Origin of the sequence: Pseudomonas sp. TCU-HL1 (assembly GCF_001708505.1) — a bacterium.
GTDB lineage: Bacteria > Pseudomonadota > Gammaproteobacteria > Pseudomonadales > Pseudomonadaceae > Metapseudomonas.
On sequence record NZ_CP015992.1, the window covers coordinates 2704484 to 2760216 of the forward strand.

The window sequence follows — 55733 nt, forward strand, 5'->3', positions numbered from 1 at the left end:
AAGATGAACTGGTGCTCCTTGCCGGGTTCGGCCATCCAGACGATCTTCGAGCCCTTGCCGGCCCGCTCATGGATCACGCGCATGCCGCAGAAGTCCATATAGAAGCGGATGCAGGGCTCCACATCCGGCACATGCAAGGCCACATGGGTGAGGGTGGGGCGCATGGGGGAATCTCCTTCTCAATGCCTCAAGAATAGGCCCGGCAACTGGCCAGAGACAGATCTTCCGGTATGCTGGCGGCTTGTTTCTGGAGAGTTGCCATGGCTTACGACTTCGACCTTTTCGTCATCGGTGCCGGTTCCGGCGGTGTCCGTGCGGCGCGCTTCGCGGCCGGCTTCGGGGCCCGCGTGGCCATCGCCGAGAGCCGCTACCTCGGCGGCACCTGCGTCAACGTAGGCTGCGTGCCGAAGAAGCTTCTGGTCTACGGCGCCCACTTCGCCGAGGACTTCGAGCAGGCCAGGGGATTTGGCTGGAGCCTCGACGAAGCCGGATTCGACTGGCCGACCCTGATCGCCAACAAGAACCGCGAAATCCACCGCCTCAATGGCATCTACCGCAACCTGCTGGTCAACAGCGGCGTCACCCTGCTGGAAGGCCACGCGAAACTGCTGGACCCGCACACCGTCGAAGTCGGCGGCCAGCGTTGCACCGCCAGGAACATCCTCATCGCCACCGGTAGCTGGCCGCAGATTCCCGATATTCCCGGCCGCGAGCTGGCCATCAGCTCCAACGAGGCCTTCTTCCTCGAACAATTGCCCAAGCGCGTGCTGGTAGTGGGCGGCGGTTATATCGCCGTCGAGTTCGCCTCCATTTTCCACGGCTTGGGTGCACAGACGTCCTTGCTGTATCGCGGTGAATTGTTCCTGCGCGGCTTCGACGATGCGGTGCGCAATCACCTGCGCGATGAGCTGGGCAAGAAAGGCCTGAACCTGCAGTTCAATTCCAACATCGCTCGCATCGAGAAGCAGGCTGACGGCAGTCTCCTGGCCACCCTCAAGGATGGTCGTCACCTGGAAGCCGACTGCGTCTTCTACGCCACTGGTCGCCGCCCGATGCTCGACAACCTCGGCCTGGAGAACACCCGAGTTGAGCTGAATGAACGCGGTTTCATCAAGGTGGACGAGCAGTTCCAGACTACCGAGCCCTCCATCCTTGCCCTGGGCGATGTGATCGGCCGCGTGCAGCTCACCCCGGTGGCCCTTGCCGAAGGCATGGCCGTGGCCCGCCGACTGTTCAAGCCGGAGGAATACCGTCCGGTGGACTACGATCACATTCCTACCGCCGTGTTCAGCCTGCCCAACATCGGAACCGTCGGCCTGACCGAGCAGCAGGCACGCGCCAAGGGGCACAAGGTGACGCTCTTCGAGAGCCGCTTCCGGCCCATGAAGCTCACCCTGACCGAGAACCAGGAGCGCACCCTGATGAAGCTGGTCGTGGACGCCGAGACCGATCGCGTCCTGGGCTGCCACATGGTCGGCCCGGAAGCCGGCGAGATCGTCCAGGGCCTGGCGGTTGCGCTCAAGGCCGGGGCTACCAAGCGCATCTTCGACGAGACCATCGGCGTGCACCCCACCGCCGCTGAAGAGTTCGTCACCCTGCGTACCCCTGTAGGCGCCTGAACCTGAATGGAGCAGCTCTTCTACGTTTCCGATCTGTTTGGCGTGGCGGTCTTCGCCATCACCGGCGCCCTGATGGCGGGACGCAAATCCATGGACCTGTTCGGCGTGCTGGTGATCGCCATCATCACCGCCCTGGGGGGCGGCACCCTGCGTGACGTCATCCTTGGCAACCACCCGGTAAGCTGGATTCGCGACGACACCTACATCCTGGTAGCTTCCCTGGCCGCCGTGGGCACTGTGATCTGGGTGCGCCTGACCCGGCCGATCAACGAAACTGGCCTGTTGCTGGCGGACGCCTTCGGTCTCGCCGTGTTCACCGTCTATGGCACCGAGCTCGCCCTGCAGCACGACCTGCAGCCGGGTACTGCGGTGATCATGGGGGTGATCACTGGTGTGGGCGGTGGCGTGATGCGCGACATCATCTGCAACGAGGTGCCACTGATCTTCCAGAAGGAGATTTACGCCATCGCCTGCATCGCCGGCTCGCTGGTGTTCATCGGCCTGCGCGAAGTCGCGCTGCCGGGCTGGCTGGTCACTGCGGCGGCCATGCTGGTGGTACTGCTGATCCGCCTGGCGGCCATTCACTGGAAGCTCTCGTTGCCACGCTTCCATCTGCTCGACCGCGACTGAGCCAACTCCCGAGGGTAGGGTGCGCCGTGCGCACCGGTGGTTGGGCATCGCACATGGCGGACTCCGCAATCGGTGCGCGCAGCGCACCCTACGGTCAGCTGACTGCAGTCCCGCAGAGCAGGGCGTCGACCAGGAACTGGCGAAATCCGGCAAACCCGCGACACTGGTTGCATCCGTACTTCGCCACATCCTGTTGGAGGGAAGCCCCGTGTCCAGAGTCGCCTTGCTGTTCGCGCTGTTGCTCAGCGCCGGCCTTGCCCAGGCCGAAATCAAGACCGCCGAGATGCCCTACAAAGGCCCCGACGGGACGTCCCTGATTGGCTACTTCGCCTATGACGACGCCATTACCGGCAAGCGCCCGGGCGTGGTCGTGGTTCACGAATGGTGGGGGCTCAATGACTACGCCAAGCGCCGCGCTCGCGATCTCGCCGCCCTCGGCTACAGCACATTGGCCATCGACATGTACGGCGAAGGCAAGAACACCGAGCACCCGGCCGATGCCGTTGGCTTCATGAAAGCCGCCCTGGCCAGCGCTCCGGCAGCCAAGGCACGCTTTCTCGCCGGCCTCGACCTGCTCAAGGCGCAACCCCAGACCGATTCCAGCAAGCTCGCAGCCGTCGGCTACTGCTTCGGCGGCAAGGTGGTGCTCGACATGGCTCGCCAGGGCGTACCCCTGGCTGCGGTGGTCAGCTTCCACGGCCCGTTGGCGACCACGACTCCGGCCACTCCCGGTAGCGTGAAGGCCAAGGTGCTGGTGGAGCACGGGCAGAAGGACAGCCTGGTACCCATGGCGGCGGTCAATGCCCTGAAGGATGAGTTCGACAAGGCCGATGCCGATTACCGCGTAGTGATCCAGCCCAACGCGAAACACAGCTTCACCAACCCCGACGCCGATCGCTTGAGCCACGCCGGTCACGGCAGCGAGAAGGGGCCGGAGCTGGGCTACAACCAGGTGGCGGACGAGAACTCCTGGGCCGACATGCAGGCGCTGTTCAAGGAAACCCTCGGCAAGTAGAGGCGTTGGCTAGGCTTAAGGAGGCAGGCAACCAAGGGAGCTGTGCCATGAGCAAGCTGTTGCAGACGATCTCACCCATCGATGGCTCGGTCTACGTCGAGCGGCCCTGGGCGACGACGGCGGAGGTCGCCACGGCACTGGAGCGGGCCGAGGCGGCGCGCATGGCCTGGAAAGGCGCGCCGGTGGCTGAGCGTGTCGCCATCGCCCGTCGCGCCATTACCGCCTTCGCGTCCCGTGAGGCGCAGTTGGCCGAAGAGCTCTGCTGGATGATGGGGCGCCCGATCCGCTATGCGCCGGGCGAGATTCGTGGCTTCGTCGAGCGCGCCAGCTACATGGCCGATATCGCCGAAGCCGCACTGGCCGATATCCAGCTGCCGGACAAGCCCGGCTTCACCCGGTTGATTCGCCGCGAGCCCCTGGGGCTCGCGCTGGTCATCGCCCCCTGGAACTACCCCTACCTGACTGCCGTGAATGCCGTGGTGCCGGCCTTGCTGGCGGGCAATTGCGTGTTGCTCAAGCACTCCGCGCAGACTCCGCTCTGTGCCGAACGCATGGTCGAGGCCTTCGTCGAGGCCGGCCTGCCACCGGGCGTGCTGCAATACCTGCACCTGACCCATGGCGATACCGAGCGCCTGATCCAGGCCGAGCCGGTCCGCCATGTAGCGTTTACCGGCTCGGTGGAGGGTGGTGCGATGGTCGAGCGCGCTGCTGCCGGGCGCTTCATCAGCGCGGGGTTGGAGCTGGGCGGCAAAGACCCGGCCTATGTACGGGGCGATGCAAACATCGCCCATGCGGTGGAAACCGCCATCGACGGCGCCTTCTTCAACTCGGGTCAGTCCTGCTGTGGCATCGAGCGCATCTACGTGCAGGCCGATGTCTACGACGCCTTCGTCGAGCAGGCCGTTGACCTGGTGGCGCACTACCACCTGGGACGCTCCGACGATCCGCAAACCACCCTCGGGCCGCTGGTGCGGGCCGAAGCGGCGGAGTTCGTTCGTGCGCAGATACGCGAAGCAGTGGGGCAGGGCGCCACGGCCCATCTGGACCCGGCCGCCTTCCCGTTGAACAAGTCCGGCAGTGCCTACCTGGCGCCGCAGGTACTGACCCAGGTGCATCACGGCATGCGGGTGATGAGTGAGGAATCCTTTGGCCCGGTGGTGGGTATCCAGAAGGTGCGGGACGACGAGGAAGCGCTGGCACTGATGAACGACAGCCTCTATGGCCTGACCGCCGCGATCTTCAGCCAGGACGAGGCTGGCGCCCTCGAACTGGCCGATCGGGTAGAGGCTGGCACGGTCTTTCTCAATCGTTGCGACTACCTGGACCCCGCCCTGGCCTGGACCGGCGTCAAGCAGTCCGGGCGCGGTTGCACCCTGTCGCGAGTGGGCTACGAACATCTGACCCGGCCCAAGTCCTTCCACTTCAAGACCAGCCTGTGAGGTGCGCCATGGAACCGAGTCATTTCCGCATGAACTGGAACTACCCAACCTCGGTGCGCGTCGGCATGGGCCGTATCGCCGAGTTGGCCGCGTCCTGCCGCGAGTTGGGCATGCAGGCGCCGCTGCTGGTGACCGATCCTGGCCTGGCAGCGCTGCCGATGATCGATTCAGCTATTCGCCAATGCCGCGACGCCGGACTCAAGGCCGGGCTTTTTCACCAGATCAAGGGCAACCCCACCGGGCCGAATGTGGTGGATGGCGTGGCCGCGTTCAAGGCCGGTGGCCACGACGGCGTGATCGCCTTCGGCGGCGGCTCGGCGCTGGACGCCGGCAAGGCCATTGCCCTGATGGTGGGGCAGGACCGGCCTCTCTGGGATTTCGAAGACATCGGCGATAACGCCTCGCGGGTAAAGGTGGCCGGCATGGCGCCGGTGGTCGCGGTGCCCACCACTGCCGGTACTGGCTCGGAAGTCGGGCGTGCAGCGGTCATCACCGACGACCAGGCGCATATCAAACGCATCATCTTTCACGCGCGAATGCTGCCGGCCATCGTCATCCTCGACCCAGAACTGACCCTTGGCCTGCCGCCGAAGATCACTGCGGCCACTGGTATGGATGCCCTGTCACACAGCCTGGAAGCCTACTGTTCGCCGCTCTATCACCCGATGGCCGAGGGCATCGCCCTGGAGGGCATGCGCCTGGTCAAGGACTACCTCCCGCGCGCCACTGCCAAGGGCGCCGATGTCGAGGCCCGGCTGCAGATGCTGGTGGCCTCGAGCATGGGCGCCACGGCGTTCCAGCGCGGCCTGGGTGCCATGCATGCGCTGGCCCACCCCCTTGGCGCCCTCTACGACGCCCACCATGGCTTGCTCAATGCGGTGCTGATGCCCTACGTGTTGCAGGCAAACCGCGCCCACATCGAAGGGCCCATGGCGCGCCTGGCGCGCTACCTCGGATTGCCCAAGGCGGGCTTTGCCGGCGTGCTCGACTGGGTGGTGAACCTGCGCAGCGAACTGGACATTCCTCACAGCCTGGGAGAAATCGGCATCGATGATGCACGTATCGAACAGGTCGGACGCATGGCCGAGGTCGATCCTTCCGCCGGCACGAATCCGGTCCAATACGACGCCCAGGCCTACAGCCGCATTTTCGAGAAGGCGCTGCACGGCCGGCTCTGAACTAATCTGATCAATGCAGCGGTGAGCCACCTGATCCGTGCCCACGCGGGCCCAGGCCCGCTCCGGGGCGCTCTCCCGGCGTTCTTCCCATACCCACGAACAGGCCCTCGCCGGTGCATGCCGGCGCAGTGTGCGCTGGCTGCAGGTTCAACCTCGATGGGAGAACAGACATGACCGAGTCATTCAGGGCCGTCGGTGGCTGCCGCTGCGACGACAACCCGGTGCGCTACGAGTACACCGCCCGGCCGACGGAAGTGCATTACTGCCTGTGCACCGACTGCACCGATATCTGTGGCGGCGCCATGGCAATCATCGCCGTAGTGGATCGCAACACCTTCAAGGTCACCGCCAATGCCGACAAGCTGAAGTGCTACCACTCCAAGTCCACCTGCCACCGCTACTTCTGCTCTGAATGCGGTTGCCACCTTTACCTGCACGTGGACAGCTTCCCCGATTTCGAACTGGTGCACATTCCGACCCTGGACCGTGACTCTGACGCCGGCGGCAAGCCGGACCGTTACGTCTTCGTGCGCTCCAAGCACCCGCTCCTGACCCTGCCGGACGATGGCCTGCCACGCCACCAGGGCTGGGCCAACAGCGGCGAACCGGTGCCGGCGTGATCCAGGGGTGAGCTGAGTGACGCGAATCCCGACGCAAGGCGGGAAAGCGCTTGTGGGTTGGACAGCGCATTGCATGTCCAACCCCGGCGCCAGACCAGCAGCAACTCTTCCTCGAATACCGGTTGCGCTTCCAGTCCCTGGGCGGTGACGGCTCCATTTGAGATAGATTGGCCAGGTTTTCACCTGTCTGGAGCCGCTGCGTCATGTCCATCATTCAATTGCTCGGCCTTGAGCACCCCATCATCCAGGCCCCGATGGTTGGCGTCTCGACGCCGGCGCTGGCCGCTGCCGTTTCCAATGCCGGCGCCCTGGGTTCTATCGGCATTGGCGCCAGTACCCCGGCCCAGGCTCGCGCCATGCTGGCGGAAACCCGCGCCCTGACCCGCCGCCCCATCAACGTCAACCTGTTCTGCCACCAGCCGACCGTTGCGGACCCACGGCGCGAAGCGGCCTGGCTGGAACACCTGCGCCCGCTGTTCGCTGAATTCGGCGCTGAGCCGCCGGCAACCATCCGCGAGATCTACAAGAGCTTCCTCGACGATCCGCAGATGGTGCAGATGCTCCTGGATGAGCGCCCGGCCGTGGTCAGCTTTCACTTCGGCCTTCCTCCCCAGGACTGGATCAATGCGCTGAAGGCTGCGGGCATCCGTCTGCTGGCCAGCGCAACCACACTGGAAGAGGCTCGGCGTGTCGAAGCGGCGGGTGTGGACGCTATCGTTGCGCAAGGTATAGAGGCGGGCGGTCATCGTGGGGTGTTCGAACCCGAGAAAGGTGACGCCGGCATCGGCACCCTGGCCCTGGTGCGCCTGATCGCCCGCCAGAGCCGTCTGCCGGTCATTGCCGCCGGCGGCATCATGGACGGGCAGGGCATCCGTGCTGCCCTGGCCCTCGGTGCCCAAGGCGCGCAACTGGGCACCGCATTCGTTGCGTGTCCGGAGTCCGCGGCCAACGCGGCTTACCGTGCTGCACTGAAAAGTGATCGCGCCCACGACACGCGCATCACCGCCGCCATTTCTGGCCGGCCGGCACGCGGCATGGTCAATCGCCTCTGGACCGATCTCGACACACCGAGTGCCCCGGCGCTACCGGGCTATCCCAACACCTACGATGCCGCCAAGGCCCTGCACGCGGCCGCCAGTGCCAGGGGCTGCAACGACTTCGCCGTGCAATGGGCCGGGCAGGGTGCGCCGCTTGCACGGGAGATGCCGGCGGCGGAATTGGTGAGGGTATTGCTGGAGGAGATGGAGGGTTGATCCTGATGCCGGCGTACAACGCTCCCCACAAGATAGGAGCTTCCAGGACGGGCTCATAAGTAAAGAAGCCCGAAGGACCTCTCGGTCATTCGGGCAAGGGGCCTGGGGCCCCAGCGGACTCTCGCGTTCAGCCGGGCTGCTGTTTGCGGTACTCGGTAGTGGTCATCCCGGCATAACCCCAGTTATCGGTGTCGACTTCCTCGATCACGATGTGCGTCAGGTCCGGGCGCTTGCCCAGGACCCGTTGCAGGGTTTCGGTGATTTCGGCGATGACCTGGGCTTTCTGCTCGCGGGTCACGCCGTCGCGGGTGATGCGTACGTTGACGAAAGGCATGGTGTTCTCCTCCTTACCAGGTGCCGGTGCTCATGCCGCCGTCCACCGGCAGCACGACGCCAGTAGTGAAGCTGGCATCGGTGAGGTACAGCACCGCGTCGGCGATGTCCTGTACCTGGCCGATATGGCCCACTGGCTGCAGGCCATTGAGAAAGTCGCGGATGGACGGATCGTGCATCGGCGTTTCGATGATCCCGGGCGCCACGGCGTTGACCTTGATGTCATGGGGCGACAGTTCCAGCGCGAGCGCGCGGGTGAACTGGTTCAGGCCGCCCTTGATCAGGGTCGGTAACGAGGCCGGGACATCACGGTTGGGCTGGATGCCCACCGAGGCCGTTATGGTGACGATATGCCCTTGACGACGCGGGATCATATGCCGGGCCGCTTCCTGGGAGGCATAGACCACGCCCTTCAGGTTGGTGGCGAGCATCGATTCCAGATCGTCCTCGCTGTACTCGGTGAAGGGACTGGGCACGAAGATCCCCGCGTTGTTCACCAGCACATCCACCTGACCGAATCGCTCAATGGCGCGTTCGAACAGGCGCTTGGCGGTTTCCGGCCTGGCGATGTCGCCAGCCACGCCGACGAAGTTCTTCGGATTGCCCAGGTGTTCGGCCGCGGCCACCAGGCGCTCTTCGCTGCGGGCCGAGCCGACCACGTTGAAGCCGTGTTGCAGATAAGCCTTGGCCAGGCCGAGACCAATGCCGCTGGAGGCGCCCGTGATCACTACGGTTCTGTTGGTGTCTTGCATGACGATAGTCCTCGATGAAAGTGGGGTTGCTCAGTTTTCTCAGAGGGCGCCTCTCTGTTGGGGGGAACTATATTTGTGCGACCAAGGTAGATAAATTGGCTATTTGGTACTTCAGTTGATACTTGGTGTAATGAGTCATGAAGCGTCAGTTCGACGACATCCTGCTCGGCAGCATCGAGCTTTTTTGCCTGGCGGCGGAGGAGGGCAGCTTCACCGCTGCTGCCCTGGTGGCCGGGGTCACGCCAGCCGCCGTGAGCCGCTCCATTGCGCGTCTGGAGGATCGCCTCGGCGTGCGCTTGTTCGTTCGTACCACCCGAAGCATCCGCCTCACGGAGGGCGGTCGCGGCTACTACGAGCAGTGCCGCCAGGCCTTGGCGCAACTGGTGGAGGCCGAGCGCGCGGTGATGGGCCAGCAGCAGGAGCCAACCGGTGTCCTGCGCATCAGCATTCCCACTACCTACGGCCATTACCGGGTGCTGCCGCTGTTGCCGGAGTTCCGTCGGCGCTTTCCGCAGGTGAAGGTGGAAGTGCATTTGAGCAACCGCAACATCGACTTTGCCGCCGAGGGCTACGACCTGGCCATCCGTGTGCGCGCCCAGCCGGATTCCACCCTGATCGCCCGCCACCTGGAAGACGCCGCCCTGGTGGTAATAGCCGCCCCCGACTACCTGAAACGCCATGGCACGCCACAGACCCTGGACGACCTGGAGCGCCACGAGTGCATCCAGTTCGAGTTGCCCAGTAGCGGTCGGCGTATCTCCTGGCTGTTTCTCGACCAGGGGCGTGAGCGGGAAATCTTCGCCGAGAGCAGTTATGTGCTCACTGACGACGTGGTGATGGGCGGTGTGACCTTGGCCAGGCACGGCGCCGGGCTGTTCCAGACCTACCGTTTCATTGTCGAGCGGGATCTGGCTGAAGGCTCCCTGATGGAGGTGCTCCAGGAGTACGGCGGCCGCTCGCGGCCCTTCACGCTGCTATACCCGCAGAACCGCCATGTGCCGTTGCGCCTGCGTGCCTTTGTGGATTTCCTCATGGGCTACCGGGAACAGTGGCGCGCTGTCGATCCGTCGGCCCGCCAAACGACCAGGAGATGATTGGCTATCGTCATCCAACCCCCAGGAGGTGCGTCATGAGCAAACGAATTCACACCATCGTTCCTTGCCTATGGTTCGACGACCAGGCGGAGGCTGCGGCTAACTTCTACGTCGGCATCTTTCCAGATTCGAAAATCACGGCTATCAGCCACTATGGTGATGCGGGCAGGGACGTTCACGGCAGGGAGCCAGGATCGGTACTCACCGTGGACTTCGAACTGGACGGCCAGCGCTTCACCGCACTCAATGGCGGGCCGGCTTTCACCTTCAACGAGGCAGTGTCCTTCCAGATCCACTGCGACGATCAGGAGGAGCTGGACCACTACTGGGACAAGCTCTCCGCCGGAGGCGATCCGAACGCCCAGCAGTGCGGCTGGCTCAAGGATCGCTTCGGGCTGTCCTGGCAGGTGGTGCCCATCGCCATGCTGGAGATGCTCGAGGACTCGCAGTCGGCGGGCTCCCAGCGCGCCTTCGCGGCCATGATGCAGATGCGCAAGCTGGACATCGCGACCCTGAAGAAGGCCTATGACGGTTGAGACGGCAATAGGGTGTGTGAAAGCAATTCAGTAGCACGGCACACATCCGTTCGATAAACGCACGGATAGTCGATTATCGGATTGTTCGGGGCGGGGCCGGGGAGTAATTTTTCCTCACCCGGCGCGCTATTCGCCCTGGATAACAATACGAGATCGACCATGGCTGAAATCCTTTCCCTCCGCGAAGCGGTCGAACGCTTCATCAACGATGGCGACACCGTAGCCCTCGAAGGCTTCACCCATCTGATTCCCACTGCCGCGTCCCACGAAATCATTCGCCAGGGCAAGAAGAACCTGCACCTGGCGCGCATGACTCCCGACTTGGTGTATGACCTGCTGATCGGCGCCGGCTGCGCCCGCAAGCTGACCTTCTCCTGGGGTGGTAACCCCGGCGTGGGCTCGTTGCACCGCCTGCGTGACGCCGTGGAGAAGCAGTGGCCGAACGCCCTGGAAATCGACGAGCACAGCCACGCCGACCTGGCCAACTCCTATGTGGCCGGTGCCTCGGGCCTGCCGTTCGCCGTGCTGCGTGCCTACGTCGGCTCCGACCTGCCCAAGGTCAACCCGAACATCAAGTTCATCCAGTGCCCGTTCACTGGCGAGCAACTGGCGGCGGTACCTTCGGTTCGTCCGGACGTCACCGTGATCCACGCCCAGAAGGCCGACCGCAAGGGCAACGTGCTGCTCTGGGGCATCCTTGGCGTGCAGAAGGAAGCGGCCCTGGCGGCCAAGCGCTGCATCGTCACCGTGGAAGAGATCGTCGACGACCTGAACGCGCCGATGAACGCCTGCGTCCTGCCCACCTGGGCCCTGACCGCCGTTTGCCACGTACCTGGTGGCGCCCATCCGTCCTACGCCCATGGCTACTACGAGCGCGACAACCGCTTCTACCAGGCCTGGGACCCGATTGCCCGCAACCGCGAAACCTTCACTGCCTGGATCGATGAATACATCCGTGGCACCAAGGATTTCAGCGAGTTCCAAGCCAAGATTGCGGAGGCCAAGTGATGAGCGCTCAATACAGCACCAATGAAATGATGACCGTGGCGGCTGCCCGCCGCCTGAAGAATGGCGCCGTCTGCTTCGTCGGTATCGGCCTGCCGTCCAAGGCCGCCAACCTGGCGCGCCTGACCTCGTCCCCGGACGTGGTGCTGATCTATGAATCCGGCCCCATCGGCGCCAAGCCGAGCGTGCTGCCGCTGTCCATCGGTGACGGCGAACTGGCCGAAACCGCTGACACCGTGGTACCCACCGGCGAAATCTTCCGCTACTGGCTGCAAGGTGGCCGTATCGACGTCGGCTTCCTCGGTGCCGCCCAGGTGGACCGTTTCGGCAACATCAACACCACCGTGATCGGCGACTACAACAGCCCGAAAGTGCGCCTGCCGGGCGCCGGCGGTGCTCCGGAAATCGCCGGTTCCGCCAAGGAAGTGCTGATCATCCTCAAGCAGTCCCACCGCACCTTCGTCGACAAGCTGGCCTTCATCACCTCCGTGGGCCACGGTGAAGGCGGCGACCATCGCAAGCAGCTGGGGCTGCCCGGCAAAGGTCCGGTGGCGCTGATCACCGACCTCTGCATCATGGAGCCGGAAGCCGGCACCAACGAGTTCATCGTCACCTCGCTGCACCCGGGTGTGACTCGTGAGCAGGTGATCGAGAACACCGGCTGGGCCATCCGCTTCGCCGCCAACGTGACCGAAACCGCTGCCCCGAACGAAACCGAACTGACCGCGCTGCGTGCCCTCGAAGAGCGCACCGCTGCCGCCCACGGCCAGCAAGGGGGTGAGGAATGAGTCGCGAGGTCTACATCTGCGACGCCATTCGTACGCCCATCGGCCGCTTCGGCGGCTCCCTGGCACCGGTTCGCGCCGATGACCTGGCCGCCATCCCGATCAAGGCCCTGGTTGAGCGCAATCCCCAGGTCAAATGGGAGCAGTTGGACGAAGTGTTCCTCGGCTGCGCCAACCAGGCCGGTGAGGACAACCGCAATGTGGCGCGCATGGCGCTGCTGCTGGCCGGCCTGCCGGACAGCGTGCCGGGCGTGACCCTGAACCGTCTCTGCGCCTCGGGCATGGACGCGGTGGGCACGGCCTTCCGCGCTATCGCCTCGGGCGAGATGGAACTGGCCATTGCCGGTGGCGTGGAGTCCATGTCCCGCGCCCCCTATGTGATGGGTAAGGCCGACAGCGCGTTCGGCCGCACCCAGAAGATCGAAGACACCACCATCGGCTGGCGCTTCATCAACCCTCTGATGAAGGCCCAGTACGGCGTCGATGCCATGCCGCAGACTGCGGACAACGTGGCCGACGACTACCAGGTCTCCCGCGAAGACCAGGATCTGTTCGCCGTGCGCAGCCAGCAGCGTGCCGGTCGCGCCCAGGCTGAAGGTTTCTTCGCCGAGGAAATCGTCCCGGTGGTGATCAAGGGCAAAAAAAGCGAGACGGTCGTCGACCAGGACGAGCACCTGCGTCCCGACACTACCCTCGAAGCCCTGACCAAGCTGAAGCCGGTCAACGGTGAAGGCAAGACCGTCACCGCCGGCAATGCCTCGGGTGTCAACGATGGCGCCGTGGCGCTGATCCTGGCATCCGCGGAGGCGGTGAAGAAGCATGGCCTGACGCCGCGCGCCAAGGTGCTCGGCATGGCCAGCGCTGGCGTCGCTCCGCGCGTCATGGGCATCGGCCCGGTGCCGGCGGTACGCAAGTTGATGGAACGCCTGAACCTGGCCATCGGCGACTTCGACGTGATCGAGCTGAACGAAGCCTTTGCCGCCCAGGGCCTGGCCGTGATGCGTGAACTCGGCATCGCCGACGACAGCGACAAGGTCAACCCCAACGGCGGCGCCATCGCCCTCGGCCACCCGCTGGGTGCCAGCGGCGCGCGCCTGGTCCAGACCGCATTGCACCAACTGGAGAAATCCGGCGGCAAGCTCGGTCTGGCAACCATGTGCGTGGGTGTGGGCCAAGGCTTGGCCCTGGCTATCGAGCGCGTCTGACGTGTCTTGGTGCGCACGGCACACCCTAATGTAGGGTGCGCCGTGCGCACCGGCCGCTCCGCGCAAAAGCTGGCTCCACGCGGCCGGCTGCTATAAAACGAAACACCATCCCGATTTTCGGAGCACCGGCTTGAACAGCCCGAGCAACCAACTCTTCGACGCCTATTTCACCCAGCCCGCCATGCGTGCGGTGTTCTCCGACCAGGGCCGTGTGCAGGGCATGCTGGACTTCGAGTCCGCACTGGCTCGCGCCGAAGCGAGCGTAGGCCTGATCCCGCGGGGCGTAGTGGCCCCCATCGAGGCCGCCTGCAACGCCAAACTCTACGATTACACCGCCCTTGCCCAGGCCATCACCACGGCCGGCAACTCCGCCATTCCGCTGGTGAAAGCCTTGGGCAAGCGCGTAGCCGCGCAGAGCGCTGAAGCCGAACGCTATGTGCACCTGGGCGCTACCAGCCAGGACGCCATGGACAGCGGCCTGGTGCTGCAACTGCGTACCGCCGCCGAGCTGCTGGAGCGGGACCTCGCCGGCCTGGCCCAGGCCCTGGCGGTGCAGGCCGAGCGTTTTGCCGATACACCGCTGGCCGGCCGCACCTGGCTGCAACAGGCCACCCCTGTCACCCTCGGCATGAAGCTGGCCGGGGTTCTGGGCGCGGTCACCCGTCACCGGCAGCGTCTGGCGGAACTCAAGCCACGCCTGTTCTGCCTGCAGTTTGGCGGCGCGTCCGGCAGCCTGGCTGCACTGGGCGATCAGGCCTGGCCAGTGGCCGCGGCTCTGGCCCGCGAGTTGGGGCTCGATCTGCCTGACCAGCCCTGGCACACCCAGCGGGATCGCCTGGTGGAATTCGCCAGCCTGCTGGGCCTGATCGCCGGCAGCCTGGGGAAGCTTGGCCGTGACCTCAGCCTGCTGATGCAGACCGAAGCCGGTGAAGTCTTCGAGCCTTCCGCTCCGGGCAAGGGCGGGTCGTCCACCATGCCGCACAAACGCAATCCGGTGAGCGCCGCCGTGCTGATCGGCGCCGCTACCCGCGCGCCGGGCCTGGTGTCCACCATGTTCTCCGCCATGCCCCAGGAACACGAGCGCAGCCTCGGCCTGTGGCATGCCGAATGGGAAACCCTCCCCGAACTCTGCTGCCTGGTGTCGGGGGCCCTGCAGCAAGCGCTGCTGGTGGTGCCCGGTCTGGAAGTTGACGCCGCGCGCATGCGCGAGAACCTCGACCTGACCCAGGGCCTGGTGCTGGCCGAAGCGGTGAGCATCGCGCTCGCCCAGCGCATCGGCCGCGACGCCGCCCATCACCTGGTGGAGCAGTGCTGCCGCCAGGCGGTGAAGGAGGGCGCCCACCTGCGTGCAGTACTCGGCGCCAATGCCGAGGTCAGTGCACAGCTTTCCGCCGCCGAGCTGGACCGCCTGCTTGATCCGGCCCATTACCTCGGACAGGCGCGTCGCTGGGTCGATCGCGCCGTTACCGATCACAAGAATTTTTCGCGCTAGGAGATTTGCATGCCTGCCGTACGTCTCGCCGATGGCGACCTGAATTACCTCCTCGAAGGCCCGGCCGGTGCGCCGGTGCTGGTGCTGTCCAACTCCCTGGGCACCGACCTGCACATGTGGGACGTGCAGATCCCGGCGTTCACCCAGCACTTCCAGGTGCTGCGCTACGACACCCGTGGCCATGGCCAGTCCCTGGTCAGCGAAGGCCCCTACAGCATCGAGCAGCTCGGCCGTGATGTGCTGGCCCTGCTGGATGCGTTGGATATCCAGAAGGCCCGCTTCTGCGGGTTGTCCATGGGTGGCCTGATCGGCCAGTGGCTGGCCATCAACGCCCCCGAGCGCATCGAGCGCCTGGTGCTGTGCAACACCGCCGCCAAGATCGGCAGCCCCGAGGTCTGGAACCCGCGCATCGACACCGTGCTGTCTGGTGGCGCGCAGGCCATGCGCGACCTGCGCGATGCCTCCATTTCCCGCTGGTTCACTGCGGATTTCGCCGAGGCCGAGCCGGCCAAGGTCGAACCCATCGTCGGCATGCTGGCGCAGACCTCGCCCGAGGGTTACGCCGCCAACTGCGCCGCCGTGCGTGATGCCGACTACCGTGAGCAGCTTGGCAGCATCAGTTCGCCGACCCTGATCGTCTGCGGCAGCGGCGACCCGGTGACCACCACCGAACACGGCCGCTTCATGCAGGAGCGCATTGCCGGTGCCGAGCTGGTGGAGTTCCACGCGGCGCACCTGTCCAACGTGCAGGCGGGCGACGCGTTCAGCCAGCGTGTGCTGGATTTCCTCACGGCCTGACGCATATCTCACATGTAGGAGCGAGCTCTGCTCGCGAACGCGCTTTTCGCGAGCAGAGCTCGCTCCTACGGTCCACATTCGAGGACGTATCGATGGACGAAAAAGAGCGCTACGAAGCCGGCATGAAGGTACGCCGCGCGGTGCTGGGCGACGCCCACGTGGACCGCAGCCTGCAGAACCTCACGCCATTCAACGAAGAATTCCAGGAAATGATCACCCGCCACGCCTGGGGTGACATCTGGACCCGCCCGGGCCTGCCGCGCCATACCCGCAGCCTGATCACCATCGCCATGCTCATCGGCATGAACCGCGAGGGCGAGCTCAAGCTGCACCTGCGCGCCGCGAAGAACAATGGCGTGAGCCGCGACGAGATCAAGGAAGTGATCATGCAGAGCGCCATCTATTGTGGAATCCCGGCGGCCAACGCCACCTTCCACCTGGCCGAAGCCGTGTGGGATGAGCTGGGTGTGGAATCGCTGCAAGGCTGATCTCCGCAGAAGCAGAACGCCGCCCGGACCACGCATCCGGGCGGCGTTTTTTATTGGATGGCTGCCTTTGTGGGCGAAGTCATCCCCCAAGGGCAACGGCAGTTGCCCCGGAAAACGCCATGGCAGACCTTCGGCCTGCTCAGCGCTTGATATCGCTCCCTCAGGATTGGGAAGCGATACCGGCCGCATGGCGGCCAGCGATGTAGCCAAAGGTCATGGCCGGGCCCAGGTTGATCCCGCCGGAAGGGTAGTGGCCGCCCAGCACGCTGGCCATGTCGGTGCCTGCCGCATAGAGCCCGGGAATCGGCTGGCCGTTTGCATCCAGCACGCGCGCCTGGCCATCGGTGCGCAGGCCGGCGAAGGTGCCGAAGCAGCCAGGCTGAACCTTCACGGCATAGAAGGGGCCGTGTTCGATGGGCGCCACGCAGGGGTTGGGGCCCGGGTGCGTCGCGTCCCCGTTGCGGCGGTTGAAGGCGGTGCTGCCGCGGCCGAACTCCGGGTCCTCGCCACGTCGAGCATGGTGGTTGAACGCTTCGACTGTGGTGGTCAGGCCGGCCGGGTCGATGCCGCAGGCCTCCGCCAATTCGGCCAGGGTGTTGCCGCGCTTCAAGTAGCCGTTGCGCAGGTGCGGCCAGAGCGGCAGGGGAGCGGGGCGGGCAAAGCCCAGGCCATAGCGACGCTGGAATCGATGGTCGCAGATCAGCCAGGAGCAGCTTTCTTCGCCCTCCGGAATGGCCTTGTTCATGGCATCCACATAGTCGTAGTAGCCGCCGGCTTCGTTGACGAAGCGCCTGCCGTTCTTCAGCACGCCGATAAGGCCGGGTTTGCCGCGATCGATGATGTGCGGGAAGTGGCCGAAAGTGCCGTTGGGGTAGGGCACCTTCGATACGGGGGCCCAGGCCACCGCAGAGCGCAGGTCGTCGGCTACCGTGCCGCCAGCGGATTCGCCCAGGCGCAGTCCGTCGCCGGAGCAGGACAGCGGTGGCAGGGCGAGGTTGTCGTGGCCGCTGGCATCGCGTGGGAACATCGCCTTGCGTCGTGCCGGGTCATTGGGGAAGCCGCCGGCGGCCAGCACAACGGCCCTGGCGCGGATGCCTAGCTCGGCGCCGTCGCGTACCACCACCGCGCCACGGACTTCGCCGTCTTCGATCAGCAGCCGCTTTGCGGGGGCAGACGCCACCAGCGTCACGCCGAGGTCGTTGGCGGACTTGGCCAGACGCCCCACCAGGGCCACGCCGTTAACCAGGTGCATGGCACGGCCATAGCGGGCCAGGTGATAGAGGTGGGTGGTAAAGCGCCTGGTGACGTAGGCGAAGGCGCGCAGGGAGCGGGTCATGCCGAGGAACGCCGCGAGGTCGGCGCCCGCCATGATCGGCATTCCCATGAACGAGGTTTCGCGCATGGTCTTGCGCAGACGCGGCAGCAGGTCGCCGACTTCGCGGGCGTCATAGGGGGCGGCGATCACCTGGTGGCCACCGGTGGCGGCGCCGGGGGTGTCGCCGTGCATATCGGGGATGCCATTGCCGTCGACGAACTGCAGTGATGTGTGCTGTTCGAAAAAGCCCACCATGTCCGGGCAGGCTTCGAGGAAGGCGTCCACCAGTTCCGGGCGGAAGTGTTCGCCCAGTTCATTGCGCAGGTAGGTACGGGGTTGTTCGATGTCTTCTTCGATGCCGGCACGCCGCGCCAGCGGGTTGCGTGGCACCCACATCCAGCCACCGGACCAGGCGGTGGCGCCACCGAACACGGCTTCCTTTTCCACGAGGATCACCTTCTGCCCGTGGTGCGCGGCGGTAACAGCGGCGGCGAGGCCGGCGGCGCCCGAGCCGATGACCAGCAGATCGCATTCGAGGCGGTGTGGAGTGGGGATTGCGGCAGGCATGGGGTGGAATCCTAAAATACTGGAACTGTGTTCCGTATTCTATGTTCGGTGATGGGCATGACCAAGGAGGGCCATGAGGAAGTGGCCGGTCAGCGAACGGAATAGGGCTTTGATGGGCCGACGTGGGCATTCAGGCAAGCATAAAAAAGCCCGCCATGACAGGCCGTGTGAAAACGTCACGAGCGAAGATCAGGCAAGGCGAAAACAGCCGAAGAAGCACAGTTTACGAGCTGTAAATGAGCATTCTGAGGCTGTTTTCAACGCAGCATCATCGAGCGCAGTAGTTTTCACACAGCCTGATGAGGCGGGCTGAGGTAGTCAAAACACGTTGACCAAAGGATCAGAGGAGCGAGAGCGGATAGCTGATAATCAGTCGGTTCTCGTCGAAGCTGGTGTTGCTGCCCCAGTCGCGGCGCAGGCTGGAGTTGCGCCACTTGACGCTCAAGGCCTTGAACGAGCCGGACTGCACCACATAGGCCAGTTCGGTTTCACGGCCCCATTCCTCGCCATCGGTCACAGCGCCCACATGGACGTTGTCGCCGCTGATGTAGCGGTTCATCAGGGTCAGGCCGGGAATACCGACGGCGGCGAAGTTGTAGTCGTGGCGAAGTTGCCAGGATTTCTCCTTGGCGTTGTCGTAGCTGGAGTTGTAGCTGTCGTTGGCCAGGGTGCCGCCGCTGGTGCCGTTGACGCGCATCCAGGCATCGTCGCCGCTGACCTTCTGCAGTCCCACATAGAAGGTATTGCTGCCGTACTTGGCCGAGAACAGGCCGGACCAGGTGCGGTTGTCCAGGTCGCCGGCCAGGGCCGAGCCGTCTTCCTTGCCGGTGAAGTAACCGAGCGTGGCCCCCAGGGTCCAGTCGCCGATGGGCTGGCTGTGCACCAGCTGGACGAACTGCTGCTGATAGATGTCTTTCAGCTCGGCATTCCACAGGCCCACCAGGGTGCGGTTGTCGTTGAAGCTGTATTCGCCACCGACGAAGTTGAAGCGGTCGGAGGTGAAGGCCGCTTTGCCGTTCATGGACATGTCTTCCATGCTCGCGTCGTTACGCGGGCTGTTGCCACGGAACTGTCCGCCGTAGAGGGTCAGGCCGTCGATCTCCTTGGAGGTCACCTGGGCGCCCTGGAACGTCTGCGGCAGCGAGCGACCGTCGTCGGAGCGCAGGATCGGCAGTACCGGCATCCACTCGCCGGCTTTCAGCTCGGTCTTCGACACGCGCATCTTGCCGGCCACGGCCAGGCGGCCGAAATCGTCAGCGGGGCGGCCGTCGTCATGCACCGGCAGCAACTGGGTGCCCCTGGTGCCCTTGCCGCCATCGAGCTTGACCGAAAGCAGGCCGAGCATGTCAGCACCGAAGCCCACCGTCCCTTCGGTGAAGCCGGATTTGGCGTCGAGGATGAAGCTCTGGGTCCATTCCTCGGCCTTGCCCTGGGTGGCGGAGTCACCGACGAAGTTGCGGTTCATGTAGAAGTTGCGCAGGTTCAGGGTCGCCGTGGCGTCTTCGACGAAACCGGCCTCATCGGCAGCCTGGACGGGCAGGGTAGCCAGGGAGACGGCGGCAGCGAGGATGCAGGGTGCAAAGGATTGGGCCTGGCGGCGGCTGGTGAAGTTCATGCTCGTTCTTGCCTCTGTGATTGTTGTTCGAGGGTGCGCAAATGCCCCTTCGCGGCGGTTGCGCGAATACAGGTCAGGGTTGGATTTGCGGGTGCGTCAGCGGGCTTTGCAGCGCTCGATCAGGCGCGCAAGACAGCGCTGCAGCCGGTCGCCCAGGGACTCGCCGCCGGCCAACTGGACCAGGGCGATGGAGGCGAAGGGCGACGCGCAATCGAAGATCGGCCCGGAGGTGGGCGATGAGGCAAGGGGAGTGCGGGGCTGGAGCATCGTTGTGGACCTTTATTGTATTTATGTCGGTAAAAGGCGAAGCGTTGCTGGGGTCGCAGGCTGGTGCGGCAATGCTTCGCGCCTGGAACCGATAGTGGGTTTCAGCGGCCCGGCGTTCAATTCGTCAAAAGCACTTCCGTTCGATAATCGAACGAAAACTAACCATTTCGTACATTTATGCGTCGGTTTGGTAGAACCTCTTGTTGCAGTTCCAGGTTTCGTGACTGGTATCTTGTCTTCTAGAATCGGTCCACCTTTCCAAGGACCCATTGCCCAAATGGCCGGTAGCCAGATCGAACGCGCCTTCAACCTGCTCGAACGCCTCACTCATGATCCGCGCGGCCTGCCGCTGCAGTCCCTGGCCGATGAGCTGATGATTCCCAAGAGCGCTACCCATCGCATGCTGGCGGAGCTGATCCGCCTGGGTTACGTGCGCCAGAACCAGGAGAACAGCCGTTACCAGCTGTCCACGCGCCTGGTGGCCATGGCATTCCGTTATCTGGCCAGCAGCGGCGCGGATATCGTCCAGCCGATCCTCGATCGCCTGGCGCTGGAAACCGGCGAACTGGTGCGCCTGGGGGTGATCGAGGACGACAGCCTGACCTGGATCGTCAAATCCCAGGGCGCTCGCTCCGGCCTGCGCTACGACCCGGACATGGGGCGTGTCGCACCGCTGTTCTACACCGCCTCCGGCCATGCCTGGCTGGCCAGCCTGAGCGATGCCGAAGCGCTGGCCCTGGTGGAACGCCAGGGCGTGGCGGACCGCGCGGACTTCGGCCCCAACGCGCCGCGCTCGAACATCGAGCTGCTGGAGCGTCTGCGCCTGGCCCGCGAACACGGCTACGCCTGGGTGGTCGAGAGTTCGTCGGTGGGCATGTCGGCCCTGGCGGCCGTGGTGCGCGACCCACGCACCGGCAAGGCCATTGGCGTGCTCAGCGTAGCCGGCCCTACCGCGCGCCTGCCGGAAGCGCGCATGCACGAAGTGGCGCCGCAGTTGCTGGCGGCCGTGGAAGAGCTGTCGGCGGCGAGCCAGGCGTCGGAGTTCTTCGTCTGAACAGGGCTCCCGCCTGTGGGAGCTTCCATGTCAACGCGTTAGCCACGTAACGGCTGAAGCCCATCCTTCGGCGCCGGGGTCCTGTAGGGGCGAATTCATTCGCCAAGGGCGGCGCAGCTGCCCCATTTGGGTGTGCAGGGCAGCCCTTCGGGCTGCTTGGCGATTGAAATCGCCCCTACAGATTTTTCGCGAACCTTGATTTAGTCAGTCGGTTGAATTCTCTTCTTGCGATAAATTGGAACTACGTTCTAAATATCGCCAGTCCAATTGTGGAACTGGATTCCGAGAAGATCATGACCGACCGCGTTTTCTCCCTCGCTGCCCTGACCGTCCTCGAACTCTCGCCACCGGACATGGTGGAAGTGGCCGCACGTGCCGGCTACAGCCATGTCGGCCTGCGCCTGGTGCCCGCCACGCCCGAGGAATGCCACTTTCCGCTGGTGGCTGACGCCGCGCTGCGCCGGCAGACCCTCGACCGCCTGCGCGATACCGGTGTGAAGGTGCTGGACATCGAGATCCTGCGGCTCAAGTCGGAGACCCGAGTGAACGATTTCGAGTCCATTCTCGCCGCCGGGGCCGAGTTCGGTGCCACGGAAGTCCTGGTGGCTGGAAACGATGGCGACGAAGCGCGCCTGACCGACAATTTCGCGGCGTTCTGCGACCTGGCCGGCCGCTATGGCATTCACCCGAGCCTGGAGTTCATGCCCTGGACCGACGCGTGTGACCTGACGCAGGCCGCACGGATCGTGGAAGCGGCTGGGCGGGCCAACGGCGCTGTGCTGGTGGATGCCTTCCACTTCAACCGTTCGGCCTCGCGCCTGGAGGACCTGGCCAGGGTCGCGCCTGATCGCCTGCGCTACACGCAGCTCTGCGACGTGGCGGGGCCGCGTCCCGATGACATGGACGAAATCCTCCGTCAGGCGCGCAACGAGCGGCGCTTCCCTGGTGATGGCGACAGCGACCTGCCGGGCCTGCTGCGGACGTTGCCGGCGAACATTCCCTTGAGCCTGGAAATCCCCACGCGCCAGTTGATGGAACAGGGCGTCAGTGCCCTTGAGCGGGCCCGGATGGCGCTGGACAAGGCGCAGGCATTGCTCGAACGGATTTGAGTTTTCACTTTTCGCGGCCGGCTGGGCCGCGTTCTTTTTTCGAGTGCCCCATGAGCATCAGTGCCCCGCTGTCCGGCGCCAACCAACCGCTGCGGGGCATCCTGCTGGTGGTGGTCGCCACCTTCCTGTTCGCCGGGCATGACGCCCTGTCCAAATTCCTGGGTGGACTTTACCCGGTGGTGATGGTCGTCTGGGCCCGCTACCTGGTGCATACCCTGCTGATGGCCGGCATCTTCCTGCCCCAGTCCGGCTTGCTCGTGCTGCGTACCAAACGGCCAGTGCTGCAAGTGCTGCGCGCCTTGAGCCTGCTCAGCACCAGCCTGCTGTTCACTGCGGGCCTGCAATACATTCCCCTGGCGGAGGCCACCGCGGTCAACTTCCTCGCGCCCGTGCTGGTCACGGCGTTGTCCGTGCCGCTGCTCAAGGAAAAGGTCAGCCCCGGCCAGTGGGCGGCGGTCGTGATGGGCTTCGTCGGCGTACTGGTGGTGGTGCATCCCGGCGGCGAACTGTTCACCCCGGCCATCCTGCTGCCTTTCTGTTCGGCGCTGGGGTTCTGCTTCTATCAGCTGCTCACGCGCAAGGTGGCCGCCTATGACAGTCCGACCACCAGCAACTTCTTCGCCGGCCTGTGCAATACCCTGGCTATGAGCGCGCTGGTGCCATTCTTCTGGCAGGTGCCAAGCCTTGTGCATGGCCTGCTGATGCTCGCGCTGGGCGGCGCGGGGATGACGGCGCATCTGTTGCTGACCCAGGCTTTCCGCGCCGCTGCACCGGCTCTGCTGGCGCCCTTTGGCTATTGCCAGATCGTGTTCGCCGGACTGCTGGGCTTCCTGATCTTCTCCCATACACCTGACACGACCAGCCTGGTTGGGATCGCCATCATCTGCCTGAGCGGACTGGGCGCGGCGTGGATGCAGCGCAGGGGATAAGCGCCGAGCGGTGTTGCGGTAGGGTGCGCTGCGCGCACCGGACAACCGCGAAGGAGGTTCCGGTGCGCACGGCGCACCCTACGCGCTTTACAACCGGAACTTCACTACCCGTTCCTGGAGTTCAAGGGCCAGGCGCGACAGCTCGCGGCCGGCGTCTTTCACCTGTGCCGAGGCTTCGGCGCTGCGCTGGGACAGGTCGCTGATATTGATCAGATTGCGATCGACTTCACGGGCGACCTGAGCCTGTTCTTCGGACGCGCTTGCGATCACCAGGTTGCGCTCGTGGATCTGCTCCATGGCTTCGGTGATGGCTGCCAGGGCCGCTCCGGCACGCTCGGCGTGGGCGACGCGTTGGCTGTTGCCTTCCATGGACTGCACCACGCCCAGGGTGCCGCTTTGCACGTTGCCGATCATCTGCTCGATTTCCCGCGTCGACTGCTGGGTGCGGTGGGCGAGGGCGCGGACCTCATCGGCCACCACGGCGAAGCCACGGCCGGCCTCGCCAGCGCGGGCGGCTTCAATGGCGGCATTGAGGGCCAGCAGGTTGGTCTGCTCGGCGATGGCGCGGATCACATCCAGCACCTTGCCGATCTCCCGTGACTGTTCGGCCAACGCCTGCACCTGCGCGGATGCGGCATGCACTTCGCTGCGCACCCGCTGGATCGAGACAATGGTTTCCTCCACGCGCGCCTGACCCTGGCTGGCGGCGGTGGCGGACTCGCGGGTGGCGTCCGAAGTGGAGACGGCGTTGCGTGCCACTTCCTCCACGGCGGTGGTCATTTCCGTGACGGCGGTGGCGGCCTGCTGGATCTCGTCATGCTGCTGCAGCTGGCGCCCGGAACTTTCCTCTGTGCCTCGGCCCATCTGCTCCGCCGCGCTGGCCAACTGGCGGGAGGAACCGGCGATGAGTTCCAGGGTGTCCCGCAGGCCTTGCTGCATGCGTGACAGTGCGGCGAGCAGGCGACCGGTTTCGTCCTGGCCGCGCGACCCCACCGGGCGGCTGAGGTCGCCTTCGGCAATGCGCTCGGCCACTGCGGCTGCCTCGCGGATCGGACCGACTATGCTGCGGGTCAGCAGCCAGGCGAGGAGGGCGGTGAGCAGGGCGACGGCCAGCAGGGTACCGATCACGGTGCGCTTGACGCCGGCGTACAGGTCGTCGGCGTGCTCCGCCGAGCGGGCGACTTCTTCGCTGGCCAACTTCATCAGGTCGGCGAACTGTTCACCGGTACGGGTGGAGAGCGCTTGTATCCGGCCGTTCAGCAGCAGGCTCATCTCGTCCGTGCGGTCGGCGGCGGAAAGCTGCTCGTACTGGTCCAGCACCTGCTGGTACTCGGCCACGGTGGCGGCGAAGGCCTGGTACTGCTTGCGGTTGTGCTCGCGAACCAGCGGCTGGAACTTCGCCAGGGCATCGTCCAGCCAGCCTTCCACCAGATGCAGGCGGTCGACCGTCGGCTTGAGTACTTCCGGTTCGCGGTTCAGGGCCATGCGCAGGCTGAGCACGCGGATGCTGAGGATGTAATCGCGGATTTCACCCAGATAGCGGGCGCTGGGCAGTGACACGTTTTCGGTATGCTGCCCGGTGGCGCGAACTTCCGCCACCTGGCGCAGGGCGAACAGGCCCTGCAGGAGGACCAGCAGGGCAATCAGCCCGAAGCTGACCAGTGCGCGGCGGGCGATGCTGAGACGAAGGAAGGTCATGCTCATCTCCATTGTCATGAGCGTTCTAAATCGGGTGTGTAGAAAGAGAAAAGGTTCATCGCGCTTTCCCGGGGAAGGCGGCCTTGATTTTCAGGAAGAAGTAGGCCGAGTCCCGGAAGCCATAGGCCATGCGTTTGATCACCTTGATGCGGTTGTTCACCCCCTCCAGAACACTGGTGTGCATGGGGAAGCGAGCACTGGCGAGGATGCCCCGAGCGTATTTGCGCAGGTTGCGCGCAAAGCGCTGTAGCGGTGCGAGGCCGCTTTCCTGGGCATGTCGCAGCCAGGCCCGCCAGCGCCGCCAGCCTTCCCGCACGCAGGGGGCGTACCAGACTTCCTTCAGAGCATCCTTGAGCACATAGACAGTAGCCAATGGCTGGTTGGCGTCGAGGAGCTCCTGCAACTGCACGGCCTGTCCGTCCTTGAGGTTTTCGCGATTGCGCAGCAACAGCCAGCGGCTTTGCTTGACCACCTTGCGCGCCGGTTTGTCTTCGCGCAGGAGGTTGGCTTGGTCGACCCGGATACGGTCGATCACGTCACGACCGTAGCGCGCCACCACATGAAACAGGTCGTATACCACTTCGGCCTGCGGGCAGTGCTGCCGCACTTCCAGGTCGAAAGCGGTGTTCATGTCCATGGCCACCGCCTCAATCTGCTGGCAGTGCTCGCCGAGTAATTCGAAGAACGGGCGGATCGCCTCACGGCTGTTGCCGTGCCCCACCCACAGCACCCGCGTGCGCTCGGCATCCATGATCACCGTGGCGTAGCGATGGCCTTTGTGCAGGGCGAACTCGTCCATCACCAGCCGACGCACCTCGCCTGGCTCAAACGCGCCAACCGAGGCTTCCAGGCGGCGCTTGTCGAGTGTCTTGAGGGTGTGCCAGTGCAGGCCGGTGAGGCGGCTGACGTGGCTGATCGGCAACAGTTGCAGCAAGCCCTCGAGCCAGACTCGCAAGCGCTGGGTCAGGCGGGAGGCTGGCTCCAACCAGTCAATCCGTTCGGTCACCCGCCCACAATCCAGGCAGTCGACGCGGCGCACCGGCAGTTGGAGCAGCACACGCTGATCCAGCAGGTCACGGTCACGCACCTGACGAATTCGCCGCTCGTGGATCAACGGACTGGGCTTGGCACACCGGCTGCAAATCGGTAAGTGCTCGGCCAGGGGCTCAAGACTGATTAGCAGGGTGTCGTGAGTGGCTTGGCGACAGGCGACGACCGCGTAGCCTGGCCAGAAAGCAGCAAGATCAATAGGATGCACGGCGGCAGCAGGGAGTGGGGGTTGGTTCGTTTGGCGACTGCCAATCTACCCACTTTCCTGACTGTCAACTCGCTCTTTCCCCAGAATCCGCGAAGAACCAGAGAAAAGGCCCCGTGTGGGGCCTTCTCTGCTCAGGTGGCTTGCGCGATCAGTGGCTGACGGCGCGCATGCTGTTCTGGCGGCTGGACTCGTACTGAGCCTTTTCCATGGGTTTGGCATTGGGGTTGCCGAGGTCTTCCATGGCCAGACGGTGGGTTTCCGGTGCCAGGTAGGCGGCCAGGGCGCACACGCAGGTGATGAGGAAGGCCAGGCTGCCGACCACTACCGGGATGTTGTCCGAGCCGGGCGGGGCAACGGCGGCGAACAGGGCCGGGAGCATGGCGGTGAGCATGGTGCCGATGTTCTGGGCGATGGCCATGGCCGATACGCGGAAGCGGGTCTGGAACAGCTCCGGGTAGAAGCTCGGGAACACCGCGTTGTAGCCCTGGTAGACCATGCCCCACATCAGGATCGAGGTGCAGAAGGCCAGCGGAACGCTCTGGATGCTGATGGCGTAGAGGTAGACGAAGGCCAGCAGACCGGAGCCCAGGCAGCCAGCGATCATGGTTGGGCGACGGCCGATCTTGTCGGAGAGATTGCCGACGAAGGGGATGACCAGCACGGCGACGATGTTGCCCACCACTGGAATCCACAAGTAGACGCTCTTGTCGAAACCGATGCCGTAGGCCGGCTGCACGGCGTAGGCCGCACCGAAGATGGTGGCGACGACCGGGATCACGTTCATCAGGGCCATGAACATCACCAGCACCATGGACTTCCAGCTGTGGCGGAAGGCTTCGGATACCGGGGACTTGGCGACTTTATGCTGGTTTTCTTCGTTGACGAAGGCCGGGGTTTCGTGGACTTCGCGACGGATGATGAAACCGGCTACCAGGACGAAGGCGCTCAGCAGGAACGGAATCCGCCAGCCCCACTCATTGAAGGCTTCGCTCGGCATGAAGTAGGCCAGCGGCAGGAACACGGCAGCCGCCATCACCTGACCAGCCTGGACACCCTGCAGGGTGAAGCTGGCGTAGTAGCCGCGCCGTCCGAATGGCGCGTGCTCGAGGATCATCGAGCTGGCACCGGAAATCTCACCGGCCACGGCAAAGCCCTGGACCAGGCGCAGGAGTACCAGCAGCACCGGGGCAAGCACGCCGATGTCGTGGTAGGTCGGCAGCAGGCCAACAGCCATGGTGGAGATGCCCATGAGGAACATGCACAGCAGCAGTACGTTCTTGCGGCCGCGGGTGTCGCCCCAGTGGCCGAGGACGAAGGCGCCCACCGGGCGTGCCAGGTAGCCGACGCCGTAGGTCGCCAGCGAGGCGATGATGGCCATTTTCGGGTCGGTGTTCGGGAAGAAGATCTGCGGGAAGATCAGCGCCGCCGCCTGGGCGTAGATAAAGAAGTCGTAGTACTCCAGGGCGGAACCGATCCACCCGCTGGCGGTTGCTTTCTTGGCTTGGGAGCTGGAAGGAGTTGCCATCGTTGTCTCCGTTGTTTTTGTTAGGTAGCCGGACGCGCATTCTCCTGGCGCAAGGCCTGGTGGGAACGCGTGCACGCTGGCGTAACGGTGCTCGTTGGGAGCGGTCCGGTTATCGCCGTCCGAGTGGTGTCAGGGAGTCGGTTCAGCGTCGCGGCGTGGCGGTCGCACGCGGTCTGGATGCCGTGGCAGGCCGGCTGGAGGAGGGGGCTTCGATCAGGGAGCTGGAGGTATGCATGAGCTGTTACCCGTTTCTTGAAATTGTTATGTCGTGACGCTTGGTTGTCATCGCAGGGCCTGCCGGGTGACTGGGCTGGCAGTGATGCCACCCGGTGGGTTGCCTGCAACATGGGGTTCATGTTGCGCAGTGATCGAAAAAGCGTCAATTCGATAACCGGCCTTTTGTTCGCTGATCGAACACAAAACTAACTGGTTCGTACATATTGAATTGAAGGGCTGACTTTACGCGCGAATAATCAATCCAGCTACGAAAACAAGGGTTCTTCATTTCTTTGTAGGGGCGAATTCATTCGCCAAGGGACGCGAAGCGTCCCCCAGCGGAGGCCCGATGGCAGACCTGCGGTCTGCTTGGCGAATGAATTCGCCCCTACAGCTAACTGCGGCGCCCACCCACAAGGAGCTGAAGCATGCAGCGTTCCATTGCCACCGTCTCCCTGAGCGGTACCCTGCCGGAAAAACTCGAGGCCATTGCCGCCGCCGGTTTCGACGGTGTCGAGATCTTCGAGAACGACCTCCTGTACTACGCCGGCAGCCCGCGTGAAATTCGCCAGATGTGCGCCGACCTCGGCATCGCCATCACGCTGTTCCAGCCATTCCGCGATTTCGAGGGTTGCCGCCGCGACCGCCTGCAGAAGAACCTGGACCGCGCCGAGCGCAAGTTCGACCTGATGCAGGAACTGGGCACCGACCTGGTGCTGGTGTGCAGCAACGTCCAGCCCGACTCGCTGCCGGACGAGGAAATCCTGGTTGATGACCTACGCCTGCTGGCTGAGCGTGCCGGCGCGCGCAATTTGCGCATCGGCTATGAAGCCCTGGCCTGGGGGCGCCACGTGAACAGCTGGCAGCAGGTCTGGAACCTGGTGCGCCAGGCCGATCACCCGGCCCTGGGCGTGCTGCTGGACAGCTTCCACACCCTGTCGATCAAGGGCGATCCGAGCGGCATCGCCGAGATTCCCGGCGACAAGATCTTCTTCGTGCAGATGGCCGACGCGCCGCTGCTGGCCATGGACGTGCTGGAGTGGAGCCGGCATTTCCGCTGCTTCCCCGGCCAGGGCGAGTTCGACCTGCCGGGCTTCCTAGCCCCCATCCTGCGCAGCGGTTATACCGGCCCGCTGTCGCTGGAAATATTCAACGACGGCTTTCGCGCCGCACCGCCGCGCGCCAATGCCGCCGACGGCCTGCGCTCCTTGCTCTACCTCGAAGAGAAGACCCGCAAGCTGCTGGCCAGGGACCCGACGCCGCCAGCCAACCTGGACATCCTCTTCTCGCCGCCGCCGGCCAGCCGCTACGACGGCGTGGAATTCCTCGAATTCGCCGTGGACGAGGCTCAGGGCGCCAAGCTCGCCGGCTGGCTGGAACGCTTGGGCTTCGCCCGCGCCGGCAAGCACCGCTCCAAGGACGTGAGCCTGCTGCGCCAGGGCGACATCAACATCGTGCTGAACGCCGAACCCTACTCGTTCGCCCACGGTTTCTTCGAATCCCACGGCCCGTCCCTGTGCGCCACCGCGCTGCGGGTCAAGGACAGCAGCAGCGCCCTGGAGCGTGCCCGTGAGTTCAAGGGGCAGCCCTATCGCGGCCTGGTGGGGCCCAACGAGCGGGAGATTCCGGCCGTGCGTGCTCCGGACGGCAGCCTGATCTACCTGGTGGAGCAGGCCCAGGCCGGGCAGACCATCTATGACAGCGACTTTGTCCTCGACGCCAATGCCAGCCAGACCGGCCAACTCGACCGCATCGACCACATGGCCCTGGCCCTGCCGGCCGACGGCCTGGACAGCTGGGTGCTGTTCTACAAGAGCGTGCTGGACTTCGAAGCCGACGACGAAGTGGTGCTGCCGGACCCGTACGGCCTGGTGAAGAGCCGTGCCATCCGCAGTCGCTGCAGCAGCGTCCGCCTGCCGTTGAACATCTCCGAGAACCGCAACACGGCCATCTCCCATGCGTTGTCCAGCTATCGCGGCTCGGGTGCGCACCACATTGCCTTCTCCTGCGAGGACATCTTCGCCGAGGTCAGCCGCGCCAAGGACGCCGGTGTACCGCTGCTGGATATCCCGCTGAACTACTACGACGACCTGGCCGCGCGCTTCGATTTCGACGACGAGTTCCTCAGCGAACTGGCCTACTACAACGTGCTCTATGACCGCGATGCCCAGGGCGGCGAGTTGTTCCACGTCTATACCGAGCCGTTCGAGGGGCGTTTCTTCTTCGAAATCCTGCAGCGCAAGAACGGCTACGCCGGCTACGGTGCGGCCAACGTCGCGGTGCGCTTGGCGGCCATGGCCAAGGCGCGGAGCGGCGCCATTGCCAAGGCCAAGCTGTAAGTGCTCGAAAGCCCGGCACATGGCGTGTGCCGGGCTTCTCTTCGGGTGGTGCTCCAGCCCATAATCGACGCCAGTTTCCGCTGGCCGTGAGCCCAAGATGACAACAACTGCCGAACTCCAAGACCTGCCCGCAGAGGCCCCTCGCAAAGGGCGCAAGAACAACCCGGAGAAAACCCGCGAAAACATCCTCCAGGCGGCTATCGCCGAGTTCGTCCAGCAGGGTCTGTCCGGCGCCCGCGTGGATGCCATTGCCGAGCGCATGCACACCTCCAAGCGGATGATCTACTACTACTTCGGCAGCAAGGAGCAGCTCTACGTCGAAGTGCTGGAGAAGCTCTACGGCGACATCCGCAGCACCGAAGGCAAGCTCCACCTGGCCGAACTGGAACCCCGCGAGGCGATCCGTCGCCTGGTGGAGTTCACCTTCGACCACCACGACCGCAACGTGGACTTCGTGCGCATCGTCAGCATCGAGAACATTCACCACGGCGAGTACGTGAAGCAGTCCAAGGCCATTCGCTCGATGAGCACCACCGTGCTCGATGCCCTGGGCGAAATCCTCCATCGCGGTGAGGCCGAGGGCCTGTTCCGGCCGGGCCTGAACCCCCTCGACCTGCACCTGCTGATCAGCTCCTTCTGCTTCTACCGCGTCTCCAACCGCAACACCTTCGGCGAGATCTTCCAGATCGACCTGGTCGACGAGCAGGTCAAGGCGCGGCACAAGGCGATGATCTGCGAGTCGGTGCTGCGTTACCTGCAGGCATGAGTTCCTGCCCGGCCAGGGCCAATCCAGCCAGGTAACCGAAGGTCATCCCCGGCCCCAGGGTGATTCCGCCGCTGGGGTAATGCCCGTCCATCACGCTCGCCATGTCGTTACCCACCACGTGAAGACCGGGGATGACTTCACCCTGGTCGTCCAGTGCCCGGGCCCAGGCATCGGTGTGCAGCCCGGCGAGTGTGCCGAGGCTGCCGGGCACCAGCTTCACTGCGTAGAACGGTCCCTGGCGCAGCGCGCCCAATGAAGGGTTGGGCCCATGTAGCGGCTCCCCCTGGGCGCGGTTGTAGGCTGAAGCGCCGCGCTGGAAGTCCGGGTCGACACCGCGCGCGGCGTGGGCATTGAACGCTGCCACCGTCGCTTCCAGTTGCTGCCCATCCACGCCGCATTGCCGTGCCAGTTCGACGAGGCTGGCGGCCCGGTGCAGGTAGCCGTTGCGCACATAACGGCCGGTGGGGAATGGGAAGGGCCGCGCCCAGCCGATGCCGTAGCGGCGCTGTGCGCGGTGGTCGCAGAGCAGCCAGGCAGCGGGCTCTTCTCCGGCCGGCGTGGCGCGGAACAGCGCGTTCATGAAGTCGTGGTAGGAGTCGGCCTCGTTGGTGAAGCGCCGCCCATCGCGCAAGACCGCGATGAAGCCCGGTTTGGCCCGTTCCATCAAATGCGGAAAACCACTGAAGCCGCCATCGGCACGGGGCACCCGTGACACCGGTGCCCAGGCGGCGGGGCTGGAGATCTGCTCAGCAACCCGTGCACCCACGCTTTCGCCCAGGCGCAACCCGTCGCCGGTATTGGTTTTCGGGGCTGCGGAGAGGTGTTCGTGGCCAAACAGTGCCTTGATGCGTTGCGGGTCGTGGGGAAAACCACCACAGGCCAGCACCACGCCTCGGCGCGCCAGCACCTTCACTACCTGGCCATCCTGTTGCAAATCCGCCCCGGTCACGCGCACTCCGTCCTTCAGCAACCGTTGGGCAGTGGCACCGGTTTCCAGGCTCACCCCCAGATCCAGCGCGCTGTGCAGCAGACGCGCCACCAGGGCATTGCCGTTGACCAGGTGCAGCCCGCGACCCTGTAGCAGACGGTCACACCAATGCCGCAGCAGACGACCGGCGACGTAGCAGGCGGAGCGTGGCGAGCGGCAGGCGTTGAGAAAGTGCCCAAGGTCCGCGCCACCGGCAATGCCCATGCCGCCCAGGCTGATCAGGTCCAGCGGCGGTCGCAGGGCATCGAGCCAGGGGCCGAGGTGGCGGCCGTCGTAGGGTTGGGCGCAGAGGGAGCGGCCTCCGCGCACTGCACCGGGGGAGTCGTGCATGTCCGGCATGCGGCTGCCGGAATAGAACTGCACCCGCGTGTGGCGCTGGAAGAAGTCCACCATCTCCGGGCCGTGCTGGAGAAAGGCCTGCTGGCGTTCGTCCAGTTCATCGACGCCCAGTTCTGCACGCAGGTAGGTGGCGACGGCGTCCTCGCTGTCTGGCGCGCCTTCCGCCTGGGCCAGCGGGTTGCGCGGAATCCACAACCAGCCGCCCGACCAGGCACTGGTGCCGCCGAGCTGATCGGCCTTCTCCGCCACCAGCACCTCGAGGCCCTGGTGGGCGGCGGTAACCGCAGCCGCCAGGCCCGAAGCGCCGGAGCCGATCACCAGCACATCGCAGTGGTGCTCGGTCATTGTGTTCATTGCAGCGGGGAGAAGCCGGTGGGGCGCATCAGGCGCGATTCCAGATGCACCACCGCATCCAGTTCCTTGTTCAGTCGGCCGAACTCGGCCCAGCGCGGGTCGGCGGCCATCTTCGTGCGGCGAGCAATGCGGTCGTCCAGGCTTTCGTAGGCCCAGATATGCACCACCTGGTTGGCTTCGCCGAACTCGGTGGTGAAGAAACCGACCAGCTGGCCCAGGTGCTCGGTTTGCAGCTCCAGGCAGTGGCTGCGGTAGAGCGCCAGCCAGTCGGCCAGTTTGGTGGGTTTGAGGGTGTAGGTGCGCAGTTCGTAATACATGGGGGAGTCCTTAGCGTCTGGTGTGGAGGTGTTCGGCAACATGGCAGGCGGCCAGGTAGCCGAAGGTCAGGCCCGGGCCGAGGGTGATGCCAGGACCGGGGTAGGTGCCGTCCATGATCGAGTTCATGTCGTTGCCGGCGGCGTAGAGACCGGCGATGGGCTTGCCCTGGCGGTCCAGCACATTGGCGTGGGCGTCGGTGACCAGGCCGCGTGCCGAGCCCAGGTCGCCGGTGTGCAGGCGAATGGCATACCAGGGCGCGCGGGTCAGGGGCGCCAGACAGGGGTTGGGCCTGTGGTGCGGGTCGCCGAGGGACTGGTTGTAGCGGGTGCTGCCCTTGCCGAACTGGCGATCTTCGCCGGTGCGGGCGTCTTCGTTGTGGTGGGCGAGCGTGGCGGCGAGGCCTTGCGGGTCGATGCCCAGGGTGCGGGCCAGTTCCTCGGGCGTATCGGCGCGGTGCAGGTAACCGGCTTTCACCAAGGCGCTGTTGTCCACTGGGGTCGGTCGGGCCAGGCCCATGCCGTAGCGGCTCATGGCCTGTGCATCGCAGATCAGCCAGCAGGGCGTATTGCCGTCCCGCTGCATGTCCTGGACGAAGCTGTGGTAGGAGTCGGCCTCGTTGGTGAAGCGCTGACCGGCGCGGTTCACCGCGATGATGCCGGGTTTGGCGCGATCGGTGACCAGGTGCGGGAAACGCTCCAGCTCACCGTTCGCTCGGCGTAGCTGCGAAACCGGCGCCCAGAAGAAGTTGGCAACCATGCCTTCGCCCGTCGCAGCATCGACGGTGGTGGCCAGATTGAGGGCGGCGCCGTCGTTGGTGCTGGGGGACATGGTCCAGTGTTCGCTGCCGGTATCCGGACGGAACTGGCTGGCCAGTTTGCCAGCGGCGAAGCCCCCCATGGCGCAGACCACGCCGCCACGGGCGCGGACCTCGACGAGTTGGCCATTCCGGCGCGCACGCACACCGACCACCCGGCCAGCTTCGACCACCAGCGACTCGGCGCTGCTTTCCAGCCACAGCTCCACGCCCTTGTCGAAGGCACTGGTGGCCAGGCGTGCGATCATCGCGTTGCCCACGGTCAGGCGGGTGCCACGGTCATGGCCGAGGCGGTCCAGGCCATAGCGGGCCATCAGTTTCAGGCAATGCCAGAGGGCGCGGGGCGAGCGGCGGAAACTGAGGAAGTGCTGGATGTCGACGCGGTTCACCATCATGCCGCCGAACAGCAGCATGCCTTCCGGCGGGCGGCGCAGCTCCCGGAAGCGCGCGCCCAGGCGGCGACCGTCGTACTCCAGCATCTCCAGCGCACGGCCGCGCTCGGTGGCGCCGTCTTCCAGCGGGTAGTAGTCCGGCGAGAAGGGCCGCAGGGTATAGGCCAGCTCAGTGTGCTGTTCAAGGAAGCGAAGGGCCTCGCGGCCATTGTTGATGAAGGCGTCGACCAGCTCGGGCTTATAGCCGGGGCCAATGGTCTTTCTCAGGTAGGTGCGGATCGCCTCGGGGCTGTCCTGCACCCCGGCAGCGCGGGCCTGGTCGCTGTCGAAGATCCACACGGCCCCCCCGGAAATGGCCGAGGTGCCGCCGAACTGCGCAGCCTTCTCCAGCATCAGCACGCTGAGGCCCTTGCAGGCAGCGGTCGTCGCGGCGGCAAAGGCCGCGGCGCCGCTACCCAGCACCACCAGATCCCAGGTGCCTGCCACGCTCTCGGCGGGGCGTGTTTGCACGGCAGAGTTCATGGGCGTGCTCCTCAGGCGTCCACGGGCATGACGCCCATATGGGCGCCCAGGTTGCCCATCTGCGCGCGGGCCATTTCCGGGCCGGTCTGGATGCGGCAGCCCATGCCCTGGGCGACTTCCAGGAAGGGCGTCAGCACCGGGCTGGTCACCACATCGGCCACCAGGGCCGTTGGGGAGAGGGTTTCCAGCAGCACGCCGGGTAACGGCATCTCGCCTGTGCCACCCATGCCGACCGGCGTGGCGTTGGCCACCAGATCGAAGTGTTCCAGGCTGTCGTACCTGTTACCGATTTCCAGCAGTGGGAAATGGCTGCGCAGGCGTTCGGCCAGGGCTTCGGCACGCGGTTGGTCGAGGTCGGCAATCACCAGTTGGCGCACGCCGCTTTCGCACAGGGAATAGGCGATGGCGGCACCCACGCCACCGGAACCCACCACCAGCGCGCGGCTCCCTGCTGGCTGGAAGCCATGGGCGCGGGCGGCCTTGAGGAAACCTTCGCCGTCCACGTTGTCGCCCTGCAGGCGGCCATCGGCGTCGCGGCGAATCACGTTCACCGAGCCGAGGGCTGCGGCGCGCGGGCTGAGCTGGTCGAGCTGGCTGGCCAGCACCTGCTTGTAGGGCACGGTCACCACGCAACCGCGCAGGTTGTTCCAGCCGCGCAGGGCCTGGATGAAGCTGGCGAGATGCGGCTCGGCGATATCCACGGCGATCATCGCCAGGTCCTGGCCGTGCTCGGTGAACCAGGCATTGAAGTTTCCCGGCGATTTCACCTGGGCGATGGGGCTGCCGATGATGGCCACCAGTTCGGTCGAACCACGGATCATGCTGATCTCCTGGGTGTGTTGTTGTGCCGGCAGTATTGCCAGCGCCCAGGGAGTGGCCAATGAAACAGACGGGCATTTCGGTTGTTTATCGCAACAGCGCTGCGATAATCGCGGTATTTGGCGAAATCAGCTGGATGGGTTCTTTGTAGGGTGCGCTGCGCGCACCGCATCTTCTATGCAGGCTTCCGGTGCGCAAGGCGCACCCTGCGGAAAGGCAAATCAACCGGACAGGGGAGTGGGAATGAAGACGCCGGTCATCCATCAACGGGACCTGATCGCGGGGCTGCAGAAGGGCCTGGCGCTGATGCAGTTGTTCAGTGTCGAAAATCCACGGCTCAGCGTGCCGGAGGCAGCGGCCATGTCCGGGCTGACGTCCAGCGCAGCACGGCGTTTCCTGCTGACGCTGGTGCATGAAGGTTTCGCCGAGACCGATGGCCGCCACTACTGGCTGACCGCCAAGGCGCTGCGGATCGGCCAGGCCTATGTAGATTCGGCGCAGTTGCCGCGCATGTTGCGGCCGATCGTCGAGCAGGTGGCGCGGACCACGCAGGAGCACGTTTCGGTGGGGCTGCGCGATGGCGACGACATCGTGCATATCGTCCGTAGCCGCTACAGCCACATCGCCTCGCTGTCGATCCGCCCCGGCTCACGGATGCCCATGTACTGCACCGCGAGCGGACGCATCTGGTTGGCGTCGTTCGCGGAAGACGAGCGGGAGGCTTATTTCGCGCGGGTTGCGCTGCGCCAACTGACGCCTTTCACGCGCATCGGCATCGACGAGCTGAAGGACGAGCTGCGCAAGGTCACCGCCCAGGGCTACGCGGTAATCGACCAGGAGTATGAGGTGGGCATGTGCGTGCTAGGCGTGCCCCTGACCAATCGTAAGGGCGAGCTCAAGGCCACGCTGACCATCACCACCCACGCCTCACGCATGAGCGGCGACGAGATGCGCCAGCGTTACCTGACGTCCCTCTACGAGGCGCAGGCATTGCTGAAGCCGGTGCTGGATTGAAGGCGATACAGGTGTTGTGGGAGCGAATTTATTCGCGAATGAATTCGCTCCCACACTGTTATCCGGTGGACATTGCTTAACACAGAACAATCTGTAGGGTGCGCCGTGTGAACCGATTTCCCCGCGCAGGGTTTTTCGGTGCGCGCAGCGCACCCTACAGGGGATCAGCCGTTCATGCTGGCGAAGTGCGCCATCATCCGGTCGGCGTTGGCGCTGCGGCCGCTGATCAGCTCGAAGGCTTTCACGGCCTGGAACACCGCCATGGTGCCGCCATCCAGGGTGCGGCAGCCAACGGCGCGGGCATTGCGCAGCAGCTCGGTTTCCAGTGGGAAGTAGATGATTTCCGCGACCCACAGCTCAGGACGCAGCAGTTCGGCCGGCACTGGCGTGCCCGGCAATTTGGCCATGCCGATGGGCGTGGTGTTGACCAGGCCGTCGGCCTCGGCCATGGCGCTGGGCAGGTCCGTACCCAATGCGGCGCGGCCGGCACCGAAGTGCTGGTTTAGGCTGTCCACCAGGGCCTGGCCACGGGCGGCGTCCACTTCGAACAGGGTCAGGCGCTCGACGCCCTCGGCCAGCAGCGCGTGAGCCACCGCGGAGCCGGCGCCACCGGCGCCCATTTGCACGACCTGACGGCGCTCGACATCCAGCAGGCCACGGCGGAAGCCTTCACCGAAGCCCAGGCAGTCGGTGTTGTGGCCGACGCGCTTGCCATCTTTCAGGACCACGGTGTTCACCGCGCCAATGCCGGCGGCCTCGGGAGAGAGTTCGTCCAGCAGCGGGATGATCGCCTGCTTGCAGGGGAAGGTGATGTTCAGGCCGGTGTAGCCCATGCGTTCGGCGGCGGCGAGCAGGTCGGGGAGGGCACTGCTGTCGAGCTTCAACTGGTCGAGGTCGATCAGGCGATAGAGGTAGCGCAGCCCTTGGGCGTCGCCTTCGTGCTCATGCATGGCCGGGGTACGCGAAGCCTGGATGCCCGCGCCGATCAGGCCGGCGAGAACGGAATCAGAGTGCTGGGACATGGCGTTCAACCCTTGGAGAACAGTTGGCCGAAGTGCTGCAGCCCCAGGCTGTAGCCCTGGCTGCCAAGGCCGCAGATCACGCCTACGGCGATGGCGGACACAAAGGAGTGGTGGCGGAATTCCTCGCGCTTGTGCACGTTGGACAGGTGCACCTCGATCACCGGCAGCTCGCTGGCCACCAGGGCATCGCGGATGGCGACGGAGGTGTGGGTCCAGGCGGCGGGGTTGATCAGGATGCCGGCGCAACGGCCGCGGGCCTGGTGTATCCAGTCGATCAGTTCGCCTTCATGGTTGGTCTGGCGGAAATCCACCTCGAAGCCCAGTTCGGCGGCAGTGCAGCTGCACAGCGCGGCGATGTCGGCAAGGGTTTCATGGCCATAGGTGGCGGGTTCACGGGTGCCGAGCATGTTGAGGTTCGGGCCGTTGAGCACCAGGACAGTGCGACTCATTACAGCAGATCTCCATTGTTGTTCTGACCCGGCCAGGAGGCCGGAGCGGGATGACAATGAAAATGTACTAACCAGTTAATTACGTCAATTTGTCGCGGGGTGTTCTGTGCGGTTATCGGACGCCTTGAGTGTGGAAGGCTGGGTGTGGTGGGGCCGCAGCCGAAGCACTGGCCGTGCAGGCGTCGTAGGGTGCGCCATGCGCACCGATCAATTTCAGCACCGTGCAAGGCTCCCGGTGCGCGCGGCGCACCCTACGAAATGCGACCGCGTCAGCGCCGCTCCAGCATGTCCTGGATTTCCTGGGTAGCGTCACGGGTGCGGCGGGCGAGGTTCTTCACTTCGTCCGCCACCACTGAGAAGCCCCGGCCGACTTCGCCGGCGCGTGCGGCCTCGATAGCAGCATTGAGCGCAAGCAGGTTGGTCTGGTCAGCGATGGACTTGATCACGCCCACCACCAGGGCGATCTGGCCGTAGGTGGCTTGCATGGCGAGCTGCTCCCGCTGACGCGCGGCCTCGGCGTGTTTCTCGTCGCTGATGTCGCGCACCGCGCCTATCACCCGAATCAGCGTGCCGCGCTCATCGAACAGGCAACGGGCACGCTCGCGCACCCAGGTTTCGCCACGGGTCTTGTGGCGCATGCGGTACTCGGCCACGTAGGAGGCGTTGGCATCGGGGTTGCGAATGAGTTCGCCGAACTGGCGCATCACGGCTTTCAGGTCATCGGGGTGGACGACCTTGTTGTAGCTTTCCCAGCCATCAGGGAGCTCCGCTCGGGAGTAACCGATCAGTGCGCAGAATTGTTCGGACCAGCGGATCTCGCTCTGCGGATGGTCAGGATCGCCATGGGCCACCAACAGGTCCCAGCTGCCTTCGGTAAGGGCCTGGCGGGTGAGGTCCCAGGCCAGGCGTTCCTGCTCCCAGCCCGCCAGGCGCTGCTGCTGTTCGGCCAGGAGCTGCCGGCTGGTCTCCAGTTGAGCCTGGAGCAGGGCTTGCCGGCTCAGTCCATCGTCCAGCTGGCGCTGCAAGGCAGTCAGTTCCGCTGCGGTGCAGGGCGGCGGCTCGCGGCTGTCCAGTACGTCACGCTGCTGGAGCCAGGCCCGTTGCAGGCGTTCCAGGGCCAGGCGCAGGTTCGGGTGAACGGCAAGTTGCCCGCTGGGCTCGACGGGCTGGCCGTTGAGCAGGCGGGCTATCCATTCGGACAGCTGCGGCACCAGTCGCGCGGATTCAGTCTTGAACCACATGGTCAGTTCTCGATGGGGTTGATTCAGATCCAGCGGCGGTCGCGGGTGAAGGCGATCGCCAGCCAGCGGTTGGGGCCTTCGCGGCCGATGGCGGCGGCGATATCGGCACGCACGGCGTCCAGCTCGGAAACCCGCCAGCGGTCCATGGCGTCGGGCAGCACGATCTGGATCTCCACGAACAGTCCCCGGCCGATCTGGGTCACCGAATGGGAGAAACACTCGAAGCCGTAGCGCCGGGTCATCTGCGCCATGAGCTCGGTGATTTCCCGGTCCAGTTCGCCAGGGGTGATGCGCAGCACCTGTTTCACGGCCTTGATCACGGTGCGCAGCGGGCTGGGAATCAGCACCAGGCTGAGCAGGGCGAGAATGGCCGGGTCGATGTAGGGGCCGAGCCACTGCCAGGCCGTGCCCTGCAGCAGGTAGCCGGCGCCGAAGGCCAGCAGCAGGGCGGCGGTGATCACCGTCGAGATCAGCCAACTCTGGATATCGAGCTGGATCAGTTCCGACTGCAGACGCCGATTGAGTCGCCGCTGGTACGCCAGCATCGACGCGGAGCAGGCCAGGGTGATCAGCGCATAGAGGATGGCCGAGTCGAAGGCCAGGGCGTGGCCGCCGCGCAGCAGGCCGCTGACGGAGTTGATCAGGGCATAGACGCATAGCAGCACCAGCACACTGCCATTGAGCGCCAGCACCAGCGGTTCGAAGTGCCAGTAACCCTGCTGGAAGCGCCGCCCCGGCTGTTTCACCAGCAGTCGCGAAACCATCAGCGACAGCAGCGCCATGCAGGAGTCGATGGCGTTGAACAAGCCGTCGAAAACGATGGATTGCGAACCGGCCCAGAGGCCGAAGGCGATGCCGCCGCAGGCCACCAGGGCGGTGGCCAGGATCGACACCTTGAGCACGCGCTGTTCGATCCCGGCCATCCCGAGATGCCTCCTTCAAAGGTCCAGGGTGAGCGTCGGGGTTCGCGCGCGGGACACGCAAACCATCATGACGTTGTGGCGCTCGCGCTCGGCGTCGGTCAGCAGCATGTCGCGATGCTCGACTTCGCCCGCCAACACGCGGGTCTCGCACATGCCGCACACGCCCTGCTCGCAGGAGGAGGACACATTGCAGCCGGCTTCGCGCAGCGCCTGCATGATCGACTGATCGTCCGCTACCGCGACCTCGCGGCCACTGCGGGCGAGGATCACCGTCAGCCCCTGGCCGTTGCCGGAGCCGGGCGCGGGCGCCGCTGGGGCGAAACGCTCCAGGTGCAGCCGATCGCTCAGGCCGTCCACCTTGAAGCGCTCGGTCAGCGCATCCAGCAGCGGTGCCGGGCCACAGCTGTAGACGTGGCGACCATCGGCGGCGCGGGCGGCAATCTCTTCCAGGTCCAGCAGGCCGGTTTCATCGGCGGGCTGGATAGCTACCCGATCACCACCCAGGGCCAGCAGCTCGTCGATGAAGGCCATGGAGGCACGTGAGCGGCCGCCGTAGACCAGTTGCCAGTCGGCGCCGGCACGCTGGGCCTCGCGGGCCATGGCGAGGATCGGCGTGATGCCGATCCCCCCTGCGACGAACAGGTAGCGCTGGCCAGTCGTGAGCGGAAAGGCGTTGCGCGGGCCACGGATGGCGACGCGCTGGCCAACCCGCAGGCTGTCGTGAACTTCCCGCGAGCCGCCGCGCCCCTTGGCTTCCAGCAGCACACCGATGGAGAGGCGCTGGCGATCCTCGGGATCGCCGCACAGCGAGTACTGGCGCACCCGCCCGGAAGGCAACAGCAGATCGATGTGCGCGCCCGGCGTCCATTCCGGCAATGGGCCGCAGTCGGGTGCCTGCAGCTCCAGGGAGAGCACGCCGTCGGCTTCCAGCCGCATGGCAGTGATCTGCACCTGGAGCCCGGCTTCGCGCGGGTTCATTGCGCGGCCCTCTGCTCGTCAACCAGGCGTACCGGCACATGCTGGCCGCGTTCGATGAACTCGCGGAAGGCTCGGCGGTAATTCATGGTGTAGAGGTCGGCGGCGGTCGAATGCTCGACGTAGTTGCCGTCCCAGTCGATCTCGCGCGGCACGATGGTCGCCGCCACCGGCAGGTCTTCCAGATACAGCAGTTCCTCCACGCGCAGGCATTCCTCCAGGTCGCCGCCCGTATAGTCGCGGTCGTTGGCCACGCCCCAGAAGATCTTCACGTGGTCATAGGCTACCGGGCACGGGAAGCCGGCCACCACGCGCTTGCCCAGGCGCTCGTAGTCATAGGTGATGGCGACCAGTCCCGGCGCGACGATGTGATAGTTCATCATGCAGTCGCCATCGTTGGCCCACTCGCCCTCGCACGACGTGAGCGGGCGATCCATCCACACGTCCAGGCCCTCGCGGCGCACGTTGAGCGGCTCCACTTGCGGGTTGACGTGCCCCATCATGCCGCGGTGGATGTAGGCGAAGTGCGCGACGTCACCGAAGTTCTCCACGGCCACGGCCACGCCGGTGGGGGAGTCGAGCGGTTCGGCCGCCAGCCATTCGAGGTTCAGCTCGCGCCATTCGGCCAGGTCGTAAAGGTCGAACAGCGGCTCTTCCAGGGCCGTCCAGACGTGGCCGTAGCGTTCCTGGCAAGGGTAGGTACGGATCGCCGCCGCATGCGGGATCTTGCACTGGTCTTCCAGCGCGGGGATATGGCTGCACTTGCCGTTCTCGGCGGCGAACTGCCAGCCGTGGTAGGGGCAGGCGATGTTCTCGCCGTGCACTTCGCCGAGCGACAGGTCAGCGCCACGGTGCGGGCAGCGCGCTGCCTGCACCGCCGCCTGTCCGGAGGCGGTGCGGTAGACCACCAGCTTCTCGCCGAGCAGGGTGGCCGATTGCGGCTTGTCCAGGTCCACCGAACGGGCGACCGGGAACCATTGGTGGCGCATGGCCTGTTCGGCACGCTGGCGCTGGGTCAGGGCAGTAGTCATGACTCGTTCCTCTCAGGTTTTTTGTTGTTTCAGATGCCGACGACCAGCGCACCGCCGTTGACCGGGATGGCCTGGCCAGTGATGAAGGCGGCTTCGTCGGAGGCGAGGAAGGCCACGGCGGCGGCGATTTCCTCGGGATGGACCAGGCGGCCCAGGGGGATGTTGGCCTTCTCGTCCTCGATGTATTCATCCGGAACCATGCGGGTGAGGATGGCGCCGGGGGTGATGGCGTTGACCAGGATGCCTTCGCTGACGAACTCCTTGGCCAGGGTCTTCATCAGGCCCAGCTGGCCGGCCTTGGAGACCATGTAGGCGTATGAGTGGCCGTCCGGCACCTGGCCCCACTGCGAGTTGATGAATATCACCCGGGGGGCGCGGCTCTTGCGCAGGTGCGGCAGGGCGGCGCGGGTGAGGAACAGCGGGGCGTGGATGTTGATCGCCAGCAGGCGGTTGAAGTTGGCGTCGTCGGTTTCTTCCAGGCCCGTCATGGAATAGATCAGGCCGGCGTTGTGCACCAGGATGTCGAGTCCGCCGAGGGTTTGCGCCACGTCGGCCACCAGGCGCTCGGCCCGGTCGCGGTCGGTGATGTCCGCCACCAGGGCGATGGCGCGGCCTCCGGCGGCTTCGATTTCGGCGGCGGTGGCGCGGGCCACGTCTTCATCGATATCGACAATGGCCACCGTCGCGCCACGGGAGGCCAGCAGGCGGGCGTGGGCGCGACCGGCGCCACGGCCGGCTCCGGTCACGAGGGCAACGCGGTTTTCCAGGCGTTGGGCGGCTGGCGACAGGGCGAGCACCGCCTCGGGCGCCTGGGTAGCCAGGGCCCCTTGGGTTGCAGCAGTCATGGGGTTTCTCCGGTGGGTGGGGCGGTCAGACGGTTTTGTGCGGCTCGGTGACGTAGAACATGTTGCCGTCCGGGTCGAACATCGGGCGGTAGCGGTAATGGGTGCCGTTGGGGTGCTGCCACTCGATGGGCTCGGCGGTGACCCATTCCACCTTGCCGTCGAGGTAGTCGATGGCGGCGTCGAGGTTCTCCACCTCGAAGGCGAAGGAGTCGAAGCCCGGCTTGTCTTCCAGGTTCACCGCGGTGCGGCGTTCCACAGGCGTCGTATCGGTGGTGTGGAAGATGTAGAGGGTGACGTTGCCCATCTCGATGGCGGCCCACTTTTCTTCGGCCACGTAGGGCAGGAAGAAACCGAGGCCGAGGGTGCCGTGGTAGAAGTCCACCAGGCGCTGCACGTCGTGGGTGAGGATGTCCATGTTGTCGAGGCGTTTGAGCTTGAGCATGGGATGGCTCCTTTGTTGTTGTCGTGGGTGGGTCAGAGGTGACGGCAGGGGCCGCCGGGCAGCGCCTGCAGCGTGCCGGCGACCACGTCGAGGGTGATGCTGGCGAGGGTCGCGTACTGGCCGGTTTGCGGAAGGCCCGCCGCCGGGTGGCAGCACAGTGCACCGGTGCTGCCCAGATGGCTGTTCAGTGCCGTGAGCAGGTCATGCGCCCTGAGCCCGGTACGCCCGGCCAGGCGTCGGCGCAACAGGTCATGGCGCACCAGGGTGTCGGGATAGGCCGCAGGCTCGGTGTCGAACGGCCGCACCGTTTCAGCAAGGAAGTGGTTGGTGTGGATCAGCAGGCCGTTGTCGTCCGGGAACACCAGTGCCGGGCCGCCCGGGTGCAGCTCCACCGAGACCGTAGCGCTGGCGCCTTCCACCGCCGCCACCAGGGTCAGCACGCTGGAGGCGGAGACCCCGGCGTCCTGGCACAGCAGGATCGCCTGATTGATGTCGCTGCAGCTGTCGAGAATCCACCGCGACAGCACATGCACCGGCACGCCGATGTGCTCGCCGTCGCGCTGGTGGTGAAGGATGTTGAAGTGGGTACCGAGACCGCGGTTGTTCACGCCCGGCTTGCCGACGATGCCGAACTCGGTGACGGTGGTGGTCAGACGGCCATCGGCGTGGGGAATCTCCCACGTCAGCCAGGTGTCGGCGAACTCGGCATACCAGTCCCAGGTCTGCGCCGTCACCGGTGCACCGAAGGGGTTGGCCTGGACCACCGTGGAACACTCGCCACGCAGTTGTGCGCCGAGGTAGGCGAGGATCTCGGTGCGGGCGTTGATGGCACCGATGTACGCGGCGTCGATGCCTGCGCCCTCGGCGATGCCGAGGATTTCCTCGTGAAGCGGCGCGGCGAAGGCGGCAATCTGTTCCAGCGCCTGGGTGCCGAGGGCGTGCAGGTCGTAGCTGCGGGTGGCGACGCGCTCGAACAGGCCACGGTAGTTGTTCACCGTCGCGGCAATCTGGCGGGCGTGAACGTCGCCGAATTCACGGCCGCGCTCGTGTGGTGCGCAGACGCTGGAGCGAAACACGATGCTCATCAGGTCACCTGCTTCAGTTGCGGGGCCACTTGCCTGGCCACATCGTCCAGCCGCGCGAACCAGACATCGCCGTCGCTCACCAGGCGCTCGACAAAGCGTTCCAGTTGCTCGAAGCGCGCGGCACGGCCGATCACCTCCGGGTGCATGGTGAAGGTGGTGTGGCGACCGTCGCGGCGGGCCGATTCGTACTCGGCCAGCCAGGTGTCAGCGAGGGTGCGCGGGTGGGTGAAGTTGCCGCCGTTGTCGATGCCCCAGCCAAACATGGGCCAATCGTCCAGGGACCAGTGCACCGGCAGTTCGAGGATGGACTGGCCGTTCCAGGTCTCGTAGTAGGGGCGGTCGTCACCCATGCAGCTGGAGTCGTAGACGAAACCCTTGGCCAGCACCAGTTCGAAGGTCTCCGGCGTCAGTTCCCAGGACGAGGAACGGTAGCCGGCAGGCTTGGGCGCACCGGCGCGGGCCAGGGCTTCCAGCCCCCGCTCCATTTCATCGATCTGCTCGATGGCGGAGATACGGTCGCTGCGCAGGTGCATGTGGCCGTGGTGGCCGACTTCATGGCCGTCCTTGAGCAACTGCTCGATCAGTGCAGGGTGCAAATCGGCGGTGTGCCCGGGGACGAAGAAGGAAGCCGGAATCTTGTGACGGCGCAGCAGTTCGAGGATGCGCGGCACGCCACGGGTGACGCCGAATCGGCCTTCGGAAAGGCTGGTCAGGCGGCGGGCGAAGTTTGGGCTTTCACCCAGCAGGCCGGCTTCGGCGTCTACGTCGAAAGTCAGTGAAACGGCAACAGGGCTCTTGTTCGGCCACGCAAGGCGGGCCTTGTTATCGATGCTCATCAGGGCGGTTCCTTCTGGCGTTATCAGGATCAGTGAAAGGTCGCGGAGGCCGGCTGGGCACGGTCTTGCAGGCGGCGCAGGCGGAACAGCACCTGGGAGATGGCCAGCACGGCAACCGCGATGCCGACTTCCTTCAGGCCTCCGTAGCCGGTGATGGAGGCGCTGGTGGTGCCGACGACCAGGATCAGTCCATCGAACAGGGTGAGGCCGGCAGCAATGGCGACCCAGCCACGGCCCAGGCGAATCGGGCGGGCCGCCTCGGGACGGTCCTTGCGCAGCACCACGAAGCCGGCCACCGCCAGCAGGTGAGCGAGGACGTAGCCGACGTTGCCGGCAACGATCACCGCCAGCGCGTTACCGACGAAGAGCACCAGGGCGATGTTGATCAGCAACTGCACGGTGACGGCGCGGGCCGGGACTCCGGAGCGGTTGAGGGTGCCGAACTGGCGGATGGTCAGGCCGTCCAGCGAGCTCTGGTAGAGGGCGCGACCGGCGTCAGCGGTGCCCATCACCGAAAGCACCAGGATGCCGGCGATCAGCACCAGGGTGATGAGCGCGGCGCCACCACCCAACAGCGCTTGTGCGCCGATCTGGAGGAAGCCGTACGGATGGTCGGCCAGGGCCTGTTCGCCCAGCAGCCCGGCAAGGCCCAGGGGGGTGAGGGTGAACACCAGCAGCAGGATGAGTGCGGAAATGCGCAGGGCCTTGCGGGTGTCACGCACGGTGTCGCGGAACTCCGGAATGAAGGAGGCGGCGGCTTCCACCGCGTAGGCCGACCAGGCCATCACGAACAGCCAGGCAAGCACCGTGCGCAGCCCTTCGGCGTCAGCGCTGATGCGCCAGGTGAAGCTGGCGGTGGTCCAGCCGTTGGCCATGAAGCTACCGCTGAAGATCAGCACCGGGATCATCAGCAGTACGCCGGCGGCGGTGATGATGACCATGGTGAAACGCAGGTTGACCATGCTCAGCGCCCAGGAGAACAGGGCCACGCCCAGGGCGATGAGTTGTGGCAGGTCGAGCTGCATCACGCCCAGGTCGAGGGTGTAGCTGGCGTTGGCGAAGAACTGCTCGGTGAGGATCTGCGCCACCGCCAGGCCCCAGATGGCTGGGGCGGTTGCCCAGGCGAACCAGTAGGCATAAGTGGCCAGCGGGCCGAGGCAGGGGATACGCCGACTCCAGGCCTCGTTGGCGTAAAGGGCGATGCCGCCGGACTTCTCCGAGAACATGGCGCCCATTTCCGAGTACACCCAGTTGTGCAGCACCGCGATGGCGGCGATGGCCGCCCACAGTGCGACGGCTGCCCAGGCACCGATGGCGCCGATGGAATAGCCAAGTCCGACGAACAAGGCGGCGGGCAGGCTCAGGGTGATGGCTACCCCGTCCCACCAGCGAATGGATTTTTCGAGTACTGCCGATGGCTCTGAGCCTGTATTGGCCTGGTGCATTGCATCGCCCTCATCTTGTGTTGTGTTTGTAGGAAGGTCGCGCGATGTGTTGATGCTATGACGTTTGGTTGCGCATGTACACGTTTATGTCGATTGAAAATACGCATTGCGCAATATGAATGCAATAAGAATACGCATTGCGTCATATCGGCACGGCTGATGCACCAAAGCGGGGTTCGGCCGGGAAGGCCCGCGCTAAAGGGGGTAGCGGAGGGAGGAGGGGTGGATCAGGGAAAATGATGCGCAAAAATGACGCGAAGGGAGATGCGCAATGCGCGAAAGGTTGAGGATAGAAATGCGCAAGGCGCGGACGAATGGTCGGTAGAAATGGGGCGTTGGGGAGAAAAGTCACCCCGTAGGGTGCGCTGTGCGCACCGACTCGTCGTCACATGAGGGGACAGTAGTGAGCCAAACACCGCTGGTGCGCGCGGCGCACCCTACGAGTCCGAGCTCAGCTCATTCTTCGGCCGGTTGCGCCGACGGAATGGTGAAGCGGATCTTGTGCACCTTCACTTCCTGCATCATCCGCACGTCCTGTACGCCGGGCAGGCTGCGCACTTTCTGCTGCAGGCCCCATAGGGTCTCGTCATCGCGGCAGAGGACTTGAACGCAGATATCGGCGGTTCCGAGGGTGGTGGAGAGGTAGCTGACTTCACTCCAGCGGCCGAGGGTGTCCACGACCCGGTCGTGGTCCTGGGGGGTGACCGTGACGAAGAACAGCGCTAGTTTCGCCTGGCCCAGCTTGGAGGGATTGGTGAAGGCGAGGATCTGCAGGATGCCCTGGTCCTGCAGCCGCTTCACTCGCGTACGCACCGTGGCTTCAGGAACCGACAGGTTGCGGGCGACTTCGCGAAAGGCCCGGCGCCCATCCTCCTGCAGCTCGCGAACGATTTCATAGTCCAGTGGGTCGAGAATCGAAGTGGGCATGGGTCCTGAGCTTCCATGGCTGGGCCGGTACGGCGGAAAGCCCCGAGGCTACCAGATTTGCGGAAATTCAGGATGGGTGCGGGGGCCTGTAGCCCGGATGAAATCCGGGGATTGCTGCCGAGCTTCCCGGGTTGCCGGTGGCGTTCTGCGCAGGCAGCACCGAGAACTCCGAACCGGGGGCCGGGCTCAGGCTTTCAACCTTGCCGTGCCAGGTGCTGCCGGGGTAGATGTCGAAGCGCACGTCCATCGGCTGAACGATGACCGTGTGGGTGTTCATGGCGTTGCGGTTGCTTTGGGAATCAACGGGAAGAGAGGTTGCTGCGCATCTTGCGCAGTGCACTGGCCAGCGCGGCCGCTTCGGCTTCGCTGAAGCCTTGCAATGCGACCGAAAGGATCGCCGCGCCGGCGGTGCGGATGTCGCTCAGCGCCTTGTCGGCCTGCGGGCGCAGATAGAGCCGATAGGCGCGGCGGTCGCCCGGATCGGCGCGGCGCTCCACCAGTTCGGCCTGCTCCAGCTGGTCCAGCAGGCGGGCGAGGGTGATGGGTTTCACCTCCAACTGGTCGGCTAGCTCCACCTGGCGGCAGCCTTCGTTGCGCGCGATATGGGCCAGGGCGCGGGCCTGGCTGAGGGTCAGGGTACTGCCGGTGATGTGCTGCTCGAACGAGCGGCGCATCAGGCGGGATGCATCGGCGAGGAGGAAGCCTAGGCTCTCTTCGAGGGCGGTCATGATGTGGGGTTCATATAATAAGCGTTGCTTACTATATGGATGCAGCCAGGGGGCCGTCAAAGAGGTAATGAGCGATTACGGGTGACCTGTGTGCGCATTCATTCGCGATAGGCTGCGAAGCAGCCCAATCCATAGGCAGCCTTCGGTCGGCATCGCGAATGAATTCGCGCCTACAAGGGGACATCGAGGCGGTATTCAGCCGTGCCTTGCGCGGCTGGCCTGCACCACCCGGTGGGCCGGCACGCGCAACTGGGCCAGCAGGTACTCGGCGAACTCCGGCGAATAGGGCTGCAGGGCAATGGCGCGCTCCATACAGCCCAGCCAGGCGCTGCTCAGGGCCTCGTCGACGGGCCATTGGGCGTGGAAGGAGGGGATCGAGATGGACCCGTACTTCTCGCTGAACAGCTTCGGTCCGCCCAGCCAGCCGCTGAGGAAGCAGGCCAGCTTGTCGCGGGACTGCTCCAGGCTTTCCGGATGGAGGCGGCGCAAGCCGTCGATGCCGCCGGCGGCTTGGTAGGAGGCATCGCCGGTGCCGAAGGGAGGAGTTGTGCTCATGGAAGGGGCCGTCAGGAAGTCGAGGCCGGCATCATATCCGCCGTGCCACTGCATGTTCAGCCGTCTCGTCGGCGCGGTCATCAAGAAACTCGGTGGGCTCGGAGCCATTGGCGTTGAGCTGGAAGATGCGTGACGGCCGGCCTTCCAGGTCGAAGAATACCTGGCCGAGGCCCGCGGAATTCCAAAGCCGTTCGCCCGCCTTGCTGTGGTCCGGTGTACGGGGCATCACTTTCATCGGACGGCGCTGGGTGAACCAGTTCAGCGGGGAGCGCGGCGAATAGAGCCAACGATTGAGGCGGTCGAACACGTCGAGCAGACGCTGGGGGAACTCGTTCTTGATCCCGCTGCTGGTGATTTGCCAGATCTTCGGGCCCTGCTGGCGGTGGCGGATCAGCACTTCATAGACGAAGGAGTAGTGCACGTCGCCGGAGAGGATCACGTAGCTACCCGGTGTGCGCGAGTGACGGAAGATGTTGAGGATCACTTGGGCCGCACCGCGATGGGCCATCCAGTTTTCCGCGTCCACCAGCAGCGGGTAGCCGAAGGCACTGAACACCCGCTGCACCGTTTCGATCAGCTTGACCCCGAAGATGGGGGCCGGCGAGACGATGATGGCCGACGGATGGTCCAGCAGTTCCTGTTGCAGCTCGCTCAGGGCCTCCCAGTCGAGCAGACCGGAGGGGCGCTTGAGGTCGATCTCGCTGCGCCAGCGGCGGGTGCGGGTGTCCAGCACCACTAGCGCGGGCGTGGTGGGCAGCACGTATTGCCAGCGATTGAAGGCGATCAGGTGGTCGATCAAACCATCCAGGGCACCACTGTCCAGGTGATTGTTCGCGCTGGCGGTGGCGCTCAGCGCTTCGGTCCGCACCAGTACGTCGGCGAAGGCGTCAGGGTTGTTGCCCCATCCCTGGCAGAGCATGTAGGCGATCAGTGCGTTGCCGATGATGCGCTTGGAGAACGGATGCCCGTAGGCGGTCAGCTCCCACTGCGCGGAGAGGTTCCAGTCGTCGGTGATGTCATGGTCGTCGAAGATCATCAGCGTTGGCAGGTGTGCGAACACCCGCGCGGCACCGGGCAGGCTGGCGCGGAACCCATCCAGCCGCGTCGTTTCCAGTTGGTAGCGTTGCACTTGCGCGGGTTCCAGCGCCGGCATTTGCGGCTCGACCAGGGTCCAGGGCACGGGCGACCAGACCAGCAGGTACATGGCCATTACCTCGGCCAGGGTCACCAGATGGTTCTCGGCATTGCTGCTGGTGAAGATGGGTTTGCGTGCGCCACCGAAGAAGCGCTCGCGCAGGGTCTCGTTGCTTTCCAGCGCGGGTAGCAGGTCGGCACGGCGGTAGTAGCCGGCCGGGTGCCCATAAAGCGCAGTGCTGTCGTTCACCACGGCGCCTTCCAGGCGTTCATCGAACAGGCCGAGCCGCACAATCAACTGGTGAATGGCCCGCAACATGGGGCCGGCGACGTCATCGGCGTAAACCTGGTCGCCGCTCAGCAGCAACAGCGCGGGGCGCTGTTCCGGAGGGGGATTGGCAGCCAGCAGGCGGTCGGCGCAGAGCAGGCCGTCATTGGCGGGATGGTGCGGCTTGCGGCAGGAGCCATGGAGCAACTGGTCGATGCGCGAGCGCAACACGAAGCTGGGCAGCGTCGCATGCTCGTGGAGCAGATGCGGCGCCCACTGGTCGATGCCTTTGCCTTCGATCAACAGGTCGTAGTCGATCTGCTGGTCGAGGGGCAGGGAGGTCTCCAATCGCAGGTCGATCAGGTGCAGGAACGCGTGCCGACCAAAGGGAATAACCCGGCAACTGTCTTCGTCAAGGAGATACTCGACACCGCTCTCCAGGGACAGCCGCAGCACCGGCGACAATTTGCGCGAGCCGACCAGCCACAACACCAGGCGGCGTGCTTCGATCCGGCGCAGCATGGGGCCGGCAAGGACGGAGGGGAGGTTTTCCTGGGATGCGGCAACGGACATCGGGACAACGGGCCTGTACGAGAGAGCGCAACAGGATACCGCGACATTCCCTGTACGGTGAGGGGCGGATAAGTGACTTTCAGGTTGGCGTACGGTTGCCGCCCGATCGCACAACGGCCCTGGGAAGGGTGGAAATCGCTCTGCATTCCACCGTTCGATGCTCCAGGCAAAAAGGCGCCAGCCTGCTCTGTGGCGGCCAGCGTCACACGCTGGGCGGCACCTTCTTTGAACCTACCGTACTGGGCGATGCCATTGCTGATCGCCAGCGAGGAAACCTTCGGTAAGGAAAACCCGGCCAACCTGAGGGCTGGCCGGGCGTGTCGGTCGGACTTGAAGTTACTTGGCCGGGTAATCGGCGATTACCTGGTCGGTACCCGCCTGGGTCAAGCCAATGACCTGATAGGCGTCTTGTTTCCCGCCCACTTCCATGCCGGGAGAGCCAGCCGGCATCCCAGGTACGGCAATGCCTCGCAGATCAGAGCGCTTGCTGAGCTCGACGACTTGCGCAGCCGGGACATGGCCCTCGATGAATTTGCCATCGATCACCGCGGTATGGCAGGACGCCAACCGTGGGGCAACACCGAGGCGCTGCTTGACCGAGGTCATATCCGACTCGACATGATCGATAACCTTGAAGCCGTTGGCTTCCAGGTGTTCCACCCATTTCTTGCAGCAGCCGCAACTGGCGCTGCGGTGGACATCAACCGTCAAAGCTTCTGCTGCTTGGGCGGCGGAAACGATGAACATAGAGGTGAGCGCGACGAATCGCAGCACTCGATGAGACCTAGCTTTCATGGACGTGCTCTTTACCATCGGCATGGGTATGGGTTTTCGGCGCCGGCGCTGCTTCTTCTCGCGCCTGCTCCATCTCGTGGTGGTTAGCTTCGCCTTCTGCGCCACCATGGTGATCGGTAGCACCCTGGGCGGCCGGTTCAGCCGCATGATGATCCTCTTGCTGGCTGGCTGACTCACCGGCGTGGTGATCTTCAGCAGCCTGCCCAGCGCCATGGTGATCATCGCCTGCCTGGCTCGTCGCCTCACCGCCATGATGATCTTCGCCCGCGCCATCTTGGTGGCTGCCGCCCGCGGAAGCATTGTCGCCGTGCTGACCTTCGTGGTTGTGCATCTTGGTTTCGCCGCCACCGTGCTGATGGCCACTGCTGCTGGCCACTAGTGCGCGGTACTGCTCGGCCTCCAGGGAGGGAAGCTTCTGCAGGAACGCCACCATGCCCCAGATGTATGGGTCACCCATGCTCTTGCCCCAGGCCGGCATCCCCGTGGCCTTGATGCCATGCTTGATGATCCAGAACGCGCTTTCCGGGCTGCCATCGACGCCGACCTTGGTCAGGTTCGGCGGCGCGGGGTACAGGCTTTGGCTGAGCTCGGTTTGGTTAACCCCAGGCGCCAGGTGGCAACCGATACACATGGAGTTGTAGTTACCCGCGCCGGCACGAATCAGGGCCTCATCCTCGAGATTCGGCACTTCGAGGTCGCGTGCCCGGACCTCGATCGAGCGGTCCCTGGCCATGGTCAGGAAGGCGTGAACAGGAGCGAGATGCGGATCATCGGCGCCAACATTGACCAGGCCGAAATACGCCACGCCCATGATTCCAACAAAACCCACAGTGCTCGCAATGGCTAACGTCTTAATTGTTCTTTTCATGTCAGATTCTCAAAACCACATCCGGATACCGGCAACAAAGCGTGCCTCGTCTACGTCTTCACCTTCGTCGCGCAGCAGGTCGGCAGTGTTGCCGTAGGAACGGCTCCACGTGACACCGATGTACGGGGCGAATTCACGGAGGATTTCGTAGCGTAGGCGCAGACCGACTTCGGTGTTGGCCAGGCCTGAGCCAACACCACGCTCGTGATCGTTCTTGCCGTAGAAATTCACTTCTGCGGTCGGCTGCAGGATTAGCCGATTGGTGAGCAGAATGTCGTAGTCGCCTTCCAACCGCGCAGCGGTCTGGCCATTCTCGCCAACGAAGGCGGTAGCTTCGGCCTCGAACGCGTAGAGCGCCATGCCCTGGAGGCCGAAGGCGCCCCAGGTCTGTGGCGACCCGGGTTTGAAGTCCTGGCGAACTCCTGTGACGACATCCCACCAGGGGCCGATGGAATGCCCCCAGAGCGCCTGCACTTCGGCTTCTTCGGTCACCCCGTTAGTACGCTCACCTTCAGAACGCAGCCAGAGGCGGTCGACGTCTCCGCCAATCCAGCCGGAGGCATCCCAACTGAGAGTGCTGCCCTCGTCGGCGTCCTGATACTCCAGTTGGTCGAGCAGGAAGAAGGTGTTGACCTTGCTGTCATGAATGCCATGCCCAGGAAGCGGTGGGAAGGCCGCTTCGCGATCAGCATCGGTCAGGACTGGAATAGGCGTTCGACTGGTCGTGGTGGGGGCCGTCTCTGCCGAACCCTGGTTCATCTTGCTGTGATCCATGCCCTGCATCTGGTCATGGTTCATCTTGCTGTGGTCCATTTCCTCAGCAGCAATTGCCAGGCCTGTGCTCAGGGCGCTGAGCGAGACAACCAGCGCCAGAGCGGATGGAGCTGAAATCCTACTGGTCATGGTCCTGGCTCGCTTTAGCCTTGTCCGTGTTGTGCTCGTGCTTCATCGAGCCGTGATCCTTCATCTTGCTGTGATCCATGCCTTGCATCTGGTCATGGTTCATCTTGCTGTGGTCCATGCCTTGCATCTGGCTATGGTCCATTTGCTGCGCCTGGGCTGCCTGACCTTTCTGCTGGTCGGCAGGGCCTTCACCAGCCTGGGCTGCTGGAACCATCAACGCAGCGGTCAGGCCAACGGCCAAAGCACTGCCCATCAAAGTCTTGCGCTTCATCATTTCGCTCATTGAAAGACTCCTCATTCGTCCACACGGACTTCGCGGAACATGCCCATTTCCATGTGGAGCAGCAGGTGGCAGTGATAAGCCCAGCGGCCCAGAGCGTCCGCGGTAACGCGGTAGCTGCGCTTAGAGCCAGGGGGCATGTCGATGGTGTGCTTGCGCACCATGAAGTTGCCGTTCTCATCCTCCAGGTCACTCCACATGCCATGGAGGTGAATGGGGTGGGTCATCATGGTGTCGTTGACCAGGGTGATGCGGACACGCTCGCCGTACTTGAGACGCAGCGGCTCGGCATCGGAGAATTTGATGCCGTCAAAGGACCAGGAGAACTTCTCCATGTGGCCAGTGAGGTGCAACTCGATGGTGCGGCTGGGCTCGCGGCCATCCGGATCGATGAAAGTGCTTCGCAGATCGGAATAGGTGAGTACGCGACGGCCGTTGTTGCGCAGGCCAATGCCCGGATCGTCCAGCTTGTGGGTCGGCGTCATGGTCTGCATGTCAACCAACGGGTTGTTGGTCTCGGATGCCGGGTGGGCCTGCATCTGACCACCCATGCCACCCATATTGCTGTGGTCCATGCCGGCCATATCGCCCTGCATGGCGCTGTGGTCCATTCCAGCCATCTTGCTATGGTCCATGCCGGCCATACCGCCCTGCATGGCGCTGTGGTCCATTCCGGCCATCTTGCTGTGGTCCATGCCGGCCATATCGCCCTGCATGGCGCTGTGGTCCATTCCGGCCATCTTGCTATGGTCCATGCCGGCCATATCGCCCTGCATGGCACTGTGGTCCATCCCAGCCATGCTGCCGTGATCCATGCCCATGTCACCCATGCCGATCAAGGGGCGGGGATCGATCTCAGGCACCGCAGCGCTCAGGCCCTCACGCACGGCCAGGGTGCCGCGGGCATAGCCAGTGCGGTCCATGGATTGAGCGAAAATGGTGTAAGCCTGTTCGCTGGTCGGTTCGACGATGACATCGTAAGTTTCTGCCACGGCAATACGGAATTCGTCGACGCTCACCGGCTTGACGTGCTGGCCGTCGGCGGCCACCACGGTCATTTTCAGCCCGGGAATACGCACGTCGAAGTAGCTCATGGCAGAGCCGTTGATGAAGCGCAGGCGAATCTTTTCGCCCGGCTTGAACAGGCCGGTCCAGTTGCCGTCCGGCGCCTGGCCGTTCATCAGGTAGGTGTAGGTGTAGCCACTGACGTCGGCGAGATCGGTGGGGCTCATCTTCATCTCGGCCCACATCTTCCGGTCCGCGACCGTGGCGGCCCAACCGTTCTCGCTCACATCGTTGATGAAGTCGCCAACGGTGCGCTTGTGAAAGTTGTAGTAGTCCGACTGCTTCTTCAGCTTGGCCATGACGCGGGCCGGGTTTTCGTCGGTCCAGTCGCTCAACATCACCACGTAGTCGCGGTCGTACTGGAAGGACTCGGGCTCCTTCGGTTCGATCACGATGGGGCCGTAGACGCCGACCTGTTCCTGCAACCCGGAATGACTGTGGTACCAGTAGGTGCCGTTCTGGTGGACCTTGAACTTGTACTCATACATCCCATCCGGGGCGATGCCGTGGAAGCTCAAGCCCGGCACGCCGTCCATGTTGGCCGGCAGGATGATGCCGTGCCAGTGAATGGAGGTGTCCTCGCTCAGGCGGTTGCGCACGCGCAAGGTGACGGTATCGCCTTCGCGCCAACGCAGAATCGGACCAGGAATGGTGCCATTGATCGTCATGGCCGTACGCGCGGAGCCCGTGATGTTCACCGGGGTTTCACCAATGAACAGGTCGAATTCGGTACCGCTCAACACTGTGGGCTGACCAGGACTGGTCACCGCCCAGACAGGAGTACGCCAAAGGCCCAGTCCGCCCAGAATGCCGCCAGCGGCCAAGCCCTTGACGAAGGTTCGCCTTGAGGTTTTGCAATGCATGCCGTGTGTGTCCAATGAGT

Annotated in this window: 54 protein-coding genes and 2 pseudogenes (1 of these 56 cut by a window edge); 21 read left to right on the forward strand and 35 right to left on the reverse strand. The window is 64.8% G+C overall.

Annotation, left to right across the window (positions count from 1 at the left end):
- A protein-coding gene (locus THL1_RS12535; RefSeq protein ID WP_069083573.1) for a VOC family protein crosses the window boundary here: on the reverse strand, nt 1-164 show its 5' end (the start). The gene continues 259 nt to the left of window position 1, outside the view; the window shows 164 of its 423 coding nt (coding positions 1-164); it begins with the start codon at nt 162-164; the stop codon falls past the left edge of the window.
- A gap of 96 nt (nt 165-260) precedes the next feature.
- On the opposite strand from THL1_RS12535, the gene gorA reads away from it, so the two are divergent.
- From gorA to THL1_RS12570, 7 genes are all read left to right on the forward strand, one after another.
- Entirely contained in the window at nt 261-1619 is a 1359-nt protein-coding gene (gorA, locus tag THL1_RS12540) for a glutathione-disulfide reductase (RefSeq protein WP_069083574.1), read from the forward strand.
- Nucleotides 1620-1625: 6 nt separating this feature from the next.
- Nucleotides 1626-2249: a trimeric intracellular cation channel family protein gene (locus tag THL1_RS12545; RefSeq protein WP_069083575.1), complete on the forward strand. Its 624-nt coding sequence runs from the start codon at nt 1626-1628 to the stop codon at nt 2247-2249.
- Nucleotides 2250-2457: 208 nt separating this feature from the next.
- A complete protein-coding gene (locus THL1_RS12550) occupies nt 2458-3264 on the forward strand; it encodes a dienelactone hydrolase family protein (RefSeq protein WP_069083576.1) in 807 nt (268 codons plus the stop codon).
- A 47-nt stretch (nt 3265-3311) separates the two neighbouring features.
- The gene (locus tag THL1_RS12555; protein WP_069083577.1) at nt 3312-4703 is read left to right on the forward strand and encodes an aldehyde dehydrogenase family protein; all 1392 of its coding nucleotides are present in this window, start codon (nt 3312-3314) and stop codon (nt 4701-4703) included.
- Between the two features lie 8 nt (nt 4704-4711).
- Nucleotides 4712-5881, forward strand: coding sequence for an iron-containing alcohol dehydrogenase (locus THL1_RS12560; RefSeq protein WP_069083578.1), 1170 nt, complete (start codon nt 4712-4714; stop codon nt 5879-5881).
- Nucleotides 5882-6051: 170 nt separating this feature from the next.
- Entirely contained in the window at nt 6052-6501 is a 450-nt protein-coding gene (locus tag THL1_RS12565; protein WP_069083579.1) for a GFA family protein, read from the forward strand.
- A gap of 203 nt (nt 6502-6704) precedes the next feature.
- Nucleotides 6705-7754 carry an NAD(P)H-dependent flavin oxidoreductase gene (locus THL1_RS12570; protein ID WP_069083580.1) on the forward strand — a complete coding sequence of 350 codons (1050 nt, stop codon included), beginning with the start codon at nt 6705-6707 and terminating at the stop codon, nt 7752-7754.
- Nucleotides 7755-7881: 127 nt separating this feature from the next.
- On the opposite strand, the gene THL1_RS12575 is transcribed toward THL1_RS12570, so the two are convergent.
- Both THL1_RS12575 and THL1_RS12580 read right to left on the reverse strand, forming a co-directional pair.
- Entirely contained in the window at nt 7882-8088 is a 207-nt protein-coding gene (locus THL1_RS12575) for a tautomerase family protein (RefSeq protein ID WP_069083581.1), read from the reverse strand.
- A 13-nt stretch (nt 8089-8101) separates the two neighbouring features.
- Complete coding sequence (locus THL1_RS12580) at nt 8102-8839, reverse strand: SDR family NAD(P)-dependent oxidoreductase (protein ID WP_069083582.1); 738 nt, start codon at nt 8837-8839, stop codon at nt 8102-8104.
- A 137-nt stretch (nt 8840-8976) separates the two neighbouring features.
- Here THL1_RS12580 and THL1_RS12585 point away from each other — a divergent pair, with 137 nt between their 5' ends.
- The 8 genes from THL1_RS12585 (at nt 8977) to pcaC (ending at nt 16242) form a co-directional block, all read left to right on the forward strand.
- Entirely contained in the window at nt 8977-9933 is a 957-nt protein-coding gene (locus THL1_RS12585) for a LysR family transcriptional regulator (RefSeq protein WP_069083583.1), read from the forward strand.
- 35 nt (nt 9934-9968) lie between these two features.
- Nucleotides 9969-10469: a VOC family protein gene (locus THL1_RS12590; protein ID WP_069083584.1), complete on the forward strand. Its 501-nt coding sequence runs from the start codon at nt 9969-9971 to the stop codon at nt 10467-10469.
- Between the two features lie 159 nt (nt 10470-10628).
- Nucleotides 10629-11477 carry a CoA transferase subunit A gene (locus tag THL1_RS12595; protein WP_069083585.1) on the forward strand — a complete coding sequence of 283 codons (849 nt, stop codon included), beginning with the start codon at nt 10629-10631 and terminating at the stop codon, nt 11475-11477.
- Nucleotides 11477-12262 carry a CoA-transferase subunit beta gene (locus THL1_RS12600; protein ID WP_069083586.1) on the forward strand — a complete coding sequence of 262 codons (786 nt, stop codon included), beginning with the start codon at nt 11477-11479 and terminating at the stop codon, nt 12260-12262. The genes THL1_RS12595 and THL1_RS12600 overlap by 1 nt, the downstream gene beginning before the upstream one ends.
- Nucleotides 12259-13464, forward strand: coding sequence for a 3-oxoadipyl-CoA thiolase (pcaF, locus tag THL1_RS12605; protein ID WP_069083587.1), 1206 nt, complete (start codon nt 12259-12261; stop codon nt 13462-13464). Before THL1_RS12600 ends, pcaF begins: the two co-directional genes overlap by 4 nt.
- A gap of 130 nt (nt 13465-13594) precedes the next feature.
- A complete protein-coding gene (locus tag THL1_RS12610; RefSeq protein ID WP_083245872.1) occupies nt 13595-14956 on the forward strand; it encodes a 3-carboxy-cis,cis-muconate cycloisomerase in 1362 nt (453 codons plus the stop codon).
- Nucleotides 14957-14965: 9 nt separating this feature from the next.
- Nucleotides 14966-15754 (forward strand): 3-oxoadipate enol-lactonase, encoded by a 789-nt coding sequence (gene pcaD, locus THL1_RS12615; RefSeq protein WP_069083588.1) that lies wholly within the window; start codon nt 14966-14968, stop codon nt 15752-15754.
- 92 nt (nt 15755-15846) lie between these two features.
- Nucleotides 15847-16242 carry a 4-carboxymuconolactone decarboxylase gene (pcaC, locus tag THL1_RS12620; protein ID WP_069083589.1) on the forward strand — a complete coding sequence of 132 codons (396 nt, stop codon included), beginning with the start codon at nt 15847-15849 and terminating at the stop codon, nt 16240-16242.
- A gap of 160 nt (nt 16243-16402) precedes the next feature.
- On the opposite strand, the gene THL1_RS12625 is transcribed toward pcaC, so the two are convergent.
- The 3 genes from THL1_RS12625 to THL1_RS30100 form a co-directional block, all read right to left on the reverse strand.
- On the reverse strand, nt 16403-18124 hold the full coding sequence (locus THL1_RS12625) for an FAD-dependent oxidoreductase (RefSeq protein ID WP_069083590.1): 1722 nt from the start codon (nt 18122-18124) through the stop codon (nt 16403-16405).
- Nucleotides 18125-18464: 340 nt separating this feature from the next.
- Entirely contained in the window at nt 18465-19739 is a 1275-nt protein-coding gene (locus THL1_RS12630; protein WP_069083591.1) for an OprD family porin, read from the reverse strand.
- A 96-nt stretch (nt 19740-19835) separates the two neighbouring features.
- Complete coding sequence (locus tag THL1_RS30100; protein ID WP_161490967.1) at nt 19836-20006, reverse strand: hypothetical protein; 171 nt, start codon at nt 20004-20006, stop codon at nt 19836-19838.
- Nucleotides 20007-20283: 277 nt separating this feature from the next.
- Between THL1_RS30100 and THL1_RS12635 the strand changes: the two genes are divergently transcribed.
- The 3 genes from THL1_RS12635 to THL1_RS12645 all read left to right on the forward strand — a co-directional run bounded on the left by THL1_RS12635 (nt 20284) and on the right by THL1_RS12645 (nt 23098).
- On the forward strand, nt 20284-21060 hold the full coding sequence (locus THL1_RS12635; RefSeq protein WP_069083592.1) for an IclR family transcriptional regulator: 777 nt from the start codon (nt 20284-20286) through the stop codon (nt 21058-21060).
- A gap of 293 nt (nt 21061-21353) precedes the next feature.
- A complete protein-coding gene (locus THL1_RS12640; RefSeq protein WP_069086501.1) occupies nt 21354-22169 on the forward strand; it encodes a sugar phosphate isomerase/epimerase family protein in 816 nt (271 codons plus the stop codon).
- 50 nt (nt 22170-22219) lie between these two features.
- Entirely contained in the window at nt 22220-23098 is an 879-nt protein-coding gene (locus tag THL1_RS12645) for a DMT family transporter (RefSeq protein WP_069083593.1), read from the forward strand.
- Between the two features lie 87 nt (nt 23099-23185).
- On the opposite strand, the gene THL1_RS12650 is transcribed toward THL1_RS12645, so the two are convergent.
- The 3 genes from THL1_RS12650 to THL1_RS12660 all read right to left on the reverse strand — a co-directional run bounded on the left by THL1_RS12650 (nt 23186) and on the right by THL1_RS12660 (nt 27579).
- Nucleotides 23186-24796: a methyl-accepting chemotaxis protein gene (locus THL1_RS12650; RefSeq protein ID WP_069083594.1), complete on the reverse strand. Its 1611-nt coding sequence runs from the start codon at nt 24794-24796 to the stop codon at nt 23186-23188.
- A 55-nt stretch (nt 24797-24851) separates the two neighbouring features.
- Complete coding sequence (locus THL1_RS12655) at nt 24852-26054, reverse strand: ISL3 family transposase (RefSeq protein ID WP_145928262.1); 1203 nt, start codon at nt 26052-26054, stop codon at nt 24852-24854.
- 148 nt (nt 26055-26202) lie between these two features.
- Nucleotides 26203-27579, reverse strand: coding sequence for an MFS transporter (locus THL1_RS12660; protein WP_069083595.1), 1377 nt, complete (start codon nt 27577-27579; stop codon nt 26203-26205).
- A 644-nt stretch (nt 27580-28223) separates the two neighbouring features.
- On the opposite strand from THL1_RS12660, the gene quiC reads away from it, so the two are divergent.
- Together quiC and THL1_RS12670 are read left to right on the forward strand one after the other, a co-directional pair.
- Nucleotides 28224-30134, forward strand: coding sequence for a 3-dehydroshikimate dehydratase QuiC (quiC, locus tag THL1_RS12665; RefSeq protein WP_069083596.1), 1911 nt, complete (start codon nt 28224-28226; stop codon nt 30132-30134).
- A 97-nt stretch (nt 30135-30231) separates the two neighbouring features.
- Nucleotides 30232-30900, forward strand: coding sequence for a TetR family transcriptional regulator (locus tag THL1_RS12670; protein WP_069083597.1), 669 nt, complete (start codon nt 30232-30234; stop codon nt 30898-30900).
- Here THL1_RS12670 and THL1_RS12675 read toward each other — a convergent pair.
- Genes THL1_RS12675 through THL1_RS12690 form a run of 4 tightly spaced genes read right to left on the reverse strand, consistent with a single transcriptional unit; the run spans nt 30842 to nt 35448 of the window.
- Nucleotides 30842-32581: an FAD-dependent oxidoreductase gene (locus THL1_RS12675; protein ID WP_069083598.1), complete on the reverse strand. Its 1740-nt coding sequence runs from the start codon at nt 32579-32581 to the stop codon at nt 30842-30844. The two genes, THL1_RS12670 and THL1_RS12675, sit on opposite strands and share 59 nt — an antisense overlap.
- Nucleotides 32578-32898, reverse strand: a complete 321-nt coding sequence (locus THL1_RS12680) for an NIPSNAP family protein (RefSeq protein ID WP_069083599.1) — start codon at nt 32896-32898, stop codon at nt 32578-32580. The genes THL1_RS12675 and THL1_RS12680 overlap by 4 nt, the downstream gene beginning before the upstream one ends.
- Before the next feature lie 10 nt (nt 32899-32908).
- Nucleotides 32909-34627 (reverse strand): FAD-binding protein, encoded by a 1719-nt coding sequence (locus tag THL1_RS12685; RefSeq protein WP_069083600.1) that lies wholly within the window; start codon nt 34625-34627, stop codon nt 32909-32911.
- Nucleotides 34628-34638: 11 nt separating this feature from the next.
- Nucleotides 34639-35448 (reverse strand): shikimate dehydrogenase family protein, encoded by an 810-nt coding sequence (locus THL1_RS12690; protein ID WP_069083601.1) that lies wholly within the window; start codon nt 35446-35448, stop codon nt 34639-34641.
- Between the two features lie 241 nt (nt 35449-35689).
- Here THL1_RS12690 and THL1_RS12695 point away from each other — a divergent pair, with 241 nt between their 5' ends.
- Nucleotides 35690-36460, forward strand: a complete 771-nt coding sequence (locus THL1_RS12695; RefSeq protein WP_069083602.1) for an IclR family transcriptional regulator domain-containing protein — start codon at nt 35690-35692, stop codon at nt 36458-36460.
- 164 nt (nt 36461-36624) lie between these two features.
- Here THL1_RS12695 and THL1_RS12700 read toward each other — a convergent pair whose 3' ends face one another.
- The 22 genes and pseudogenes from THL1_RS12700 to THL1_RS12790 form a co-directional block, all read right to left on the reverse strand.
- The gene (locus THL1_RS12700; protein WP_069083603.1) at nt 36625-37482 is read right to left on the reverse strand and encodes a shikimate dehydrogenase; all 858 of its coding nucleotides are present in this window, start codon (nt 37480-37482) and stop codon (nt 36625-36627) included.
- Between the two features lie 5 nt (nt 37483-37487).
- Complete coding sequence (gene aroQ, locus THL1_RS12705) at nt 37488-37931, reverse strand: type II 3-dehydroquinate dehydratase (RefSeq protein ID WP_069083604.1); 444 nt, start codon at nt 37929-37931, stop codon at nt 37488-37490.
- Nucleotides 37932-38206: 275 nt separating this feature from the next.
- A pseudogene (locus THL1_RS31335) lies at nt 38207-38443 on the reverse strand (methyl-accepting chemotaxis protein); the annotation flags it as partial.
- Between the two features lie 6 nt (nt 38444-38449).
- Nucleotides 38450-39172, reverse strand: a pseudogene (locus THL1_RS12710) (PAS domain-containing protein); the annotation flags it as partial.
- Nucleotides 39173-39195: 23 nt separating this feature from the next.
- Nucleotides 39196-40095, reverse strand: a complete 900-nt coding sequence (locus THL1_RS12715) for a cation diffusion facilitator family transporter (RefSeq protein WP_069083606.1) — start codon at nt 40093-40095, stop codon at nt 39196-39198.
- Between the two features lie 15 nt (nt 40096-40110).
- A complete protein-coding gene (locus tag THL1_RS12720) occupies nt 40111-41073 on the reverse strand; it encodes a PDR/VanB family oxidoreductase (RefSeq protein WP_069083607.1) in 963 nt (320 codons plus the stop codon).
- Nucleotides 41070-42101: a Rieske 2Fe-2S domain-containing protein gene (locus THL1_RS12725; protein ID WP_069083608.1), complete on the reverse strand. Its 1032-nt coding sequence runs from the start codon at nt 42099-42101 to the stop codon at nt 41070-41072. Before THL1_RS12725 ends, THL1_RS12720 begins: the two co-directional genes overlap by 4 nt.
- A gap of 29 nt (nt 42102-42130) precedes the next feature.
- Nucleotides 42131-42946 (reverse strand): SDR family NAD(P)-dependent oxidoreductase, encoded by an 816-nt coding sequence (locus tag THL1_RS12730; protein ID WP_083245873.1) that lies wholly within the window; start codon nt 42944-42946, stop codon nt 42131-42133.
- A gap of 25 nt (nt 42947-42971) precedes the next feature.
- On the reverse strand, nt 42972-43388 hold the full coding sequence (locus THL1_RS30390) for a VOC family protein (protein ID WP_202969627.1): 417 nt from the start codon (nt 43386-43388) through the stop codon (nt 42972-42974).
- Between the two features lie 32 nt (nt 43389-43420).
- Nucleotides 43421-44473 carry a C45 family autoproteolytic acyltransferase/hydolase gene (locus THL1_RS12735; protein ID WP_202969628.1) on the reverse strand — a complete coding sequence of 351 codons (1053 nt, stop codon included), beginning with the start codon at nt 44471-44473 and terminating at the stop codon, nt 43421-43423.
- A complete protein-coding gene (locus tag THL1_RS12740) occupies nt 44473-45309 on the reverse strand; it encodes a polysaccharide deacetylase family protein (RefSeq protein ID WP_069083609.1) in 837 nt (278 codons plus the stop codon). The genes THL1_RS12735 and THL1_RS12740 overlap by 1 nt, the downstream gene beginning before the upstream one ends.
- A gap of 29 nt (nt 45310-45338) precedes the next feature.
- On the reverse strand, nt 45339-46754 hold the full coding sequence (locus THL1_RS12745) for an APC family permease (protein ID WP_069083610.1): 1416 nt from the start codon (nt 46752-46754) through the stop codon (nt 45339-45341).
- A gap of 456 nt (nt 46755-47210) precedes the next feature.
- Complete coding sequence (locus tag THL1_RS12750; RefSeq protein WP_069083611.1) at nt 47211-47681, reverse strand: Lrp/AsnC family transcriptional regulator; 471 nt, start codon at nt 47679-47681, stop codon at nt 47211-47213.
- 67 nt (nt 47682-47748) lie between these two features.
- On the reverse strand, nt 47749-47958 hold the full coding sequence (locus tag THL1_RS12755; protein WP_069083612.1) for a hypothetical protein: 210 nt from the start codon (nt 47956-47958) through the stop codon (nt 47749-47751).
- A 22-nt stretch (nt 47959-47980) separates the two neighbouring features.
- Nucleotides 47981-48409, reverse strand: a complete 429-nt coding sequence (locus THL1_RS12760; RefSeq protein WP_069083613.1) for a MarR family winged helix-turn-helix transcriptional regulator — start codon at nt 48407-48409, stop codon at nt 47981-47983.
- A gap of 195 nt (nt 48410-48604) precedes the next feature.
- On the reverse strand, nt 48605-48964 hold the full coding sequence (locus THL1_RS12765; RefSeq protein WP_069086503.1) for a group II truncated hemoglobin: 360 nt from the start codon (nt 48962-48964) through the stop codon (nt 48605-48607).
- A 31-nt stretch (nt 48965-48995) separates the two neighbouring features.
- Nucleotides 48996-50939 carry an alkaline phosphatase D family protein gene (locus tag THL1_RS12770; protein ID WP_069083614.1) on the reverse strand — a complete coding sequence of 648 codons (1944 nt, stop codon included), beginning with the start codon at nt 50937-50939 and terminating at the stop codon, nt 48996-48998.
- A 336-nt stretch (nt 50940-51275) separates the two neighbouring features.
- Nucleotides 51276-51686, reverse strand: coding sequence for a DUF411 domain-containing protein (locus tag THL1_RS12775; protein ID WP_237234832.1), 411 nt, complete (start codon nt 51684-51686; stop codon nt 51276-51278).
- Nucleotides 51687-51723: 37 nt separating this feature from the next.
- A complete protein-coding gene (locus THL1_RS12780; protein WP_069083616.1) occupies nt 51724-52602 on the reverse strand; it encodes a c-type cytochrome in 879 nt (292 codons plus the stop codon).
- Nucleotides 52603-52611: 9 nt separating this feature from the next.
- On the reverse strand, nt 52612-53505 hold the full coding sequence (locus tag THL1_RS12785) for a copper resistance protein B (RefSeq protein WP_145928291.1): 894 nt from the start codon (nt 53503-53505) through the stop codon (nt 52612-52614).
- Complete coding sequence (locus THL1_RS31115) at nt 53495-53788, reverse strand: copper resistance protein CopB (protein ID WP_145928292.1); 294 nt, start codon at nt 53786-53788, stop codon at nt 53495-53497. The genes THL1_RS12785 and THL1_RS31115 overlap by 11 nt, the downstream gene beginning before the upstream one ends.
- Nucleotides 53789-53799: 11 nt before the next feature.
- Entirely contained in the window at nt 53800-55713 is a 1914-nt protein-coding gene (locus THL1_RS12790; RefSeq protein WP_069083617.1) for a copper resistance system multicopper oxidase, read from the reverse strand.
- Between the last annotated feature and the right edge of the window lie 20 nt (nt 55714-55733).

Bases quoted from the DNA above. Each gene is read 5' to 3' on its own strand.
- gorA (WP_069083574.1), top strand. From the start codon at position 261: ATGGCTTACGACTTCGACCTTTTCGTCATCGGTGCCGGTTCCGGCGGT.
- THL1_RS12545 (WP_069083575.1), top strand. From the start codon at position 1,626: ATGGAGCAGCTCTTCTACGTTTCCGATCTGTTTGGCGTGGCGGTCTTC.
- THL1_RS12555 (WP_069083577.1), top strand. From the start codon at position 3,312: ATGAGCAAGCTGTTGCAGACGATCTCACCCATCGATGGCTCGGTCTAC.
- THL1_RS12560 (WP_069083578.1), top strand. From the start codon at position 4,712: ATGGAACCGAGTCATTTCCGCATGAACTGGAACTACCCAACCTCGGTG.
- THL1_RS12565 (WP_069083579.1), top strand. From the start codon at position 6,052: ATGACCGAGTCATTCAGGGCCGTCGGTGGCTGCCGCTGCGACGACAAC.
- THL1_RS12570 (WP_069083580.1), top strand. From the start codon at position 6,705: ATGTCCATCATTCAATTGCTCGGCCTTGAGCACCCCATCATCCAGGCC.
- THL1_RS12575 (WP_069083581.1), bottom strand. From the start codon at position 8,088: ATGCCTTTCGTCAACGTACGCATCACCCGCGACGGCGTGACCCGCGAG.
- THL1_RS12580 (WP_069083582.1), bottom strand. From the start codon at position 8,839: ATGCAAGACACCAACAGAACCGTAGTGATCACGGGCGCCTCCAGCGGC.
- THL1_RS12585 (WP_069083583.1), top strand. From the start codon at position 8,977: ATGAAGCGTCAGTTCGACGACATCCTGCTCGGCAGCATCGAGCTTTTT.
- THL1_RS12590 (WP_069083584.1), top strand. From the start codon at position 9,969: ATGAGCAAACGAATTCACACCATCGTTCCTTGCCTATGGTTCGACGAC.
- THL1_RS12595 (WP_069083585.1), top strand. From the start codon at position 10,629: ATGGCTGAAATCCTTTCCCTCCGCGAAGCGGTCGAACGCTTCATCAAC.
- THL1_RS12600 (WP_069083586.1), top strand. From the start codon at position 11,477: ATGAGCGCTCAATACAGCACCAATGAAATGATGACCGTGGCGGCTGCC.
- pcaF (WP_069083587.1), top strand. From the start codon at position 12,259: ATGAGTCGCGAGGTCTACATCTGCGACGCCATTCGTACGCCCATCGGC.
- pcaD (WP_069083588.1), top strand. From the start codon at position 14,966: ATGCCTGCCGTACGTCTCGCCGATGGCGACCTGAATTACCTCCTCGAA.
- pcaC (WP_069083589.1), top strand. From the start codon at position 15,847: ATGGACGAAAAAGAGCGCTACGAAGCCGGCATGAAGGTACGCCGCGCG.
- THL1_RS12625 (WP_069083590.1), bottom strand. From the start codon at position 18,124: ATGCCTGCCGCAATCCCCACTCCACACCGCCTCGAATGCGATCTGCTG.
- THL1_RS12630 (WP_069083591.1), bottom strand. From the start codon at position 19,739: ATGAACTTCACCAGCCGCCGCCAGGCCCAATCCTTTGCACCCTGCATC.
- THL1_RS30100 (WP_161490967.1), bottom strand. From the start codon at position 20,006: ATGCTCCAGCCCCGCACTCCCCTTGCCTCATCGCCCACCTCCGGGCCG.
- THL1_RS12635 (WP_069083592.1), top strand. From the start codon at position 20,284: ATGGCCGGTAGCCAGATCGAACGCGCCTTCAACCTGCTCGAACGCCTC.
- THL1_RS12640 (WP_069086501.1), top strand. From the start codon at position 21,354: ATGACCGACCGCGTTTTCTCCCTCGCTGCCCTGACCGTCCTCGAACTC.
- THL1_RS12645 (WP_069083593.1), top strand. From the start codon at position 22,220: ATGAGCATCAGTGCCCCGCTGTCCGGCGCCAACCAACCGCTGCGGGGC.
- THL1_RS12650 (WP_069083594.1), bottom strand. From the start codon at position 24,796: ATGACCTTCCTTCGTCTCAGCATCGCCCGCCGCGCACTGGTCAGCTTC.
- THL1_RS12660 (WP_069083595.1), bottom strand. From the start codon at position 27,579: ATGGCAACTCCTTCCAGCTCCCAAGCCAAGAAAGCAACCGCCAGCGGG.
- quiC (WP_069083596.1), top strand. From the start codon at position 28,224: ATGCAGCGTTCCATTGCCACCGTCTCCCTGAGCGGTACCCTGCCGGAA.
- THL1_RS12670 (WP_069083597.1), top strand. From the start codon at position 30,232: ATGACAACAACTGCCGAACTCCAAGACCTGCCCGCAGAGGCCCCTCGC.
- THL1_RS12675 (WP_069083598.1), bottom strand. From the start codon at position 32,581: ATGAACACAATGACCGAGCACCACTGCGATGTGCTGGTGATCGGCTCC.
- THL1_RS12680 (WP_069083599.1), bottom strand. From the start codon at position 32,898: ATGTATTACGAACTGCGCACCTACACCCTCAAACCCACCAAACTGGCC.
- THL1_RS12685 (WP_069083600.1), bottom strand. From the start codon at position 34,627: ATGAACTCTGCCGTGCAAACACGCCCCGCCGAGAGCGTGGCAGGCACC.
- THL1_RS12690 (WP_069083601.1), bottom strand. From the start codon at position 35,448: ATGATCCGTGGTTCGACCGAACTGGTGGCCATCATCGGCAGCCCCATC.
- THL1_RS12695 (WP_069083602.1), top strand. From the start codon at position 35,690: ATGAAGACGCCGGTCATCCATCAACGGGACCTGATCGCGGGGCTGCAG.
- THL1_RS12700 (WP_069083603.1), bottom strand. From the start codon at position 37,482: ATGTCCCAGCACTCTGATTCCGTTCTCGCCGGCCTGATCGGCGCGGGC.
- aroQ (WP_069083604.1), bottom strand. From the start codon at position 37,931: ATGAGTCGCACTGTCCTGGTGCTCAACGGCCCGAACCTCAACATGCTC.
- THL1_RS12715 (WP_069083606.1), bottom strand. From the start codon at position 40,095: ATGGCCGGGATCGAACAGCGCGTGCTCAAGGTGTCGATCCTGGCCACC.
- THL1_RS12720 (WP_069083607.1), bottom strand. From the start codon at position 41,073: ATGAACCCGCGCGAAGCCGGGCTCCAGGTGCAGATCACTGCCATGCGG.
- THL1_RS12725 (WP_069083608.1), bottom strand. From the start codon at position 42,101: ATGACTACTGCCCTGACCCAGCGCCAGCGTGCCGAACAGGCCATGCGC.
- THL1_RS12730 (WP_083245873.1), bottom strand. From the start codon at position 42,946: ATGACTGCTGCAACCCAAGGGGCCCTGGCTACCCAGGCGCCCGAGGCG.
- THL1_RS30390 (WP_202969627.1), bottom strand. From the start codon at position 43,388: ATGCTCAAGCTCAAACGCCTCGACAACATGGACATCCTCACCCACGAC.
- THL1_RS12735 (WP_202969628.1), bottom strand. From the start codon at position 44,473: ATGAGCATCGTGTTTCGCTCCAGCGTCTGCGCACCACACGAGCGCGGC.
- THL1_RS12740 (WP_069083609.1), bottom strand. From the start codon at position 45,309: ATGAGCATCGATAACAAGGCCCGCCTTGCGTGGCCGAACAAGAGCCCT.
- THL1_RS12745 (WP_069083610.1), bottom strand. From the start codon at position 46,754: ATGCACCAGGCCAATACAGGCTCAGAGCCATCGGCAGTACTCGAAAAA.
- THL1_RS12750 (WP_069083611.1), bottom strand. From the start codon at position 47,681: ATGCCCACTTCGATTCTCGACCCACTGGACTATGAAATCGTTCGCGAG.
- THL1_RS12755 (WP_069083612.1), bottom strand. From the start codon at position 47,958: ATGAACACCCACACGGTCATCGTTCAGCCGATGGACGTGCGCTTCGAC.
- THL1_RS12760 (WP_069083613.1), bottom strand. From the start codon at position 48,409: ATGACCGCCCTCGAAGAGAGCCTAGGCTTCCTCCTCGCCGATGCATCC.
- THL1_RS12765 (WP_069086503.1), bottom strand. From the start codon at position 48,964: ATGAGCACAACTCCTCCCTTCGGCACCGGCGATGCCTCCTACCAAGCC.
- THL1_RS12770 (WP_069083614.1), bottom strand. From the start codon at position 50,939: ATGTCCGTTGCCGCATCCCAGGAAAACCTCCCCTCCGTCCTTGCCGGC.
- THL1_RS12775 (WP_237234832.1), bottom strand. From the start codon at position 51,686: ATGTTCATCGTTTCCGCCGCCCAAGCAGCAGAAGCTTTGACGGTTGAT.
- THL1_RS12780 (WP_069083616.1), bottom strand. From the start codon at position 52,602: ATGAAAAGAACAATTAAGACGTTAGCCATTGCGAGCACTGTGGGTTTT.
- THL1_RS12785 (WP_145928291.1), bottom strand. From the start codon at position 53,505: ATGACCAGTAGGATTTCAGCTCCATCCGCTCTGGCGCTGGTTGTCTCG.
- THL1_RS31115 (WP_145928292.1), bottom strand. From the start codon at position 53,788: ATGAGCGAAATGATGAAGCGCAAGACTTTGATGGGCAGTGCTTTGGCC.
- THL1_RS12790 (WP_069083617.1), bottom strand. From the start codon at position 55,713: ATGCATTGCAAAACCTCAAGGCGAACCTTCGTCAAGGGCTTGGCCGCT.